General features: G+C 59.6%; 52 protein-coding genes, 1 tRNA gene and 1 pseudogene (1 of these 54 running past the window's edge). 13 read left to right on the forward strand and 41 right to left on the reverse strand.

The window, feature by feature from the left end; translation table 11 throughout:
• Positions 1-186: 186 nt before the first annotated feature.
• On the reverse strand, positions 187-2811 hold the full coding sequence (locus AC1DHT_RS04285; RefSeq protein WP_427545707.1) for an MGH1-like glycoside hydrolase domain-containing protein: 2625 nt from the start codon (positions 2809-2811) through the stop codon (positions 187-189).
• 141 nt (positions 2812-2952) lie between these two features.
• On the opposite strand from AC1DHT_RS04285, the gene AC1DHT_RS04290 reads away from it, so the two are divergent.
• Together AC1DHT_RS04290 and AC1DHT_RS04295 are read left to right on the forward strand one after the other, a co-directional pair.
• Positions 2953-3816 carry a LysR family transcriptional regulator gene (locus tag AC1DHT_RS04290; protein WP_054596993.1) on the forward strand — a complete coding sequence of 288 codons (864 nt, stop codon included), beginning with the start codon at positions 2953-2955 and terminating at the stop codon, positions 3814-3816.
• 112 nt (positions 3817-3928) lie between these two features.
• Positions 3929-5083 (forward strand): sterol desaturase/SRPBCC family protein, encoded by a 1155-nt coding sequence (locus tag AC1DHT_RS04295; RefSeq protein ID WP_427545705.1) that lies wholly within the window; start codon positions 3929-3931, stop codon positions 5081-5083.
• Between the two features lie 80 nt (positions 5084-5163).
• Here the strand turns inward: AC1DHT_RS04295 and AC1DHT_RS04300 are convergent, their stop codons facing one another.
• From AC1DHT_RS04300 to AC1DHT_RS04340, 9 genes are all read right to left on the reverse strand, one after another.
• A complete protein-coding gene (locus AC1DHT_RS04300; RefSeq protein ID WP_054596992.1) occupies positions 5164-5403 on the reverse strand; it encodes an HP1242/YdcH family protein in 240 nt (79 codons plus the stop codon).
• 221 nt (positions 5404-5624) lie between these two features.
• Positions 5625-6284 (reverse strand): DUF799 domain-containing protein, encoded by a 660-nt coding sequence (locus tag AC1DHT_RS04305; RefSeq protein WP_427545703.1) that lies wholly within the window; start codon positions 6282-6284, stop codon positions 5625-5627.
• Complete coding sequence (locus AC1DHT_RS04310; protein WP_427545701.1) at positions 6281-6652, reverse strand: DUF4810 domain-containing protein; 372 nt, start codon at positions 6650-6652, stop codon at positions 6281-6283. The genes AC1DHT_RS04305 and AC1DHT_RS04310 overlap by 4 nt, the downstream gene beginning before the upstream one ends.
• Positions 6653-6682: 30 nt before the next feature.
• On the reverse strand, positions 6683-7357 hold the full coding sequence (locus AC1DHT_RS04315; protein WP_347929798.1) for a CsgG/HfaB family protein: 675 nt from the start codon (positions 7355-7357) through the stop codon (positions 6683-6685).
• Positions 7358-7561: 204 nt separating this feature from the next.
• On the reverse strand, positions 7562-10639 hold the full coding sequence (locus AC1DHT_RS04320) for an error-prone DNA polymerase (protein WP_477761261.1): 3078 nt from the start codon (positions 10637-10639) through the stop codon (positions 7562-7564).
• Positions 10636-12051 (reverse strand): Y-family DNA polymerase, encoded by a 1416-nt coding sequence (locus tag AC1DHT_RS04325; RefSeq protein ID WP_427545697.1) that lies wholly within the window; start codon positions 12049-12051, stop codon positions 10636-10638. The genes AC1DHT_RS04320 and AC1DHT_RS04325 overlap by 4 nt, the downstream gene beginning before the upstream one ends.
• A 7-nt stretch (positions 12052-12058) precedes the next feature.
• Positions 12059-12676: a translesion DNA synthesis-associated protein ImuA gene (imuA, locus tag AC1DHT_RS04330; RefSeq protein WP_054596986.1), complete on the reverse strand. Its 618-nt coding sequence runs from the start codon at positions 12674-12676 to the stop codon at positions 12059-12061.
• Entirely contained in the window at positions 12676-13293 is a 618-nt protein-coding gene (gene lexA / locus AC1DHT_RS04335) for a transcriptional repressor LexA (protein ID WP_427545695.1), read from the reverse strand. The genes imuA and lexA overlap by 1 nt, the downstream gene beginning before the upstream one ends.
• 47 nt (positions 13294-13340) lie before the next feature.
• Positions 13341-14258 (reverse strand): LysR family transcriptional regulator, encoded by a 918-nt coding sequence (locus tag AC1DHT_RS04340; RefSeq protein ID WP_427545693.1) that lies wholly within the window; start codon positions 14256-14258, stop codon positions 13341-13343.
• 104 nt (positions 14259-14362) lie between these two features.
• On the opposite strand from AC1DHT_RS04340, the gene AC1DHT_RS04345 reads away from it, so the two are divergent.
• Entirely contained in the window at positions 14363-16108 is a 1746-nt protein-coding gene (locus AC1DHT_RS04345) for an amidohydrolase (RefSeq protein WP_427545691.1), read from the forward strand.
• Between the two features lie 24 nt (positions 16109-16132).
• Here AC1DHT_RS04345 and AC1DHT_RS04350 read toward each other — a convergent pair whose 3' ends face one another.
• From AC1DHT_RS04350 to AC1DHT_RS04375, 6 genes are all read right to left on the reverse strand, one after another.
• Positions 16133-17020 carry a Dyp-type peroxidase gene (locus AC1DHT_RS04350; protein ID WP_427545689.1) on the reverse strand — a complete coding sequence of 296 codons (888 nt, stop codon included), beginning with the start codon at positions 17018-17020 and terminating at the stop codon, positions 16133-16135.
• Between the two features lie 373 nt (positions 17021-17393).
• Positions 17394-23132 carry a S8 family serine peptidase gene (locus AC1DHT_RS04355; RefSeq protein ID WP_477760938.1) on the reverse strand — a complete coding sequence of 1913 codons (5739 nt, stop codon included), beginning with the start codon at positions 23130-23132 and terminating at the stop codon, positions 17394-17396.
• An 875-nt stretch (positions 23133-24007) separates the two neighbouring features.
• Positions 24008-24517 carry a hypothetical protein gene (locus AC1DHT_RS04360; RefSeq protein ID WP_427545685.1) on the reverse strand — a complete coding sequence of 170 codons (510 nt, stop codon included), beginning with the start codon at positions 24515-24517 and terminating at the stop codon, positions 24008-24010.
• A 388-nt stretch (positions 24518-24905) separates the two neighbouring features.
• The gene (locus AC1DHT_RS04365; protein ID WP_427545683.1) at positions 24906-26321 is read right to left on the reverse strand and encodes an HlyD family type I secretion periplasmic adaptor subunit; all 1416 of its coding nucleotides are present in this window, start codon (positions 26319-26321) and stop codon (positions 24906-24908) included.
• Between the two features lie 94 nt (positions 26322-26415).
• Positions 26416-28554: a type I secretion system permease/ATPase gene (locus AC1DHT_RS04370; RefSeq protein ID WP_427545681.1), complete on the reverse strand. Its 2139-nt coding sequence runs from the start codon at positions 28552-28554 to the stop codon at positions 26416-26418.
• 133 nt (positions 28555-28687) lie between these two features.
• Positions 28688-30100, reverse strand: a complete 1413-nt coding sequence (locus AC1DHT_RS04375) for a TolC family outer membrane protein (RefSeq protein ID WP_427545679.1) — start codon at positions 30098-30100, stop codon at positions 28688-28690.
• Between the two features lie 205 nt (positions 30101-30305).
• Here AC1DHT_RS04375 and AC1DHT_RS04380 point away from each other — a divergent pair, with 205 nt between their 5' ends.
• Both AC1DHT_RS04380 and AC1DHT_RS04385 read left to right on the forward strand, forming a co-directional pair.
• A complete protein-coding gene (locus AC1DHT_RS04380) occupies positions 30306-31931 on the forward strand; it encodes an NADP-dependent glyceraldehyde-3-phosphate dehydrogenase (protein WP_427545677.1) in 1626 nt (541 codons plus the stop codon).
• 30 nt (positions 31932-31961) lie between these two features.
• A complete protein-coding gene (locus tag AC1DHT_RS04385; RefSeq protein ID WP_427545675.1) occupies positions 31962-33041 on the forward strand; it encodes an FUSC family protein in 1080 nt (359 codons plus the stop codon).
• Positions 33042-33048: 7 nt separating this feature from the next.
• Here the strand turns inward: AC1DHT_RS04385 and AC1DHT_RS04390 are convergent, their stop codons facing one another.
• The gene (locus AC1DHT_RS04390) at positions 33049-33942 is read right to left on the reverse strand and encodes a DMT family transporter (protein ID WP_427545673.1); all 894 of its coding nucleotides are present in this window, start codon (positions 33940-33942) and stop codon (positions 33049-33051) included.
• A gap of 133 nt (positions 33943-34075) precedes the next feature.
• Here AC1DHT_RS04390 and AC1DHT_RS04395 point away from each other — a divergent pair, with 133 nt between their 5' ends.
• On the forward strand, positions 34076-34513 hold the full coding sequence (locus tag AC1DHT_RS04395) for an Lrp/AsnC family transcriptional regulator (RefSeq protein WP_427545671.1): 438 nt from the start codon (positions 34076-34078) through the stop codon (positions 34511-34513).
• A gap of 126 nt (positions 34514-34639) precedes the next feature.
• On the opposite strand, the gene AC1DHT_RS04400 is transcribed toward AC1DHT_RS04395, so the two are convergent.
• The gene (locus AC1DHT_RS04400; RefSeq protein WP_054596977.1) at positions 34640-35311 is read right to left on the reverse strand and encodes a Bax inhibitor-1/YccA family protein; all 672 of its coding nucleotides are present in this window, start codon (positions 35309-35311) and stop codon (positions 34640-34642) included.
• A 124-nt stretch (positions 35312-35435) separates the two neighbouring features.
• Here AC1DHT_RS04400 and AC1DHT_RS04405 point away from each other — a divergent pair.
• From AC1DHT_RS04405 to AC1DHT_RS04420, 4 genes are all read left to right on the forward strand, one after another.
• A tRNA-Ser gene (locus AC1DHT_RS04405) sits at positions 35436-35523 on the forward strand.
• Positions 35524-35739: 216 nt separating this feature from the next.
• Positions 35740-35949: a hypothetical protein gene (locus AC1DHT_RS04410; protein ID WP_071555344.1), complete on the forward strand. Its 210-nt coding sequence runs from the start codon at positions 35740-35742 to the stop codon at positions 35947-35949.
• A 73-nt stretch (positions 35950-36022) separates the two neighbouring features.
• Entirely contained in the window at positions 36023-36406 is a 384-nt protein-coding gene (locus AC1DHT_RS04415; RefSeq protein ID WP_477760915.1) for a hypothetical protein, read from the forward strand.
• A 29-nt stretch (positions 36407-36435) separates the two neighbouring features.
• Positions 36436-37128 (forward strand): SOS response-associated peptidase, encoded by a 693-nt coding sequence (locus AC1DHT_RS04420; protein WP_477760916.1) that lies wholly within the window; start codon positions 36436-36438, stop codon positions 37126-37128.
• Here AC1DHT_RS04420 and AC1DHT_RS04425 read toward each other — a convergent pair.
• A pseudogene (locus AC1DHT_RS04425) lies at positions 37109-37216 on the reverse strand (lysis protein); the annotation flags it as partial. The gene AC1DHT_RS04420 and the pseudogene AC1DHT_RS04425 sit on opposite strands and share 20 nt — an antisense overlap.
• Before the next feature lie 236 nt (positions 37217-37452).
• Between AC1DHT_RS04425 and AC1DHT_RS04430 the strand changes: the two are divergent.
• From AC1DHT_RS04430 to AC1DHT_RS04440, 3 genes are all read left to right on the forward strand, one after another.
• On the forward strand, positions 37453-38658 hold the full coding sequence (locus AC1DHT_RS04430) for an S-type pyocin domain-containing protein (RefSeq protein WP_477760917.1): 1206 nt from the start codon (positions 37453-37455) through the stop codon (positions 38656-38658).
• 10 nt (positions 38659-38668) lie between these two features.
• Positions 38669-39025, forward strand: a complete 357-nt coding sequence (locus AC1DHT_RS04435; protein WP_477760918.1) for a DUF6572 domain-containing protein — start codon at positions 38669-38671, stop codon at positions 39023-39025.
• A 102-nt stretch (positions 39026-39127) separates the two neighbouring features.
• A complete protein-coding gene (locus tag AC1DHT_RS04440) occupies positions 39128-39529 on the forward strand; it encodes a hypothetical protein (protein WP_477760919.1) in 402 nt (133 codons plus the stop codon).
• Between the two features lie 9 nt (positions 39530-39538).
• Here the strand turns inward: AC1DHT_RS04440 and AC1DHT_RS04445 are convergent, their stop codons facing one another.
• The 22 genes from AC1DHT_RS04445 to AC1DHT_RS04550 all read right to left on the reverse strand — a co-directional run.
• Positions 39539-40060 (reverse strand): lysis system i-spanin subunit Rz, encoded by a 522-nt coding sequence (locus tag AC1DHT_RS04445; protein WP_477760920.1) that lies wholly within the window; start codon positions 40058-40060, stop codon positions 39539-39541.
• Entirely contained in the window at positions 40057-40482 is a 426-nt protein-coding gene (locus AC1DHT_RS04450; protein ID WP_477760921.1) for a cell wall hydrolase, read from the reverse strand. The genes AC1DHT_RS04445 and AC1DHT_RS04450 overlap by 4 nt, the downstream gene beginning before the upstream one ends.
• A gap of 42 nt (positions 40483-40524) precedes the next feature.
• Positions 40525-41712 carry a phage tail fiber protein gene (locus tag AC1DHT_RS04455; RefSeq protein ID WP_477760922.1) on the reverse strand — a complete coding sequence of 396 codons (1188 nt, stop codon included), beginning with the start codon at positions 41710-41712 and terminating at the stop codon, positions 40525-40527.
• Positions 41713-41779: 67 nt separating this feature from the next.
• Positions 41780-42463, reverse strand: a complete 684-nt coding sequence (locus AC1DHT_RS04460) for a hypothetical protein (protein WP_477760923.1) — start codon at positions 42461-42463, stop codon at positions 41780-41782.
• The gene (locus AC1DHT_RS04465; protein ID WP_477760924.1) at positions 42463-42780 is read right to left on the reverse strand and encodes a hypothetical protein; all 318 of its coding nucleotides are present in this window, start codon (positions 42778-42780) and stop codon (positions 42463-42465) included. Before AC1DHT_RS04465 ends, AC1DHT_RS04460 begins: the two co-directional genes overlap by 1 nt.
• Entirely contained in the window at positions 42777-46634 is a 3858-nt protein-coding gene (locus AC1DHT_RS04470; RefSeq protein WP_477761262.1) for a TipJ family phage tail tip protein, read from the reverse strand. Before AC1DHT_RS04470 ends, AC1DHT_RS04465 begins: the two co-directional genes overlap by 4 nt.
• A gap of 57 nt (positions 46635-46691) precedes the next feature.
• The gene (locus tag AC1DHT_RS04475; protein ID WP_477761311.1) at positions 46692-47252 is read right to left on the reverse strand and encodes a tail assembly protein; all 561 of its coding nucleotides are present in this window, start codon (positions 47250-47252) and stop codon (positions 46692-46694) included.
• Between the two features lie 73 nt (positions 47253-47325).
• Positions 47326-47724: a hypothetical protein gene (locus AC1DHT_RS04480; protein ID WP_477761263.1), complete on the reverse strand. Its 399-nt coding sequence runs from the start codon at positions 47722-47724 to the stop codon at positions 47326-47328.
• Positions 47725-47757: 33 nt separating this feature from the next.
• Positions 47758-48513 (reverse strand): C40 family peptidase, encoded by a 756-nt coding sequence (locus AC1DHT_RS04485; RefSeq protein ID WP_477761264.1) that lies wholly within the window; start codon positions 48511-48513, stop codon positions 47758-47760.
• 2 nt (positions 48514-48515) lie between these two features.
• Positions 48516-49265 (reverse strand): phage minor tail protein L, encoded by a 750-nt coding sequence (locus AC1DHT_RS04490; RefSeq protein ID WP_477761265.1) that lies wholly within the window; start codon positions 49263-49265, stop codon positions 48516-48518.
• A gap of 9 nt (positions 49266-49274) precedes the next feature.
• A complete protein-coding gene (locus tag AC1DHT_RS04495; RefSeq protein ID WP_477761266.1) occupies positions 49275-49613 on the reverse strand; it encodes a phage tail protein in 339 nt (112 codons plus the stop codon).
• A gap of 2 nt (positions 49614-49615) precedes the next feature.
• On the reverse strand, positions 49616-52852 hold the full coding sequence (locus tag AC1DHT_RS04500) for a phage tail tape measure protein (RefSeq protein ID WP_477761267.1): 3237 nt from the start codon (positions 52850-52852) through the stop codon (positions 49616-49618).
• Positions 52849-53103 carry a DUF1799 domain-containing protein gene (locus AC1DHT_RS04505; RefSeq protein ID WP_477761268.1) on the reverse strand — a complete coding sequence of 85 codons (255 nt, stop codon included), beginning with the start codon at positions 53101-53103 and terminating at the stop codon, positions 52849-52851. The genes AC1DHT_RS04500 and AC1DHT_RS04505 overlap by 4 nt, the downstream gene beginning before the upstream one ends.
• A gap of 62 nt (positions 53104-53165) precedes the next feature.
• Entirely contained in the window at positions 53166-53546 is a 381-nt protein-coding gene (locus AC1DHT_RS04510) for a phage tail assembly chaperone (protein ID WP_477761269.1), read from the reverse strand.
• A 3-nt stretch (positions 53547-53549) separates the two neighbouring features.
• Positions 53550-54203, reverse strand: a complete 654-nt coding sequence (locus AC1DHT_RS04515; protein WP_477761270.1) for a phage tail protein — start codon at positions 54201-54203, stop codon at positions 53550-53552.
• A 70-nt stretch (positions 54204-54273) separates the two neighbouring features.
• A complete protein-coding gene (locus tag AC1DHT_RS04520) occupies positions 54274-54690 on the reverse strand; it encodes a phage tail terminator-like protein (RefSeq protein WP_477761271.1) in 417 nt (138 codons plus the stop codon).
• Complete coding sequence (locus AC1DHT_RS04525) at positions 54687-55340, reverse strand: hypothetical protein (RefSeq protein ID WP_477761272.1); 654 nt, start codon at positions 55338-55340, stop codon at positions 54687-54689. Before AC1DHT_RS04525 ends, AC1DHT_RS04520 begins: the two co-directional genes overlap by 4 nt.
• On the reverse strand, positions 55337-55705 hold the full coding sequence (locus tag AC1DHT_RS04530; RefSeq protein ID WP_477761273.1) for a hypothetical protein: 369 nt from the start codon (positions 55703-55705) through the stop codon (positions 55337-55339). Before AC1DHT_RS04530 ends, AC1DHT_RS04525 begins: the two co-directional genes overlap by 4 nt.
• A 40-nt stretch (positions 55706-55745) precedes the next feature.
• Entirely contained in the window at positions 55746-55922 is a 177-nt protein-coding gene (locus AC1DHT_RS04535; protein ID WP_477761274.1) for a hypothetical protein, read from the reverse strand.
• Between the two features lie 51 nt (positions 55923-55973).
• The gene (locus AC1DHT_RS04540) at positions 55974-56477 is read right to left on the reverse strand and encodes a DnaT-like ssDNA-binding protein (protein WP_477761275.1); all 504 of its coding nucleotides are present in this window, start codon (positions 56475-56477) and stop codon (positions 55974-55976) included.
• A 3-nt stretch (positions 56478-56480) separates the two neighbouring features.
• On the reverse strand, positions 56481-56798 hold the full coding sequence (locus tag AC1DHT_RS04545) for a hypothetical protein (RefSeq protein WP_477761276.1): 318 nt from the start codon (positions 56796-56798) through the stop codon (positions 56481-56483).
• A 46-nt stretch (positions 56799-56844) separates the two neighbouring features.
• Positions 56845-57671, reverse strand: the 3' portion of a protein-coding gene (locus AC1DHT_RS04550) for a major capsid protein (RefSeq protein WP_477751970.1). 139 nt of this gene lie beyond the right edge of the window; only the last 827 of its 966 coding nucleotides appear in the window; the start codon falls outside the window, past its right edge — the gene reads right to left on this strand; it ends in the stop codon at positions 56845-56847.

Below are 57671 nucleotides of genomic sequence, written 5' to 3' on the forward strand. Positions count from 1 at the left end.
TCGCCGTAAGGGCGAAACCCTAAGCGGCCGTTACCGCAGAAATGGATATGTACACCTGCGGGAGGTTGGTCGGCTGTCAGGCCGTCATCGCGAGCAGGCTCGCTCCCACAGTTGAACGGTGTACATCTGCAAGAGATGGGTCGGCTGTCGGGCCGCCAAGGTCAAAAGATCGCAGCCTGCGGCGGCTCACAGCAGCAACGCCACCAGCGCGCTCCAGCCGGTTTGATGGCTGGCACCCAGGCCGCGGCCGGTTTCACCATGGAAATACTCGTGAAACAGCAGCAGGTCACAGCTCAACGGGTCGGCCTGGAGCTGCGCGTAGCCGACCATCGACGGTCGGCTACCGTTTTCATCCCGCAAGAACAGTCGGGTCAGACGCTGACTCAAACTGTCGGCTACCTGGGCAAGCGATGCCAGATAGCCTGAACCGCTGGGGTATTCGACCGAAAAATTTTCGCCGTAGTAGCGATGAAACTCACGCAACGACTCGATCAGCATGTAGTTGATCGGCATCCACAACGGCCCGCGCCAGTTGGAATTGCCGCCGTACAGCCGCGAACCGGATTCCGCCGGTTCATAGTCGGCACACAGTTTGTTGCCATTGATCTGCATGCGAAATGGATGCTCGGCGAAGGCTTTGGACAAGGAGCGAACGCCGAATTCGGAGAGGAACTCGGCCTCATCGAGCATGCGCTTGAGCAGGTTTTTGGTGCGCTCGCCACGCAACAGCGCGAGCAGTATCCGATTGCCTTTTCCAGGCTCGGTCCAGCGTGAAATCAGACTTGCCAGGTCCGGCCGATGATGCAGGAAACCCAATAAACGCTCACGCAAGCCCGGCAACCCTTCGTGCTCGTGCTGTTCCAGCACCTGCACCGCAAACAGCGGCATCAAGCCAACGATGGAGCGCAGGCGCAGCGGTTCGTTGACGCCATCCGGACGGTGCAGAACATCGTAGAAAAACTGGTCCTGTTCATCCCACAACCCTTCAGCGGCATCGTCCACGCGGTTGATGGCGCCGGCGATATAGAGAAAGTGCTCGAAGAACTTCACCACGATGTCGACGTACACCGGATTGCGCTTGGCCAGTTCCAGAGCAATCCGCATCAAGTCCAGCGCATACGCCGCCACCCACGCCGTGCCGTCGGCCTGATCCAGGTGAAAACCGGGTGGTAACGCGGCCGAACGGTCAAACAACGCAATGTTGTCGAGCCCGAGAAACCCGCCCTGGAACAGGTTGCGACCTTCGGCATCCTTGCGGTTGACCCACCAGGAAAAATTCAACAGCAGCTTGTGGAAAATCCGCTCGAGAAAATCCATATCGCCGACGCCGGTCAAGGCCTTGTCACGCTGATACACCCGCCAACTGGCCCAGGCATGCACCGGCGGGTTGGCATCGTCGAAACGCCATTCGTAGGCCGGCAGTTGGCCGTTGGGGTGCATGAAGCGGTCTTTGACCAACAACAGCAGTTGATGCTTGGCAAACCCCGGATCGATCAGCGCGTAAGCAACGGCCTGAAAGCCCAGGTCCCACGACGCATACCATGGGTATTCCCAGGTATCGGGCATGGAAACGATGTCGGAGTTCGACAAATGCCGCCAATGGGTGTTGCGGATGTTCAGCCGTCCGGGCGGTGGCGAGGGTTGTCCGGGGTCGCCGTCGAGCCAGCGATTGACGTCGAAGTAATACAACTGCTTGGACCAGAGCAACCCGGCCAGCGCCTGCCGCTGAACGTTACGCGCGTCCGGGTCCGTCATCTGTGCTTGCAGCACCGCGTAATAGTCATCGGCCTCCAGGCGGCGGCGTTCGAACAGTGCCTTGGCGTTGACCTTGGGCGCGACGGTCGGCGCAAAGCGCAGGTAGATGCATTTGCGCGCCAGTCCGTCCAGTTCGAGAATGAAATGCGCCGCGACCCGGGTACCGGCGTCACGTCGAATCGCCCCCGCCACACCGTCCACCAGATAATCGTTGATGCCATCCTTGAACGGGCCATTGGCGGGCACGCCGTCAAGTTTCGGGTGGTTGGTCTGGTTGTCACAGAACAGCCACTCACACCCCTCCTCGCCCCAGGCACTGAGTTGCCGGTCCGCCAGCCTCGGGTGCTGCGCCAGGACTGAGTCACCGGTCAGCGTCAGGCTGGGCATGTGCCGGTCACCGCCCCAACTCCAGGTGTTGCGCGCCCACACCTGGGGCAAGACCCGCAGACGCGCCGGCAGATCCGAACGGTTGTTCACGGTGACCCGCATCAACAGGTCGTCCGGGCTGTTCTTGGCGTATTCCACCGTTACGTCGAAGTAGCGGTCATCCTCGAACACCCCGGTATCGAGGATTTCATACTCGGTATCAGAAAGGCCGCGGCGAGCGTTTTCGGCCACCAGGTCAGCATAGGGAAACGCAGCCTGCGGGTATTTGTAGAGCATGCGCATGTAGGCATGGCTCGGCACCCCGTCGACATAAAAATACAGCTCTTTGACATCCTCGCCGTGATTGCCTTCAGCATTGTTCAGGCCAAACAGACGCTCCTTGAGAATCGGGTCGCGCTCGTTCCATAGCCCTAACCCGATGCACCAGTGCTGGGCCCGGTCGCAGAACCCGGCCAACCCGTCCTCGCCCCAACGATAGGCCCGGCTGCGGGCGTGCTCATGCGGGAAATACGTCCAGGCATCACCGTCGGCGCTGTAGTCCTCGCGCACGGTGCCCCATTGCCGCTCACTCAAGTACGGGCCCCATTCGCGCCAGCACTCGGCCTCATCGCCAACCAAACGCTGGCCTTCGACGGTGCCGAGAATGTTCGTGGCCGACTGCGCTGTCATGGGAACGTCCGTTGTTGTCCGGGATGATGTGCAGTGTAGAGCGTGGATTCGCCCCGGTGCACGCGGCGTCCTGTTCATTCAACTCGAGTTCAGGCGCGCGCTTGCTCTACACTGCGGGGCTCTTCACCTCAGCGACTGCTTATGGACATCGATCTCGCCCGTACCTTTCTGGAAATCGTTCGCTGCGGCAGTCTCGCGGCCGCTGCCGATAAGCTGCACGTCACCCAGACCGCAATCACCGCTCGGGTGCAGAAGCTCGAAAGCCAGCTCGCCAGCACCTTGTTCGTGCGCAACCGCGCTGGCGCTCGCCTGACAGCGGATGGCGAGGCCTTCGTGGTGTACGCCAATCAATTGGTACAGACATGGGAAGCCGCACGCCGGGATTTGCCGTTGCCGGAAGGCTACCGCAATGTGCTGCACATCGGCGGCGAGGTCAGTTTATGCAACCCGTTGATGCTCAGTTGGGCCCGCGAACTGCGCGAGAAGATCCCCAGCCACGCCTTGCGCACGGAAATCCGCGACGGCGAAAACCTGCTGCGCCAGCTGGAATTGGGCGTGCTGGATGCCGCGCTGGTGTTTCAACCCGAGTACTGGCCACAGCTGCAAGTGGAGCAACTGCTGGAGGAGAAACTCATCCTGGTGCGCCTGCCATCCAGACCCGAGCCTTACGTCTATATCGACTGGGGCAAGGAGTTCCGACGCCAGCACGACGCGGCGCTGCCGGACAAGGCCAAAGCCGCGGTGAGCTTCAACCTCGGCCCGCTGGCGCTGCAATACATCCTGCAAAACGGCGGCACCGGTTATTTCCGCACTCGGGTGGTCCAGACTTACCTCGACAGCGGCGTGCTGGAACGGGTGCCCAAAGCCCCGGAATTCAGTTACCCGACCTATCTGGTGTACTCGCGGGATCGTGACTCGGCGGTGCTGCAACAGGCGTTCGAGTTGTTGCGGGAACTGGTCAAGACCGACAGCGACTGGTCGCAGCGCTGGGATCCGTTGATCTGAGCAATATCCACACCCATTCGACGTGAATACCCACCCATTCCCGACATCCATTGGCTGAATAATTTCTCCACGACTAGTCTTTTGTTAATAACAACGACAACAGGTGATCGCGGTGAGGCAAACCACGCAGGCGTTTCGTGCTCGTTACCGGGCCGATATTCATCGGTTCTACAACCCGTGGCTGCACGGCGGTTTTGTGTTGGCCTTCGGTGTGTTGGGCATCACGCTGTTCTGGAGCACCGTGCACCAGGTGCAACCGCTGGAGTGGCTGACGGTACCGCTGACGCTGTTGTTTTTCAATTTCGCGGTCTACGTGGTCCACCGGCACCTGGGTCATCACAAAAAAGCCTTTGCGCGGTTGTTCTATGCCCGGCACGCGGGCGATCACCACAGTTTTTTCGCCCCCGGCTACATGACCTACGACACGGCGCGCGACTGGCGGGTAATTCTGTTTCCGGCGTGGCTGATCGTGCTGCACAGCCTGGTGATCACCTTGCCCGCCTGGTGGCTGCTCAAGCATCTCAATGGCAACGTCGCCGGGCTGTTCGCTGGCTGCATGATCCTCGGCTACCTGGCCTATGAGGTGTTTCACGCCTGCGAACATCTGCCACCGAACAATCCCGTCACCCGCCTGCCGTGGATCCGCCAGATGCGCCGCCTACATGCGCTGCATCACCGTCGCGAGCTGATGCAGGAGCGCAATTTCAACATCGTTTTTCCGCTGATGGACTACCTGTTCGGCACACTGTATTGGGAAGCCGAACCCGATCATTCGCACCTTCAAACACGGCGCGCGCCCATGACCCGCCTGCAACACCGGATCGACATCGCACGCGACCCGATCGCCGTGCTCGCCTACGCCAGTGCCGCGACGCGTTGGCCGGAGTGGCACCCTTCATCGCTGAAAGTCGACGGCCAGCCAGGACCACTGTACGCGGGGTCACGTTTTGAAGAGGATATTCATGCGGGGGGGCGAGCCGGCCATTTGAGCTGGGAGGTCGAAGAGTATTTGCCGGGGCGGCGCTGGAGTGCTCACGCTCAGGGTGATCATGGTCTGGAACTGCTGCTGACTTATGAATGCGCCAGCGAGGGTAGCGGCACGCGCTTCGTGCGCACCCTGGAATACCGTTTTAGCGGACGGCTGATGCGCCTGGCCAATCGGCTGCTGCTCAAGCGGCGTATCGAGCGCGAATCGGCGGCCTCGCTGCTGGCCTTGCGCGACAGGGCACAACGGGCAATCCCGGCCCACACAGGGTCAATCGCCTGACACGCAACACTCAACGTTGAATCAACACTTGCAAGCGGGCTGCCAAACAAGGGGGCGACACGACGCCCCCCCCATGTTGGTCACGTTCTGACAGAACCGTTCAAACTCCGGGATATTTCGTCTTTGATCGAAAGGCGCTTTGCCTTGAGCTTCCTCAATTCATCATCTGCCAGAGCCTGGGCTTCCGCCTCCAGGACCCGCTTGTCGATATCCGAATATTTGTCCAGCAGCGCGTTCAGGTGAGGATCATTTGCACGCTTTTGCTGAATGACTTCCTTTGAGCAGCTCAGGTCCTGATACAGGTCATGATTAACCGGCATGGAACACCTCCGTTTGTTGATCGGTGGCGAACGCCTTTGCGTGCGCTCGCCAGTTATCAGAATGGCCTCGCTCGGCGGTTGCTGTCGACTATCAATCAGACCAGCGGTGCCCGTTGGTCGGACGTGTCGTTATTGTCAGCGCACGGTGTTGGCGCCCTCACCCACCAGAATAGTCTCGCGCCCGCCGTTGTGTTGAGCACCGTGTGTCGGCAACCGGAATATCAGTCGGTACCGTACTTCGGCGATCGCGGTCCGTACAGCAGGCCCGCCGGGTGCCCCGCCGACAGCAGTCGTGCGCTGGTGATACCGGCAATCGGGTGACCGGCGTCGGTGGAGCTGTTGATGACCTGCTTGACCGCTGCAGTGATCAGCGCACCCAACAAACCGCCTCCACTGTTGTTGTTGCCCTCTTCGCTCGACGCGCTGGCCGAGCCGGTCCACAAGGTCGTGCCCGTCTTGAGGTCCACCAGTTTCGCGCTGGCGGTAACCACGGTTGCACTGGAGATCACCATGTAGCGAGTGCCGTAGTCAGTCACGGTAATGTAGAGCGCGGCATCGGCACCGAAGATCTCTTGCAGTTTGTTGGCCGGCGCCTGGTGGATGTCCGCCGGCGTGGTCAGGCCGTTCTGGTGGAACGTCTCGTCGACCAGCGCGATCGGCAGCACGTAGTAACCGGCTTCAGCCAGCGGGTACGTAACCTGCGAGAGCATGCTGTAGGACGCCTTGACGTCCGGCGAGTTGTTCAGCGGCGGCAGTACCAGAATGGTTTTTGGACGGCTTTGCTTGTAAGCCGAGTAGTCCACGGTCTTGGGGCTGACGCAACCGCCGAGGACGGCCAGGGCCAGCAAGCCGGCCATCAGTTTCAATGAGCGCGCGATCATTGGGCATCTCCGGTCTTGGCGTTTTTAAGCAGGAAGTTCATGTACGGCGTCGACTCGGGAAACAGGGTCTTCTCGGTTCTGAACTGCTGCACCATCTGATCGTCCTTGCCCAGGCTCAGGTACAACAGCCCCAGGTGGGCGTGGTAGCCAGGCGGCGGTGTCTTGCCAGTGGACTTGATCTTTTGCAGGTCGCGCTCCAGCGCTTCGGCCTGGGCTTCCTTGGGCTCCTCGCCTTTGAAATACTCATAAACCTGTGGCTGGTAGCCTTCCCACTGGTAAAGGGTTTGCGGACTGTTGCATCCGGCCAGCAGGCCACTCACCAGCAACATCGACGCCATCGGCGCCCACGACATATAACGCTTGAACATGCTTGTACCGCTCCTTGTCATCGACCTTGATCAGTTGCCCGGCTTCCATGCACCCGAATTCATGCCATCCACCAGGCGATTGATCGCCTCGCGCATGGCCAGGTCGAGCACCTTGCCGTTGAGGGTCGAATCGTAGGCAGCAGTACCGCCGAAGCCGATGACTTCACGGTTGGACAAGGCGTATTCACCTGCGCCCTGAGTCGAATAAACGACTTCCGAAGTGCTGATATTGACGATATTCAAGTTGACCTTGGCGTACGCCACCTGGGTCTTGCCGCGGCCAAGAATGCCGAACAACTGGTGATCACCGGTCTCTTTGCGGCCGAACTCGGTAACGTCGCCAGTCACCACAAAGTCGGCACCCTTGAGGCGCTGGGCTTGCCCCTTGATCGATGCTTCCTGCTGGATCTCGCCCATGTTGTCGCGGTCCAGCACGCTGAAGCGGTTGGTCTGCTGCAAGTGAGTGATCAGGATGGTCTTGGCCTGACCGCCGAGGCGGTCCACGCCATCGGAGAAGATCCCGCGCATGTAGCTCGAACGGTTGTCGAACTTGCCAACGGCCATCGGCACTCGAACACCGACAAAGGCCTGGCTGGCGCTTTCGACTTTTGCTACCGGCAGTGCGCGGGAGCTTTCGGTTGCACACCCTGCCATCGCGCCCAATACGGCAATCGCGGCCCCTGATACCACCATCCGAGAGATCATTCTCACTGTGCATTCCTTCTGAAAAACGGTTTATCCCGGCATGACAGCGGCCCCGCCACTGCGGGTTGCGGTGGCGAAAAAGCGATGGGGATTCGAATCGATAAGCGACGTGCAGGACGTCGGCGGGCGGCATTATGCCAAAGTGCCACTACTGATGACAGTATTTATATTTTCTGGCGTCAGTTTCTTGAATGGTCATGGCGACTAGTGGAAATCCCGGCTATGCACGCTGATGCCATTGAGCAACGGGCTCAAGTCGCTCAAGCGTCCGGCGATCAGGTGCCGGACCTCGCCGACCTTCTCCCAGCGGCCGTCGATCTTGAGCAGTTGCGAGCCGATCAGGGCTTTGCGTTGACGCTCGGCGAGGTCGCGCCAGACCACGACGTTGATGTTGCCAAACTCGTCTTCAAGGGTCACGAAGGTCACGCCACTGGCCGTGCCCGGGCGTTGGCGACCGGTGACCAGGCCGGCGACGCTGACGTTGCGCCCATGTTCGACCTCCAGCAATTCCCGTGAACTGCGGCAACGTCGGACACGCAACTCATCGCGCAACAAGGCCAGTGGATGCGGGCCGAGGGTCGTACCGACGCTACTGTAGTCGGCTTGCAGGTCTTCGCTCACGGTCGGTTTGGGCAACACCACGCACGGCTCTTCCTGACTCGGCAAACCGGCGAACAATCCAAGTTGTTTCTGCACCCCCGCCACTTCCCAGCGCGCGCGATGGCGATCACCGGCCAGCCTGCGCAACGCTCCGGCGTCGGCCAGTTGTTCTTGCGCCCGGGCATCGAGTCGGGCGCGTTCGCCCAGGTCGGCGATGTCGATGAATTCACTCTGCAAACGCGCGGCTTCGATGCGGCGCGCATCGTCCTCGCGAAAGCCCTTGATCATCCGCAATCCCAGGCGAATGGCCGGTTGTTCGCCGTCAGTCGGCTCCAGGCTGCAATCCCAATCGCTGGCGGCCACGTCCACCGGCCGGATCTGCAAATGATGCCGACGAGCGTCCTGGAGAATCTGGTCCGGGCTGTAGAAACCCATCGGCCAACTGTTGATCAGCGCACAGGCAAACGCCGCCGGTTCATGGCATTTCAACCAGCAGCTGGCGTAGGTCAGCAAGGCAAAACTGGCGGCGTGGGATTCGGGAAAACCGTAGCTGCCAAAGCCCTTGATCTGCTCGAAGATCTGCGCGGCGAATTCTTCTGTGTAACCGTTTTTCAGCATGCCTTCGCGAAGGCGTTTCTGGTGCGGTTCAAGACCGCCATGGCGCTTCCAGGCCGCCATGGAGCGGCGCAACTGATCGGCCTCGCCGGGACTGTAGTCGGCGGCCACAATCGCGATCTGCATGACCTGTTCCTGAAACAACGGCACGCCTAGGGTGCGCTTGAGCACGGCCTCCAGCTTTTTGGATGGATAGGTTGCTTTTTCTTCGCCATTACGACGCCGCAGATACGGGTGCACCATGCCACCCTGGATCGGCCCGGGACGAACGATGGCCACCTCGATCACCAGGTCATAGAAGTTTTGGGGTTTGAGCCGCGGCAACATCGACATCTGCGCCCGGGACTCGATCTGGAACACCCCGATGGTGTCGGCGCGGCTGATCATCTCGTAGGTTTGCGGGTCCTCGGACGGGATTCTGGACAGGCTCAGCTCCCGTCCGCGATGGTCGCGCAGCAAGTCGAAGCAGCGACGAATGGCGCTGAGCATGCCGAGGGCGAGAATGTCGACCTTGAGCAGGCCGACCATGTCCAGGTCGTCCTTGTCCCACTGGATGATCGTGCGCTCGGCCATGGCTGCGTTTTCCACCGGCACCAGGCTGTCCAGCGGCTGCTCGGAAATCACGAAACCGCCCGGATGCTGGGACAGGTGCCGGGGGAAGCCGATCAACTGCCGGGTCAGGCTCAGCACCTGGCGCAGCACCGGGCTGTCCGGGTCGAAGCCACCTTCGCGCAGGCGCTCCAGCGGCGGTACATCGTCGCTCCAATGGCCGCAACAATCGGCCAGCGCGTTGACCTGATCCGGCGGTAAACCAAGGGCCTTGGCCACATCGCGGATCGCACCGGCACCGTGGTAAGTGCTGACCACCGCCGTCAGCGCGGCCCGCGTCCTGCCGTAACGCTGGAACACGTACTGCAAGACTTCTTCGCGGCGCTCATGCTCGAAATCGACGTCGATATCCGGTGGCTCGTTGCGCTCTTTGGAGAGGAACCGCTCGAACAGCATACTCGTCCGGCTCGGGTCGATTTCGGTGATGCCCAATGCGTAACACACCGCCGAGTTGGCAGCCGAGCCGCGCCCCTGACACAGAATGCGCTGGCTGCGGGCGAAGCTGACGATGTCTTCGACGGTGAGGAAGTAACTCTCGTAACCGAGCTCGGCGATCAGCTTCAGTTCCTTTTCGATCAGCGCCATGACCGTGCTGTCCGGCCCTTCCGGCCAACGTCTGCTCAGGCCTTGTTCGGTCAACCGGCGTAGCCAGGAAGTCGGCGTCTGCCCTTCGGGCACCAACTCACGCGGGTATTGGTAGCGCAACTGGCCGAGGTCGAAAGTACAACGCCTGGCAATGACCAGCGTCTCTTCGAGCAACGACGCGGGATACAGCTCGCGCAACGCCTCAAGGCTGCGCAAGTGCCGTTCGCCATTGGGGTGCAAGCGCTGCCCGGCGTCGGCGACCCGCACGTGCAGACGAATCGCCGTCATGGTGTCCTGCAACGCACGCCGACCACGGGCATGCATGTGCACATCGCCGCTGGCCACCGCCGGAATCTGCAAGCGGGCAGCCAGGGCCTGCCGATCAGCCAGGCGGCGGGCATCGTTCTGCCCACAATGCAGCTCGACCGCCAGCCACAGCCGCTMGCCGAAAATACCTTTCAGCCAGGCGCCGTGCTCCAGGACATCGACTGCATCCGGCACCCACAACGCCAACAGTCCGGGCAATGGTTCACTGAAGTCTTCACGCAGTACCCGGTACTGGCCCTTTTCCGTACGCCGTCGGGCATGGGTGATCAGTCGGCACAGGGCCTGATAACCCTCAAGGTTTTCCACCAGCAGCACCAGCTTGGGACCATTTTCGATGCGCATTTCACTGCCGATGATCAACGGCAACTCCAGCGCCTTGGCCGCTTGCCAGGCACGGACAATACCGGCCAGGGTGCACTCGTCGGTGATCGCCAGGGCCTGGTAACCCTGACGCTTGGCCCGTTCTAACAGCTCAAGGGCACTGGATGCCCCGCGCTGGAAACTGAAGTTCGACAGGCAGTGCAGTTCGGCGTAGCCGGCGCTCATGCGAACCAGCCTTGCAGCCACAGCGGCCCGGCCTCGCCCACCGCACGATAAGCCCAGGCCTTGGAGCCTGCGCGGGTTTCGATCAGGTAGTAATCGCGGCGCACGTCGGCACCATCCCACCAGCCGGACTCGATGCGCTCCGGCCCCATGAGGATGCGCGCCGAGCCTTCATTCACGGGCAATGGTTCGGTCAGCAACCAGCCGGGACGTTGCACATCAGGCAGCGCCGGACAGGCCTGAGGCTGTGCATTCGGCAGCCATGCACACTCCGGTCGATGATCGGACTGAAAACCCAGGCCCTGCACCGCCTCATCCCCGAGCCGCGCACGCAAGCGCTCGCGCAGTTGCTCCCAGGGCAAGGACTGTTGCGGGCGCTCGTCGAACAGCTCCCGGCGCTGCGGGACGAAGCTTGGCAAGTCCTGCGCCGACAGCCGAAAACCGCGCACCGGCGCCTCGACCTGTACCTGTTCCAGCCTTCCGCGGGCCAGTTCGAAGAGCATCGCCGGGTCGCGCTCGGCACTCAGCAGGCCGACCTTGATCAGCGTGTCCGGCAACCCGGCGTGTTCCAGATGCAGGTCAAAGCGCTGCACGCCGCTGTCCCGGCCACAGAGGAACGCCGAAAGATCGCCGGTCAGCCGGCGTAAGGGGAACAGCAATGCCTGATGGGATTGCACATCGAAATTCAGCTCGATCCGCACATCGAAACGGTCCGGCGGCAGATAAAACCCCAAGGCCAGCGGCCGTTCGCCCAACATGGTATCGAGGTGCTTGAGCACTTGCGCCTCGAAGCGTCGGGCCAGGGTTTGACGCGGCAGCGCCTGAACCTGGCTCAAGGTGCGCAAGCCCATGCGCGACAGTGCGGTAGCGACCGTTTGCTCAAGCCCAATCCGGTCGACCGGCATCTGCCCGAGCAATTGCCGTAGAGCGTCATTGTCCGGCACCGCCAGACCGTCGTAGGCATTGGCCAGGACCCGTGCGGCCAGCGGGTTGGGCGCCGCGACCAGTCGATGGCGAAAACCCAGCGCCGAGAGCTCTGCGCGCAACCGCGCCTCGAACTGCGGCCAGGGCCCGAACAATCCCAGGCTCGATTCGATTTCAAACAGCACCGCACGCGGGTAATGCACGCTGACCTGGGAGCTGAAGCGGTAGGCCCAGGCGGCGAGAAACTGCTGCCAATGCTCGATTTCGGCCACGTCATAGTCGGCGCTGACAAAGGCCTTGCTCAAGGCCTGGGCGGCGGTCATCGACTGGCCCGGACGCAGCCCCAATGCCCGCGCCGGCGCATTGACCGCTTGCAACACCCGACGCTGCGCCGGGCCGCTCAGCAGCACCAGCGGTTCGTCAGGATCGCTGCGCTGACGCAACACCGCGTCCAGCGCCAGTTGCGGGAAAAGGATACAGACCCAGCGCATGCCAACCTCACTGCCCGGTGGCGAAGGCAATCGGTGCCGAACGGGCCAGCCCGCCACGGCACTTGAGCACCCTTAACTGCGCGGGTCTTGAATCGATGGCGATGCGCAGGGCTGCCGGCGAGGGGTTAATGGCGTCCTTGATCGAGCGATAGGCAAACGCCAGGGTCTGCCCGGTTTCCGCCGCCACCTGCAAACGGCGCAAGGCGCGGTCATCCGCCTGCTGCGGCCAGCACAACACCGCACCGCAACTGCCTGAACGCAGGCATTGTTCTGCCGCCCACAATGCCTCGCGGTCACTGGCCTGGATGATCGACAACTGCCGCAAATCCACCCCGGCGTTCTGCCAGGCCTGGGGATACGGCACATACGGCGGCGCTACCAGCACCACTCGCTCACCGGCAGTCGTCAGCCGGGCCAAGGTTGGCCATACCAGCTGCAATTCGCCCACACCCTGCCCGGCGACAAGGATTTCGCTCAGCGCCGCTTCCGGCCAGCCGCCGCTGGGCAAAGCCGCGTCCAGTGCCGCATGCCCGGTCGGCTGCGGGCTGATGCTCGGCGGCGCGGGTCGGCCTTTCCAGACCTGGCCGCCATTGAACAGCGTATCCAGCGCAACGACGGCGCCCATCACCCTTGCCTCACCAGGCCACAAAACACCCCTTCAATCGCCAGGTCCTGATCGGCGGTGACCACAATGGGGCTGTAGGCCGGGTTGCGCGGCAGCAACCGAATGCTGTCCCCTGCCCGTTCAAAGCGCTTGATGGTGACTTCACCCTCAAGCCGCGCAACGACGACCTGGCCGTTCCGTACCTCGGCACTGCGGCGCACGCCCACCAGATCACCGTCGAGGATGCCGTCGCCAATCATCGAGTCGCCCTGAACCCGCAGCAGGTAGTCCGGCGTACGCGAGAACATCGACGGATCCAGCCACAAGCGGCTGTGCACCTCGGCATCGACGCCCATCGGTGCACCGGCGGCCACCCGCCCGAGGACCGGGATGTCCAGCAACTCGGGGCGACGCGGCTGATTGAGCAAGCGAATACCGCGAGCCTGATGCGGATTGACCTCGATAAAACCGGCCTCGGTCAGCGCCACCACATGTTTGCGCGCCACGCTGCGAGAGGCAAAACCGAACGCCTCGCTGATTTCAGCGAGGCTCGGTGACTGACCTTGCTGCGCGATGCGCTCGCGAATAAAGGTCAGGATGGCGGTACGGCGGGGAGTCAAAGTCGTCATGGAGTACATTTGTACTCCTCTCGGGTTTTCCTGACAATAACCGCCAGTCGTAACGCTTAACCCAAGCTGCGTTGCCGCAGAAAATCCGAAATGAAATCGATGAAAACCGCCACCTTGGCAGTGGCGCGACGGTGGCTGGGGTACACCGCCAGGATGTGCGAACCGAACGCGTCCGGATCAATCTCGTAGTCGGCCATCAACCGCACCAGCCGGCCATCCGCCAGATACGGCGCGGCACTCCACAGCGGTGCGTGTAGCAGCCCGCGTCCCGCCAGCGCACTGGCCAGCAGCAAGTCGTAATTGTCGCTCTTCAGGCGCGGCCGCGACGGCTGGGGCAAGCTGAGCCGTTGACCGTCGCGCTCGACCCACCAGAATTCACGGCTCAGGGCCGCATGGTGATAGAGCAGCCAGTGATGCTGATCGAGGGTCTGCGGCGTCACCGGAACCGGGTTGCGCGCCAGATAATCCGGGCTGGCACACAGGGCCAGGCGATTCTCACCGACGACTCGGGCGATCTGTCCGGGCAGGTCGTCATGACCTTCACGCAACGCCAGGTCGTAGCCGCTTTCGAGCAGATCAACGAACTCGTCGCACAGGTCGATGTGCAAACTGATTTGCGGGTATTCATCGAGAAAACCTGCACTCGCCTCGTCGAGAAAGGCCCTGCCAAAGGCCAGCGGCGCAGTGATTTTCAGCGTGCCCTGCAAACCATGCTGCATCTGCAGGATCTCTTCGCCGACCTCTTGCAGGCGCTGCAACACCTGACGCGCGGTCTCCAGATAAAGCCGCCCGACCTCGGTCAATAACGTGCGCCGCGTGCTGCGCTCGAACAAGCGCGCACCCAGCTCCGCTTCAAGATGACTGACCGCTTTGGTCAGCGCCGACGGAGTCTTGCCCAGTTGCTGCGCGGCACGGCTGAAGCTGCCGTGCTCTGCAGTCGCGACAAACATTTTCAAGGCACTGAGCGTGTCCATGGTTTTTCCATTCAGGCAAAAGGGTTTTGCTGGTTTCAGGCGTTCTGCCCAGCGTGCCAAGCCACTAGTCTCGCTGCCAGACGAATAAAAACAAGGCACCCCACATGAATAGAGTTATCCCGACACTTCTGGGCTGCGCCGTAGCTTTTGCCTCGATGGAAGCCATGGCCGCCGCCGATCTGGTGTTGATCAACGGCAAGATCTTCACTGCCGACCACGCCCAACCCAAGGTCCAGGCCCTGGCCGTGCAGGACGGCAAAGTGCTGCAGGTTGGCAGCGACACGCAGATCAAGGCGTTGATCGAGCCCTCGACCCGGGTCATCGATCTGGCGGGTAAAACCCTGATGCCCGGCCTGATCGACAGCCACTCACATGCAATCTTCGGCGGCCTGGAACTGACTTCGGCCAACATGGGAGATGAACAGGTCAGTCTCGATGAGCTGGAAAAACGTCTGCGCGGCTGGCGTGACGACGGCAAGGCAAAACACGGCGATGTGCTGAGTGTGGCCGGCATGAGTTCGGCCTATTGGGCGCAAGCTGAAGCCCTTGCCCAGCGTTTCAATCAGGGAGAATGGGCGCAGGTGCCGATCGTGTTTATCGGTAGCGACCACCACACCGCCTGGGCCAACAACGTGATGCTCAAGCGGGCCGGGATCGATGCCGCGCTGATCAACACTCTGCCCGCCGCCGAGCGCGACACCATCGGTCGTCTGGCAAATGGCGAGCCCAACGGTTTTCTGGTGGACGCGGGGTGGGACCGGGTCGCTTCAGTCATGCCCAAAGCGAGTCCGGCGGACCTGTTGCGTGCAGCCCAGGCTGCGCTGCGGTTCAACAACAGTCTGGGCATCACTGCCTGGATGGACCCGGCCGCCAACGCCGCGCCGGGGGAGCCGGTGTTCGCCCTCAAACCCACGGAAAAAACCGTCGGCGTCCTGCCGGTGTACAAGGCGCTGTCTGAAACCGGGGCTATGAGCGCGCACGTCGCCGCGCTGCTGGTGGCCAGCCCGCGAAGCCGCCCGGCTGACCTCGACACATTGGACTCGGTGCGCAAGCAGTTCCAGGGCATCCCGAACCTGAGCTTGCCCGGCATCAAGATCTTCGCCGACGGCGTGCTGGAGTTTCCGGCGCAGAGCGCGGCGCTGATCGATCCCTACAACAACTCGCACAAACAGGGCGAGCTGCTGATCGATCCGGAGCATTTCGGTGAGTTGGTCAGTGCCGCCGACCAACGCGGCTGGTTGGTGCACGTGCACGCCATTGGCGACCGTGCAGTGCGTGAGTCATTGAACGGCATCGAGCAGGCACGCAAGGATCGACAAAGCGGCGTGACCCACTCGATCACTCACCTGCAACTGGTCAACCCCAAGGAGTTTGCGCGCTTCAAGCCACTCAATGTGATCGCCTCGATGCAGCTTCTCTGGGCCTCGGCTGACGAGTACACCCTGGACATGATCAAGCCGTACGTCAGCGCACTCGCCTTCCGCTATCAGTACCCGGCGCACTCGTTGCTCAAGCAAGGCGCAACGATTGCCGGTGCGAGTGACTGGCCGGTGTCATCGCCGAACCCGTTCAATGCGATGGCCCAGGCCATCACCCGTGTCGGGCCCAAAGGCGTATTGAACGCCGCCGAGGGCATCGACCGCGAGACGATGTTCTACGCCTACACCGTCAATGCCGCCCGCACCATTGGCCTGGAACAACAGATCGGCTCGCTTGAGCCCGGCAAGCAGGCGGACTTCATTATCGTCGACCGCGATGTGTTCAAGGTCGATGAAAAAGCCCTGCACGACACTCGGGTACTGAGCACCTGGTTCGCCGGCCGCGAAGTCTATGCCCCTGCTGCACAGTAAAAACTGTGCACGCAGCATCTGACTTCAGCCGATGCTCAGTGCACGCAGATCCAGCTGACCGTCCTTGAGCGGCGGGCACCAGTAGTAACCGCCGGTGATCGGCCGGCTCATGCGGTACAGACCGTCAACGACGCCGTCTTCCAGGCCACTCATGCGGCGCAGTTGGGCTTCGAAGGCGTTGAAGGAATGGCCGAAGGCCAGGAACATCAGGCCGGCACGATCGCCTTCGATCCACGGCATCGAGCGACGCACGATGAAGGCTTCAGGGGTGAAGCTTTCCTGGGCGGTGCGTTTGACGTGGGCGGAGATCGGCGCGTCGTCGAGCTCTTCGTTGTCGCTCTTGCGGCGGCCAATAATGTTGTCCTGCTCATGGGACGGCATCGCATTAAAACCGTTCAGGTCATGCTGCCACTGCTGGATCGCGGCGAAACTGCCACCCACCTGACCGTCCTCGCCCTCAGCCACCAGCGCTGCGGCAACGGCGGCTTCGTCATGGGGGTTTTCGGTGCCGTCTTCATAACCCGTCAGGTCGTGGCCACTCATGTGACGGAAGGCTTCGTTCATCTGCACCAGGCGCAAGGCTGGAGCCAGCGCGACTTCAAGGGCACGGCTGCGGTTAAGCAACTCGCCGCGATCCTCACCGTGCAGCCAGCACCACAGCGCGTGCTGGGTCGAAGGGTTATCGACGCCAACGCCAATCATCGCCGGGAACGGTCGCAGCCCCGCTACTTTCGCGTCCAGTGCATTGACCAGCGACTTGCCAAAACCGACCACCGCCGACTTGCCGTCCACCAGTTTCATCAGGTTTTCGAGCGCAGCCGGCAGAGCCTCGGCGGATTCGAGAGCGAAAAACAAATGACGTGCCTGAGGCGGAACGGGGGTGGCAAGGATGCCCGGCTGGTAGTAACTCATGAGAACTCCTCTTGAAAGGCATGAAGTTTACCCGGCACGCGGCGGTTTGTGTGTGTTGAAAGGTGCAAGAGCGGTGCAGACGCGAAACTGTGCTGATGTCGCTCACGTATTGCCGCCGCCACGATTCCTGTAGCAGCTGCCGCAGGCTGCGTTCGGCTGCGCAGCAGTCGTGAAATCAGGCACTGCGGTGCGTCAGGATGAACGTGCATACCGGGTTTACGACTGCTGCGCAGCCGAACGCAGCCTGCGGCAGCTGCTACGAGGATCGGGTGATGTCTGGGGTTCAGTTGAGGAGATGACCGGTCTCGAACGAGACGGTCGAAGGCCCGCGATGACTATCGCGGGCCGTGTTACCGGGTTAACGCGGGGTGACTTACATCCAGTTGGCCGCCAGCACAGGCTGCAACACCTGCTGCTCGGCAGCACCGAAGGTCATGCTCGCCGGTGCCGGCGGCGCGAACGCCGCCATGGCCTGGACCAGGTGCTCGACATCATTGCCCATCAACCGATGGCGGTCCCCGGCCATGATGTCTCGTGGACGTTCAGGGGTACTGGCATACCAGTTATGCAGCGTGACTTCCTGCTTGCTGCCGATGACCGAGATCTGTAGATCCTGCCCTTCGTGCTGGAACCACAGTCGATCAGGGCTGATGTCCTTGCCGAACACCAACTGCCCCATAGAGCCGCTGAACTCAAGATCATTGACCCCGTGTCCCACTTCCACCGTCGGCATGTTGCCGCTCACCAGAACCTTGTTGTTGCCATCCCCCAGTTTCACCGTAGCGAAAGACCCTGTGTCGGTAATGGTGTTGTTGCCATGGCCAACCGTGAGTTTGTCGACATTGCCAGTCACGACATTATTGCCATTACCCAGCGTGATATCGCCCCGGCTGCCAGTCACATTCACCTTGTTGTCACCGTTGCCGGCAACCACTTTGGCACTCGACGCCTCCACATTGATGGTCTTGCTCTCATCCCCCAGGGTGACATTGGCAAAGAACCCCTTGACCGTCATGGTATTGGGGTCGGTGGCCACAGGTGCGGAGCCCACTGCCGGGCTTTTGGTTCTGTCACGGTAAGAAACATACGAGAAGTCCGAATCGTCAACCGACACCGGAAGTACATCATCAAACTTGAGCCGCGGGTCTGGCGAAACCGCAACATCAGGAACGGTGACCCGTGGGCGGCTCGGGATATCAAGGTCTCGGTGAGCAATATCAACGACGGGGCGATCCGGAATGACAATCGGCCTTGGGCTCGGAATATCAATCGGGGTACGCCCGCCTACCTCACGCCCGACCGGACCGATGTCCGGCAACTTCGACGGTTCCAGCGAACCGACACCGCGCTCGGCGAGGATCTGCTCAATGGTTTTGCGTTCAGGGACCGTCGTCGCACCACGGTTCGCATCACGCTCGGCAAGGATCTGCTCGACGGTTTTGTGCTCCGGCACTTTCGGGTTCAAGTCGACACCGCGCTCGGCCAGGATCTGCTCGATGGTCTTGGTCTCCGGCAGCTTGAAGTCCGGGATCGTGACGGAAGGTCGCAATACCGGGTCAATCGTCGGGACGCTTGGGGTCGGATGCAGATCGACGGGTGGAAGCGGGCCGACCACGGAAGGCTTGTCAACGCCAGGGCGCTCGACAATCGGGGTCAACGTACCCGGTACGGTGACCGTCGGGTGTTCGGTCACCGGCGTCACTACCGGCCCGACCGTCGGCACCACGTCAGGCGCATGTTCGGCGAAGAGAAAGTCCGAGGCACTGATCTGTGCAACGTCCAGCGCGTCCAGATACACCAGATTGGTGTTCGAACCCGAGCCATTGGCGCCGGTAAGCGCCACGAATACACCATGGATCTGTGTCAGGCCATTGATGGTGCCGCGATTCTTGTGTTCGACGGTCAATTGGCTGAAGTCGGTAATACCGGTCTGACGCAGATCGATTTTATCGATGCCATGACGGAACCCGCGCAGCGCGTTGTTGTAGTCCTTCGCGCCAGGTTGGGCCGCCACCACGAACACATCCGAGGTCGCGCTGTCATGGCTGTAGACCGTGCCGCTCAGAGAGAACACCGAACCGTTGAGCTGGACGCCATTGCTGCCACCCTTCAGCACCACGGTGCCCAGGCCTTCTTGCGGCTTGACCGCTTGAGCGTCGCTGTTGACGTAAGCTGTCGGGGCGACAAAGGTGTCCTGGAACTTGAAGTGCCCGGCACCAATACTGGCGAGTGCCTGATTCTTCAGCACCAGGCTCTGGCCTTTGCCCAGGTCGACTTTGACATCCGCGCCCTGCTGCGTCAGCACCAGGTCCGCGAACTTCTTGCCGGCGAAGCCCACCAGATCAACGATTTCGCCGCGAGATGCCTCGAAATTGCTGATGGTATCGGTGCCCGCATCGCGTCGATGGACCACAAAGAAGTCCTTGCCTGCGCCGCCCACCAGATTGTTATTGCCCCGCCCGCCATCGAGCAAGGCATCCGCCGCACCGGCGACCAGCGTGTCGTTGCCATCGCCAGTGACGATGTTCTGAATGCTCGATGGATTTTTCACCGTCAACGCCGCGCCGTCGATGCTGGCGACACCGGTCAGCAGATTGACCGAGGTATCCCCCGAAACAGCTGCGGCATTGAGGGTATTGCGCCCGCCCGCTACACCATTGACGGCATCATCGAGCACCCCACGATTGGCGTTCGCGGCCACCGACTTGATGTATTCATCGGTATAGAAATAGGTGTCGTCCGGGCTGGCCTTGCTGCCATACAAACGCAGCGACCAGCTGTTGAGCGTGACAGGCAGACCGGAAGCCGAATCCGTCACCTGCAACGTCCAGTTGCCAGCCGAGCGTTCGCCGAAGTCATGGGTCGACATGAAGGTGTACTTGAACGCGCCGGACTGCGTGCTACCGACATCACTCGCACTCGCGCCCGGCATGCCGTCCGGGACCTTGCCCTGACGGTTGAGCAGAACACTCTGGGTGCCATCGGGGGAAATCAGTTTGAGCGTCAGATCGCCAAGACGACCGACCTGGGCATCGAAGTCGATCTCGACGTGCTCAACGTTCAAACCGGCGTTCATGGCGATGGACGAAGTCAGCGTCGCTCCCGCCGCCAATGGTTTTCCAAGCGCACCGCTCGACGCGCTGTAGACGTACTCGTTGGCGCCGGTGCTTTGGGTCATCCACGCTTCGGACAAGCGAACGGCAGCCCGCGCATCGACTTCACCAAAGCCGTAATCGTTGCTGGTGTGCATGCCCCCACCGTTCCAGCCGTGGGCGCCGTTGTCACTCCACTGGGTGGACGGGTCGTTGATCTTGCGCGCCGACAACGCCAGGATCTGCTGCACATCCCGATAACCGAGGTTCGGGTTGGCCTGCAGCATCAGCGCGACAATGCCGGAGACGATCGGCGCGGCAAAACTGGTGCCTTGCATGCTGGTGTAGTCGTTGCCGAAGGTAGAACCGCGCTCGGTTTCCAGCATATGGCTGGTGGACACAACGTTGCTGCCCGGTGCCGAAACCAGCAGGCTTGCACCGGGATTGGAGAACGGTGAAGAGCCGATCTGCAAGGTCGACAGATCACCCTGAGCGTTGATCGCGCCGACCTCGACCGAGAAGCGGTTGTTGTTGGTCAGCGAACCCTGGGCATTGCCGCCAGTCGCTCGGCTGTTGCCGCCCGCCGCCACAATAATGGTGCCCAAGCCGCCACGACCGTTGCTCGCCGCATACTGCGCATTCATGGTCAGCGCAGCGGCAGTGTTGATCTGGCCGTTCTGCAAATTGCTCAGGGCGAAATCGTTCGAGAACCCCCAGCTGTTGTTGGCAATGTCAAAACTGACCATATGCCCCAATCCAGCAAGGTCGGCGCCGCTGTTGGCCAGGTAATAACCGCCCAACGTTGCGTCGTAGGCCACACCTACGCCACCTGCGCCATTCTTGGCCGCGACCATGACGCCCGCGACCATCGTTGCGTGATTGGACACCAGCCCCGGCAACGTGCCGCCCGCCTGCTGAGTCTGCAACCAGGCTTTGTCGACGTTCGGCGCCAGATCCGGGTGGGCAATATCAAAGATTTCAGGTGCCGTGGCGAACTGGCCACCTGGCTCGAACTGACCAATGCGCACGCCTTTGCCGGTGTAGTCCTTCCAGACCGGCAGCACGTTGGTGTCGCTCAAGTACCATTCCTGCGCCGCAAGTGGATCGAGCGGTACTTCCGGGGTCAGCAAGGTGACACCGGCACGCATTGGCGCGGTTTGCCCACTGCCGAGGTCTACCACCGACGCCGACAGATTGCCCGCCGCATCGACTACGCCGTATTTGAAGCTGATCAAACCGGTGTAATGCGCGTCCGGGTTGAACAGCACATCACCCTGGGCCGTGAGGCTGACCGTACCGCCCACCGCGTCGCCGACATTGGCGATACGCAACGCGCCCTGGCTGTTGAGGTGTTGATCATTGGCCAACAGGCTCTCTGCGGAAATCAGGTGAGTCTGCGTACGATCGAAGACCTTGCCGTCCTTGTCATGGGTCAGCACATCCGCCACGGGCATGGCGTTGGGGGTTTGCAGGTCGACGGCAGAAATGTCCGAGAAGTTGAGCTTCTGGATGTTTTTCAGCGTCACCGTGCCGTCACGGCCGGCGACCTTGTCAGCCACTTCATAACCGCTGTCGGTGCGGCTGATGCGGTAATCGCCATGGTTGCCATGCAGCGTCACCAGGTTGATCCCGCCGTCGCCGTCGATGGTTGCATTGCCGTGGCCGACTTCGATCACATCGTTACCGGCGCCGCCGTAGATTGTATCGGCGCCGCCACCGGCGTGAATGATGCTGCCGGCTTCGGAGGCGTAAATGACGTCGCCCTGCGGCCCGGCATAGATAACCGCCTTGCCGCTGCCGCCGATGATGGTGTTGTGGCCGGTGCCGCCGACCAGTACGTCGTTGCCAGCACCGCCCACCAGCGTCGAATTGCCCGAGCCGCCCTTGATGAAGGCGCTGCCAGTGCCACCGCTCATGATCGTGTCGTTGCCGCTGCCACCCTCGGCGATGGTCAAACCGGCGTGGGCCATGTTCAACACCACGCCTTTGTCACCGACGATGATCGCCGTGTCGTGACCGCCATTGCCGTGAATATTGACCGGATTGTCCGAAGCGCTGATAACAAAGACGTCATCGCCTGCCCCGCCGACATAGGTGTTGCTACCGGCACCGCCCACCAGCCATCCGCCAGCAGGTGCGGCGATCAACGTGTCGTCGCCGCTGCCGCCGTACAGATTGCTCACACCCAGTTGCGCAGCGTTCAGGGTTTCACCAGTGGCGCTTTGGCTGGCATACGCGGTGGTGGTGATGCCGTTGGTGGTGGAGGTCACTCGTGTACCGCTGCCCTGAGTGCTCAGGGTGTTGCTGACCGGATCACCAAGGAAATCGACCGCCAGCGCTTCCTGGTTCTTGCCATTGATGGTGAACGAACCGGTGGCGAGCACCTTGTTGCCGTCACGGATTTCAGCATTGCTGGAAGCGGCGCGGACGTTGATCTGGGTAATGCCCAGCTCGGCCAGCGTCTTCAGTTCACCGGCATCGACTTTTGCATCGTGGGTGCCATCGACCCAGACCCGCAGCTTGCTCCAGATCGGGTCTTTCTGATCGATCACGCCGTCCTTGTTCGCGTCCTCGCTGGCCAACGCCGCGAAACCGTCCTTGAACTTGGTCTCGCCCGCTGCGCCGTTGACGCCGGCCTTGCCGCCGTAATACTCGGAGAACATCTGGCTGACGTCCTTGATCTGGCCGCTGCCATCATCGATCACCAGCATGCCTGTGGTGCGATCCGCCCAGCCGCTGCGCTTGAGCGTGCCACTGTGGTCAGTATCGAACAGCACACCGTCGCGGATATCGGTCATGTGCACGCCATTACCGGTCAAATCCAGCAATAACGGGTCAACGTAAGTGTTGAACGTGGACATGGCCGACAAACCGTTCAGGGTCACGGCATTGCGCAGGCTGAAATCCGGTTTGCTGCTGTTCGGAGCTTGGTAGAAACTCGACAGATAGGTGTTGGGCCGAGCGTTGGGATCGAGCTGCATTTCACCGGGACGAATGCCACCCGAGGCGAGGCTGGCCATTTGGGTGGAGGTGAAATCGGTTTTGTTGAGAATCCCGCCGAGGGCGAAGATGTTGTGCGTCGCGGCGTTTTGAATGAAGCCGTTGGCGACGTCTTGCTGGGCTTTGCTTTCGCCCTGGATGTGTTGTTGGGGTTGGGGGGAAGGATTGATGTTGATATTAACCAAGTCCTTGCCAGGTGTTGCTTCTACCACCTTATCTTTCTCATACAGCTTATAACGATTATCCGCTATAAAGCTGCTCATTTCCCGCCACAACTTCCACGTAGGACTAACGTCCAGAGGAGAGTCTCTATTTATAAATCGCTCAACCCCTGCCATGTTTGAAATCATGGAACTTATTACATTTTGCGTAAACTCAGTTGTTGTCTCACCCGTAATCTGAATAAAATCACGACCCATACCTAAGGGAGATGGAAGTATATCAGCGAGCGCACCGGGCCATTGCCACGCCTCCAGACCCAGTTCATTCTTCATACCATTCGACTCTAGCCTGGTGATGATATTGGCTGACGTTACACCACCCCCCTTAAGCACGTTCTTTATAGTTTCTTCAGCCAACTTATCAGAGGCAACCTGAAACGCCTCATTACTCAACGGACGACCAGCTTTAGCTACTGAGTACTGTATCGATCCACGAACAATATCGTCCAAAAAGTTGCTTCGATCATTCGAATTGATTGCCTTTGCCGTCGTTAACCAGTTAGCAACCGCCTTCAAGTCAACAAGGTCACTTTCCCTGCCAGCGCTTGCTACCTCGCCAGCAACGATGCCGTGCATATATTCATATGCCGCTGAATAGCTTTTACTATCCGACAACCGCTGCAACTCTTTTAGCTGAGCATCATTAAATTTTACCAGCACCACACTTAATCTCCTTATTCTGCCATTATCCTACCAAGAACATTCAGGACAAAATCATCCACAACCCTGACGTCTGTAAGCTCCTTTGGGTATTGATAAAAAACCCATAACCCTGCCTTATATATTCGATTTGCCCGAACCGTATTCGTAAAGTCCGAGACATACACAGACACGCCATCTCCCCCTGTAAATTTTCTTTCTTGAAAGCCACCAACCTCATAACTTTCAACCCCATCAACCACCGAAACAGGCTCTTTCCCAGCAACATGTCTATTGGCATCAAATCCATCCATGGAGATGTGTTCCATATAAAAAAACACAGGCGCCTTGTTCCCTTTCCAACCATTACGCACAACCTTCATGCTTGGATAATCGACAGCAAATTGAATACTGCCTTTATCGTAGGTCACAAGCCGACACTCTTCCGGTGTCATGTTGAACCTGAAGAAGCTCCCATTTTTCCCGTCACCTGAAAACTCACATCCCGTAAAACCACCGCCATCTTGTGGTGAGTAAATTTTCATATACGGGTTATCTTTCGGCTCTGGAATCAAGTAATACAGAAACGAAAACAAAACCACTACACTACTGAGCCAATACAAGCGCCGCCTTGATATCTTACCCACGCCTACCCCTCTCAAAGAAAAACAACATTTCAAAATAACAAAGGGGACAGATTTATTTTCCGAACTCTGATCCTAAAAAAATCAATCTGCCCACTTTAGCTCATACCCCATAAAACTCTCGGTGAAACCACCACAAGGAAAACGCAAAAACAAAACCCTGCCAGCAAGATAATCGCAACAAAAACCCGAAGCAGTTACCAAGCACAAATGCACGCTTTTAATAACAAACACTTAAAATCGGCCAGCTCTCCCTCCTTCTTTTTTCGCTCAACGGAAGTTGCCCTGACTACCGCTCTCTCAAACTCTCATCCACATGCTGTTGCAACGGACTCAGGAAGTACTCGATCACCCGACGCTGATCGGTCTTCACCTCCGCCGTTACCGACATCCCCGGTGACAGCGCCACTCGCTGGCCGTTGACCATCAGGTGATCGGTGTTGAGACGAATACGGCTGCTGTAGATCAACCCGCGTTTTTCATCGTCGATGGCGTCGTTCGAGACGCTGAGCACTTCGCCGTCGACGGTGCCGTATTTGGTGAAGGTGAAGGTTTCAACCTTGACCGTGACCGGCTGGCCGGCGCGGACGAAGCCGACGTCCTTGTTTTCCAGCATGGCTTCCACTTCAACCGGTTGATCCGTCGGGACGATGACCATCAACGGCTGGGCTGGGGTGACCACGCCGCCGACGGTGTGGATGGCCAATTGTTGGACGGTGCCGTCGACCGGGGCTTTTAGGCTGGTGAGGGTTTCCTGATAGCGGGCCTTGGCCAGTTCCTGAACCAGACTCGCGGCTTTTTGGTTGGCCTCCTGTTGTAGGTCGAGCATGGCACGGCGATTCTGCGCGACGACGCCCTCACGCCTGCGCCGTGCCTCGCCCTGGGCGGCGGTGGATTGCAGGACGCTGGCTTGCTGCACGCTCAACTGACGTTGCAGGTCCAGTCGGGCCTGTTCCTTTTCCAGGTATTCATGACGCGCCACGTACTGTTGCGCCAGCAGTCGCTGGTAGTCCTCAGCCAATTGCGTGGCGATCGGCACGGTTTGGCGAAGGCTCGCCACTTGCGCCTGGGCAGACTGGATTTCGGCGCTGCGCTGAAGGATCTCGGCATCGACCAGCTCCAGATTGCTGCGGTACTCCTGGTACTGCCCTTGCAACCAGCGTTGAGCACTGAGCACTTGTTCCGGGTTGGCATTGGCAATCGCCCCGATCAACGATGCCGGCGGCTTTTGCTGGTTGATCGCATCGAGCATCGCGGCACTGCGGGCGCTGTCGATTCGAGCACCCAGCAGATCACTTTGAATGCGTCTGACGTCAGCGTCCGCTGCGGTCGGGTCGAGCTCGACCAGCAACTCGCCGACTTTTACCGCCTGACCGTCACTGACGTGGATCGCCCTGACCACTGCGGTTTCGCTGGATTGAATCAGCTTGGTCTTGCCGTTCGGCACGATCTTGCCCGGCGCCACGGCGACCACTTCGATCTTGCCGATGCACGCCCAGAGCAGCGCCAGCACGGCAAAGCCCATGATGCTCCAGAGAAAGATTCTCGGTGCCGGATGCACCGGTGTGTCCTGCAACTCCAGCGCCGCCGGCAGAAACTCTGCCTCATGGGATAGCCGACGCGGGCTGTCCATGTTTTTGCGCTGGCGCCACGAGTGTCGCCAGACATGACGATAGCGCTGCAATAACGATGGGGGTGCACTCATGAGAGATCGATCCTTGAATCCGGAATACAGTGAGTACCGCCGCGCCTGATGCAGGCGCGGTCGACAAACGAATGACAGGCGATTGAGGGGCTGATCAGCCTTGCTGCATACGGTGCAGACGCGAGTAGTGGCCGGCTTGATGCGTCAGCAATTCAGCATGGCTGCCCTGCTCGACGATTTGCCCGCGATCGACCACCAGAATGCGATTGGCATCGCGCACGGCGGACAGTCGGTGGGCGATGATGATGACCGTGCGCCCGGCGCAGATGCTTTGCATGTTCTGCTGGATGATCCGCTCGGACTCGTAGTCCAGCGCGCTGGTGGCCTCATCGAAGATCAGAATCCGCGGGTTGCCGATCAACGCGCGAGCGATGGCGATCCGTTGCCGCTGACCACCGGAAAGCGAGGTACCGTGCTCACCCACCATGGTGTCGTAACCTTCGGGCAACTCCAGAATGAACTCATGGGCCCCGGCCATGCTGGCGGCGTGCATGACCGCTTCAAGAGGCGCGCCCGGATCGGTCAAGGCGATGTTTTCGCGGATGCTGCGGTTGAACAACATGTTGTCCTGAAGCACCACGCCGATTTGCCGGCGCAGCGATGAAACATCGGCCAGCGCCAGGTCCATGCCATCGACCAGCACTCGGCCACGCTCCGGCACATACAAGCGCTGGAGCAGACGCGTCAGGGTGCTTTTGCCGGAGCCGGAACGCCCCACCACGCCTATCACCTCACCGGCCGCGATCTGCAGGCTGATCCCGCGCAGGACTTCGGAGCCATCGGCGCGATAACGAAAATGCACCTGATCAAACTCGATCTGCCCCTTGAGCGGCGGCAACGCGCTGCGGGTGGCCTGGGACAGCTCGGTACGGGTATTGAGGATATCGCCCAGACGCTGCACCGAAACACCGGTTTGCTGGAAGCTGGTCCACAGCTGCGCCAGGCGCATGATCGGGCCGCTGACACGTCCGGCAAGCATGTTGAACGCGATCAGTTCGCCCACTGAAAGCTGACCGTCGATCACCAGTCGAGCCCCCAGCCAGAGGGTCGCCACGGTGACCAGTTTGCCGATCAGCGACACGCTCTCGTTAGCGAGCGTGGACAAGGTCTGGGTCTTGAAACCGGCAGCGACGTAAGCCGCCATCTGGTTGTCCCACTTGCGAATCGCCTGAGGCTCGACGGCCATGGATTTTACGGTGTCGATGCCGTTCACGGTTTCCACCAGAAACGCCTGGTTCTCCGCGCCACGGGTAAAACTGTCCTGCAACCTGGCGCGCAGCAGTGGCGTGACAAACACCGAGACCAGCACATACAAGGGCAACGACAGCAGCACAATCAGGGTGAGCCAACCGCTGTAGTAAAACATCACCAGAATGAACACCAGGGAGAACAGCACATCCAGCAGCAAGGTAATCGCATTGCCGGTCAGGAAGCTGCGGATGTTCTCCAGCTCACGCACTCGGGCCACCGAATCACCGACCCGTCGCGCCTGAAAATACGCCAGCGGCAGGTTGATCAAATGCCGGAATAACCGCGAGCCCAACTCCACGTCGATACGGCTCGCGGTATGCGCAAACACGTAGCTGCGCAGACCGCTCAATGCAGACTCGAACAGCATGATGCCCAACAACCCGGCGGCGATGACATCAAGTGTGGTCAACCCGTGATGCACCAGCACTTTGTCCATGACCACCTGGAAAAACAGCGGTGTCACGAGGGCGAACAATTGCAGGGCGAATGACACCAGCAACACTTCGCCCAACAGCTTGCGGTACTTGACGATGGCGGGAATAAACCAGGTGAAATCAAAACGCGAGGTTTCGCCAGGCAGCCCGGCCTCGGAACGCACCAGTACCAACTCGCCGGTCCAACGTGCCGCCAACGCTTCGAAAGTGATGACTTCGGGGCGATCCGAACGCGGGTCCTGGATCAGTGCCTTGCCTTGGTCCAGCTTGGCAATGATGAAGAATGTGCCATCGCCATTGGCCGCAATCGCCGGTAAGGGCGTGCGGTCCAGACGCGCGATGGAGGTATTGACCGACTTGGCCTTGAGTCCCAGTTTGCGCGCTGCGAGCAGCAGTTCGCGTTGGGTGAACAGTTGATTCGCCGGGGCAAATTCGTGGGCCAATTGTTCGGCGGACGCTGCCACCGTATGAAAACGGGCCAGCATGACCAGACACACGAGACCGGTATCTGCCGTGGGCGACTCGGCGCCCCTTCCTTGATCACTCATAAGCTTCCATGCGCGCCGCAGTGCGGCAATAAATTCGTAAACCTTTCAACAGGTTGTAACAATTCTGAAACATTAGACATCAATACGCCATCATTTCATGAGATTTATTTCACTCAGTCGTATGAAATGATGATCAGAGCGCCTTGCGCTCCTGCGGCGGCAGGAAGTCCCGATCCGCGTCGTAGTCCTTGGTCAGGTACATCGCCAGGTCGCTCAGGTCGGTTGGACTCAACGTTCCCGCCGTCTGCTTGAGCTTCAACGTATCGATGATGTAGTCGTAACGGGCGTTGTTGTATTCACGCACGGCGCTGTACAACTGGCGCTGGGCATTGAGCACGTCAGCGGTATTGCGCGAGCCCAGATCACGGCCGACCTGATTGGCCTGGACCGAGGCCTGGCTGGAGAGAATCGTCTGACGCCGGGCAATCACCTGCTCGATATCGGAATGGACGGCGCGATAGAAATTGCGGGTGTTCTGCACCACTTCACGCCGCCGGTCTTCACGCTCGTCTTCACTCTGGGCCAGACGTTCTGTCGCTTCGCGCACTTGCGAACGGGTCAGGCCACCGGCGAACAACGGAACGTTCAGTTCCAGTCCGATGCTGCCCTGGGTGACATCGCCCCGGTAGCCATCACGCCCGAAATCGGTCGGGTTGCTATAGCCGAAGCTGTCGTTGTCACCCTTGCGCCAGGACGCCACGGCATCGACGGTCGGTGCATATCCAGCCTTGCGTTGACGATTGGTTTGCTCGGCGGCAATCACCGCGTAGCTACTGGCCTGCAACGCAAGGTTCTGACGTACTGCCTGACTCACCCACGTGTTGGCATCGCTGGGTGTCGGCAGTTCGACGGGCAGCTGATGCTGAATCCCTTCGATCGCCGAATACTCCTGGCGCGTCAATCGAGACAGTGCTTCAAAGGCATCATCGACCTTGCGTTCAGCAAGCTTTCGATTGGCCCCGGCATTGTCATAAGCGGCCTGGGCATCGAGCACGTCGGTGATACTCGATGCGCCATTCTCCAGGCGCGCCTGAGCCTGTTGCTGTTGACGCTTGAGCGCCGCTTCCTCGGCCTTGGAGGCGGCCAACAGATCCAATGCACGCAAGGTTTCGAAGTAGGTCTGAGCCGTCGTCAAAACCAGCCCCTGCTCTTTCGCGCCCAGCTCAAGTTCAGCCTGGGCTGTACTGGCCTGGGCGGCCTCGAGTTGAAACCAGCGATCGGCACGAAACAGTGGTTGATTCAGATTGGCCTGAAACACCGATGTGCTGCGGGTACGTGTCAGGCCCGGTTCATCGCGTTGCAGCCGGACAGACTCCACCGTACTTCCCGCATTTAGCGTGGGCAGTAATCCGGCACGGGCTTGCGGGACACTTTCGCGTCGAGCCTGGTAATCATGCCGTGCCGCTGACAGCTGGGCATCGTGCTCGACGGCCTGCCGATAAACGCTCAGCAGATCGGCGCGTGCTGGACTTGTGTCGGCTACAGCCGGGGTCATCGCTAGTGTGAGAATCAATAGCGGTGTAAAAAAACGCGGGGAATGAGTCATAACAATCCATGTTGCAATCTGGTAAAACGATTCAGCTATGCTGATGAGGGCGCGCATCCTACGCGGAGCCCAAGACAGCAACAAGGACATTTGTAGCCACTGGCCATCATCCTTGAAAACGACACGGCTGACAGGTCTTGACCTCGCGGCAGTGTCTGGCGATAAAAACCTTATCCGCATCACCCAATCCAGACGGGGTAGCGACATGAGCACAGCAAACATCCTTGGCAACCTGTTCCCGACCGCCCGCGACATCCCGGAGCAATACCGTCTCGACGGGCAGACCGAGCAACGCGAATACCTCGTCGATGGCGTCCTGAAAATCTGGAACGGCCCTCTGGCAATCGTCCGCAGCCCGGTCTACCTGACCGGCGAAAATGGCGATGAACAAGTCATTCTCGGCAGCACCCCACTGCTTGACGCCGACACTGCATTAACCGCACTCGACGCTGCCGTCCGTGCCTATGATCGTGGCCAGGGCAACTGGCCAACGATGCGGGTGGCCGAGCGGATTCAGCATGTCGAAGCATTCCTCGCCCGCATGCGTGAACAGCGTGAGGCGGTGGTCAAGTTGCTGATGTGGGAGATCGGCAAGAACCTCAAGGATTCGGAAAAAGAGTTCGACCGCACCTGTGACTACATCGTCGACACCATCAATGCCCTGAAGGAACTTGATCGTCGTTCCAGCCGATTTGAACTGGAACAGGACACGCTCGGCCAGATCCGCCGCGTACCGCTCGGCGTCGCCCTGTGCATGGGGCCTTACAACTACCCGCTGAACGAGACCTTCACCACGCTGATTCCGGCGCTGATCATGGGCAACACCGTGGTGTTCAAACCGGCCAAGCTCGGCGTCCTGCTGATTCGCCCGTTGCTGGAAGCGTTTCGCGACAGCTTCCCGGCCGGGGTGATCAACGTGATCTACGGCAGCGGCCGCGAGACCGTCAGCGCGCTGATGGCCAGCGGCAAGATCGACATCTTTGCCTTCATCGGCACCAACAAGGCCGCCAGCGACCTGAAGAAACTTCACCCGAAACCACACCGCTTGCGCGCAGCGCTAGGGCTGGACGCGAAGAACCCCGGCATCGTGCTGCCCGAGGTGGATCTGGACAATGCGGTCAACGAAGCCGTCACCGGCTCGCTATCGTTCAATGGCCAGCGCTGCACTGCGCTGAAAATCCTCTTCGTGCACGAGCAAGTGGTCGACCGTTTCATCGAGAAATTCAACCACAAGCTGGCCTCGCTCAAACCCGGTATGCCGTGGGAAAGCGGTGTGTCTCTGACGCCGCTGCCGGAGTCGGGCAAGGTCGATTACCTGCATGGGCTGATGGACGATGCCGTGAGAAAAGGCGCCAACGTGGTGAACGAGAATGGCGGCCAGGCACGCGGTTCGTTCTTCTATCCGGCGGTGCTGTACCCGGTGACCACCGACATGCGCGTCTATCACGAAGAGCAGTTCGGTCCGGTGGTGCCTATCGTCCCTTATCGTGACCTGGACACGGTGATCGACTACGTCCTCGAGTCAGACTTCGGGCAGCAATTGAGCCTGTTCGGCACCAACCCCGCCGAAGTTGGACGGCTGGTAGATATCTTTGCCAATCAGGTCGGTCGGATCAACATCAATGCCCAGTGCCAGCGCGGCCCGGACACCTTCCCGTTCAACGGGCGCAAGAATTCGGCCGAAGGCACGCTGTCGGTGCACGACGCGTTGCGGACTTTCTCGATCCGCACGCTGGTGGCGACCAAGTTCCAGGAGAGCAACAAGGAACTGATCAGCGACATCATCCGCGGACGGGAGTCGAGTTTCCTGACCACCGACTATATTTTCTAGAACGCACACCGAGGACACCTTGCGAACCCGATGACAGCCCTTCGATCATCCCGATTGCCACCGTTGCTGCGCCGGTTGCTGCGTCCGCTTCTGGACCCGTACCGGCGCTATCGCAACGCCAAACTGATCCACGCCGTTCGGGTGTCGCTGGGGCTGTTGGCGACGATTCTGCTGACCACAGGGATTCACCTGCCCCACGGTGAATGGGCGTCGGTGACCATGTTGGTGGTGATCGGTGGTTTGCAGCACCACGGCAACATCGGCAAGAAAGCCGCCGAGCGCGCGTATGGCACGCTGATCGGTGCTGGCGTGGGTTTGTTGCTGGTGGCGCAGCAGGCCTGGCTCGGCATGCCGTGGCTGACTTACTTCGGTATGTCGGTGGTCTGCGGGTTCTTCTCCTACCACGCAATTGGCAAGGGTGGTTACACCGCGCTGCTGTCAGCCATCACCGTATTCATCGTCGCCGGACACGGCGACAACCCGGTGACTGACGGACTCTGGCGCACGGTCGATATCCTCATCGGTATTGTCCTGGCCCTGGCCTTTTCCTTCGCACTGCCGCTGTACGCGGTCTACTCCTGGCGCTACAAACTCGCCAGTGCCTTGCGCGACTGCGCGAGTATTTACAGCCGGATCATCAGTGGCCAATCAGTCACCGATGACCACTACCTCAAGATGCTCAGCCGTCTCAACGGGATGATGGTGCAACTGCGCTCATTGATGCCGTCGGTGTCCAAAGAAGTGCGAATGTCCATGACCGAACTCGACGCGCTCCAGCGCAATTTGCGGATGTGCATCAGCACTCTGGAAATTCTCGCCAACACCCGCCCCGAAGCCAGCGACGAACAGGCCATGGCACAAATGCAACTGGCGCTGAAAGCCGAGCACCAGCAGGTTCGCGTGTTACTGATTGGCATGTCCCGGGCGTTGCAATCCGGTACGACACAACGCCTGGAGCGTGCATCCGATGAAGCCGCACCGCAGGCCGCCATGGGCACCCCGGTCTACAGCGCGCTGGACGGTTACCGATTACTGACCCGACAACTGACCGCCAACCTGAATGACATGCGCCAGCGGTTGGTGAAGACTGCACCGCGTTGGAAAATCTGAACGTCGGTCACTGCGTCGCGACTTTACGAACACCGTTGCCCCAACCTTGTTGCATACCGGCAGCGGCCAGCAGAATCGCAACCACACCGATCCACTGCAACAGTTCGAGGCGATGGCCGAAGGCGAACCAGTCCACGAAAATCGCCGCAATCGGGTAGATAAACGACAGTGCGCCGGTCAGTGCCGTTGGCAGTTTCTGAATCGCGCCGTACAGCAGCACATACATCACGCCGGTGTGCACGATGCCCAGTGTCAGCAAACTGGCCCAGGCACCGGGTTGTTGCGGCAACGCGGAAAAATTCGCCCAGGGCGCAAGCAACAACACGCCGGTGCAGACCTGAATCAGCGCGATCAAATGCGGCGGTGTGCCGGTCAGGCGTTTGATGATCAGCGCGGCAAAGGCATAAAGCAATGCGGCGCCCAAGGCCAGGGCAATCCCCAGCAAGTATTCACCGCCCCCCGCGCCCTGCTCGCCATGGGCACTGACGATTGCCAGCATCCCGAGAAAAGAAACCCCGAGCCAGAACAGCTTTTGTGCGGTGATCTTCTCGCCGAGAAACAACGCTGCCAGACCGACCAGCATGAACGGTTGCACGTTGTAGACCGCAGTGCCGATGGCAATCGAGGCCCGGGAATAGGAGGCAAACAACAGCACCCAGTTACCGACAATCGCCCCCCCGCTGAGCACCGCCAACAGGAACGTGGTGCGGGTCAGAATGCCCGGGCGCAGAAAACCGAACACTGCGCAAATCAGCAACAAGGTCGCAGCGCCAAACACGCAGCGCCAGAACACCACGTCCAGCACGGGCTGGCCAGAAACCAGCACGAACCATCCGATGGTCCCCGAAATAAGCATGGCGGCGGTCATCTCCAATGTACCGCGACGCAGTGATTTATCCATGATCAGGCTCCTCGATATGAGCCCAAAGTATGCCAATCCAGCGCCGCGCTACTCCAGCGTCAAATGCAGGCTAAACTGTCAATTCACCTTTTTTATCAAGGCAGATTCCAATATTTGCCTAATCGGGGGTTGTATGACCGACGACATTGACCAACTGCTGATCACCGCCCTCATGGAAGACTCCCGACGCTCGCTCAAGGCCCTGGCACAGATCAGCGGCCTGTCATCGCCCAGCGTCGCCGAGCGCCTGCGCCGACTCGAAGAGCGTGGCGTGCTCAAGGGTTATACCGTCGACATCGATCCCAAATGCTTCGGCTATCAACTGCAGGCCATCGTGCGTATTCGCCCGCTGCCCGGCCAGTTGCAGAACGTCGAACGGCAGATCCAGGCCATTCCCGAGTTCACCGAATGCGACAAGGTCACTGGTGATGACTGCTTCATCGCGCGCCTGCACGTGCGTTCGATGGAACAGCTGGACACCCTGCTCGACCGTCTCAACAGCTATGCCGAAACCAATACGGCAATCGTCAAGAAGACCCCGGTGAAACGGCGGCTGCCGCCGATGGCGTGAAACAGCCTGGATTGAGGAGTTTGCCGCGAAGGCAGTGTCGCAGCCTGATCATCACCGAGTGAGCCCTGCCCGAATGCCAGACAACAAAAAACCCGCCGTAGCGGGTTTTTTGCTCAAGGCTGGCGATCAGTCATCGCGGCCCATGATGCCGAACAGCTGCAACAAGCTGACGAACAGGTTGTAGATCGATACATACAGGCTGATGGTCGCCATGATGTAGTTACGCTCGCCGCCATGAATGATGGCGCTGGTCTGGAACAGAATGCAGACCGAAGAAAACAGCACGAAGCCCGCGCTGATCGCCAGTTGCAGACCGCTGATCTTGAAGAACATGCCCGCCAGCGTCGCGCCCAGCAGGACGAAGAAACCAGCGGTGATGAAACCACCGAGGAAGCTCATGTCCTTACGGGTGATCAGCACATAGGCGGACAGACCACCGAACACCAGTGCGGTCATCGCGAAAGCCGAGCTGACCACTTCAGCACCGCCTTGCATGCCCAGGTAACGGTTGAGAATCGGGCCCAGCAGGAACCCCATGAAACCGGTCAGGGCAAACGCCGACACCAGGCCCCAGGCCGAGTCACGGAGCTTGTTGGTCAGGAAGAAAAGCCCGTAGAAGCCGATCAGCACCACAAACACGTTCGGGTAGCCGACACGCATCTGCTGAGCAACGAACGCCATCACACCGCTGAATGCGAGCGTAAGGGCGAGTAAACCGTAAGTGTTGCGCAGGACGCGGCTAACCTCTAGCTGCTCAGCCTGCACGCTGTTATTAACTGCGTAATCCTGTTCGCGCATGGCGACACTCCTGTTGGTTTGAAACGTTCAGTCGCAAAGATCATAACAGACGCTCTGTAACAAGCTATGCAGAGAGTTTGACAGTGTGTTTCATTCAGGTATTATGGCGCCCGCAACGCAATACGGAGGTGTGGCCGAGTGGTTTAAGGCAACGGTCTTGAAAACCGTCGACTGTAACAGGTCCATGAGTTCGAATCCCATCGCCTCCGCCATATTTGTACGTTAGAGCCCTGATTATTCAGGGCTTTTTCGTTTCTGGGGTTTGAGGATCGGCGCTGCTTTTGGGGGTCGTTACAAAACTATTTGGTAACCGTTACAAAACTTTCCGCTTTTGCCCCTCCTCCGGCGTCCTGCCGACCGCCTCATTTCCCTATGTGTGTCACCACATTTCCGCTGCTACGATGCCCTTCTTTCATGGAGGAATCGCGATGCCAAATTCAGACCTACTCCCTTCCCTGCTCTACAAAATCAACGAAAACCAGCTCGCCCTTGAGGCCGCCATCATGGAGCTTTCCAACTGGGTCGAAGCGCGCGGTTCAGCCGACGTCGCCGACAACGTTCGCGGCGCCCTGGACACCATCGACAAGAACGAGGAGTTCATCAAGCTGACGCTCGCTGTCCTGATGACGCCGGACTGACGGTCCTACATCTCGTCGCCTCCCCATCGCCCGACCGTCCCGCCTCGATTACTGTATATCCAAACAGTAACCAGTGAAGACACTTACCGTGGATCCCCTCGACATCGAAGACACCAGCGACTGGCTTGGATGCCCGACCGAACTGGAAACCGTCACCCACTACAACCGCATACTGGAAAATGAAGTCCAGGAGCTGGCCCTGCAACTGCGCAAAGCCCGTGAGGACATCTTCGGCCTGGTACAGATGCACGCGGACGCGTCCAAAGAGCGCGACCACCTCAGAGCAGAGCTGAGTCGCACAGAAGCCAAGCTGTCAGACGCCAAGCGGGATAAGACCTCAATCGAAATCAAGAGCAATTGGCAGCTGGCCGCGAAGGACAGGGTGATCAGCGAGCTCTACGCCAAAGTTGTCGAACTCACTGGAATCGAACCGTATACCCGCCTCCCAGGCAACTAAACTTACTGGTTCTACTGGAGGGCTCACCAATGTGCGGAAGACTTTCCCAGTACCGGGGCATCCACGATTTCGTTGCAGCATTGAGCATGCCCAATGCCTTGGCCAACTCCGTCGGCGACCAGCCGCTCGAGCGGTACAACGTGGCGCCATCGACTCAGGTCGCCCTGCTCCATCTCGAAGGCGACACCCTGCACGCTGACTGGGTGCGCTGGGGATGGCGACCGCATTGGGCGAAGGATCGCGCCGCGCCGATCAATGCCAGGGCAGAGAAGGTTGCGCACGGCGCATACTTCCGGGCGATCTGGCCACACCGCGCCATAACACCTATCGACAACTGGTTTGAGTGGGTCGATGAAGGTGGACCAAAGAAGCAACCCTACCTGATCCGGCACCGGGACGGTTCACCGATCTTGTGTGCCGCCATCGGCCAATTTCCCGACAGCGATGAAGGCCCAGGAGAGCATGACGGCTTTGTGATCATCACAGCCGACAGCGCCGGCGGCATGGTGGATATTCACGACCGGCGGCCGGCAGTGCTTACGCCGGAGCTGGCCCGGGAATGGCTGGATCTGGCCACACCCAAGGAACGCGACGAACAGATGGTGCTGCTTCAAGGCGAACCGGCCGAGGTGTTCGAGTGGTTTAGGGTCAGCCCCGGTGTGGGCAATGTGCGCAACCAAGGCCAGAGTCTGATCAAACCGATCAGCGAACCACTTCTCTGACAAACGCCTGACACGTCGCCAACGCAATCAATCCTCGGCCACCCTCGTCAGTGATGACGATAACTCGTTGAGCATGCGCCGGGTCAAGTCAGGCTCGTGCGCCTCCATAACCCGCACCGTGGCTGACTCAACCTCAAAATGCCACCATTCAAACATCCGTACTAGAGCGGTTACCATCCCCTCCCCCCAGTAGTGACATGGAACACAGGGAAAGCGGAGCTGGTTTTTAGGATAAGTCCTACAGCCAACGCCTCAGCGTCCCGGTAACGTCATTCTGCCCCAGCTACAGGCCGGGGTTTCCTCAAGGACGAACAAGGATGCTGCATGAGTGGTTATGTCCCAAAACCAGCTTTGCCCAACGCGACTAATAACAACAACGGCGTAGAACCTGTTGACATCCATGCCCAGCGTTGGGCGGAATACAAAGATCTTCCACCGAAGGCAGACACCAAGCCCAACACCATGGGTTGTGTGTTTGCCAAGAGCTGCAACCTTCCTGACGGCGTAATCAATCACAAGAATCCAGCCGGGTTTGTGCCCGTTGAGAAACTGGCCGACTACGGGTTGTGGGCAGTGCTTGGCACCGGGGCGGCGATTACCGCCCAAGGCACCCCGCTGCAACTGGTGGGCGGATCTGCTACTGGCAGTGCAATTGCTCAACGTCTCGGCGGATCGCTGTCACTGGGTCTACTGGAAGGATCAGGCGTTGTTGTTGCTGGCTTTGTAATGGGCACTATCGGAATGCTAATGCCGAACACCAGCATTTCACCCGACAGCGCTTTCTACACAAATGACCAGTACGCAACGCTTGAAACTGGCCGCACCCGTGTACGTGTCAACGTGAAGACTTTGCCGGATGGCTCCGTTAACGCTTACGGCTTCTACACGGGCGGCAAGTCGGAATGGGAAAACGTCCCTGTCATCAAGGGCGAGAAAGACGGCGAGAAATTTGTTGCTGACATCGGCAACGGGATTGGCCTTACTTGGACTCCAGCGACAAGTCCTGACGGTGTGCTGGGTATTCCTGCACTGGAAGGCGCCCCGCAGTTGCCACCTGTCTGGGTGTATCCACCGACAGAACAATCTGACACGGTGCTGGCGAATCCTGCACATCCCCCTGAGTTCAAAGATGCAATTATCTGGTTCCCTGACTCAGGCATTGAGCCAATCTACATTGTGCTCAGTATGCAACTGGAGCAGAACAAGAAGAAAGGCAAGGCATTTGAAGACGCATCTTACGGCGAGTTCAGCAACACCAAGCCCGAAGCTGCCCGCGAGGTCACGGTTAAAACCGACAGCGGTGTCCGGACGCGCATTGATATGATGGGACGGGACACTGATGGCGAGATTTCATGTGTTGAATGCAAGTCATCAGATACCGCACCACTGACAAAAAATCAGAAAGCAGCCTTCCCTGAAATTGAGAAAACTGGTGCTACCATCGTGGGCAAAGGTAAGCCCGGCTTCCCCGGAGGCACCAAGATTCCCCCTACCAGAGTCGAAATCCTTCGACCTGATCCGACCCTCTGAGGGAGCAGCCATGTCCATCGTAGAAACGAAAGTCGTCGATATTATTGCCGTACCAGAGTGGGAGCCCGATAACGTGATTCTGGTCATTACCGACCACCTCGAATGGGGCGATAAAGCTCAACAGGGTGAGCACCTGCTGTTGCTCCAAGAGAAAATCAATACCTACATTGCCTTCATAGAAAGCGGCGAGATTTTGGAAAGCTACCCGCCATCCAAAGGCAAGCTGCCCATCATCCGCATTAACGGGTTGTACGAACTACCAGAGCAAGCTGAGTTCTTCATTGACCGCGTTGCACAGACATTAAAGGAAGTGGAAATCGGATTTGAGTTCGTGCTTAAAGCGGACGAAGCAATACGTAACATGTGACCGGGCAACATTAGCCAGAACCTGGCCCCGCCGTTTTGGGAGTTGCCCTAAGCTAGTCTCGGCGGAAGCCATAAAACGGCATTTCACCACACGGAGTTACACATGCGCCTAACAGTTGAATTAGTACGAGCAGAGGACGACCTCCCCCCTAGGGACTCAGCCATCCAAACAGAGTTCACAGCCTTTGGATCAACGTTGCGAGCTGCCAATATCACTTACACGCAACGCGCTATAGCGTTTGATGGTGGGGGCGTTCTTGGCTATCCGCTTGGGCAATTCGTCCTGGATTTTACCTCCAATATTCAACCCATCCTGACAGCAGCCGTTACAAGCTGGTTCTTAAGCCGTAAGGGCCGCAAAGTACGAATGAAAATAGATGGCATGGATCTAGAAGCAAACTCCATAGAGGAAATGGATAAGCTCATTAAGATCAGTGAAGCGATTCGTGAAGGCCGACCACTGCATAGTGAGAAAGAGCCTCACGACCCAGACTCCAAGAGATAAAGCCTCCTCCTATTGAGTGATCTCGCGGATATAGGCTTGGCACGCCCGGAGCGCGATCAGTCCTTGGTCGCCGTCGTCGGTGATGCCGATAATTCGTTGAGCATGCGCCGGCTCAAGTCGGGCGCGCGCTCCTCCATGAACCACGCCGCCGGCGCCGGTAGCGGTTGGCACTGCGCAGCCACCGGCTGCATCCGCTGCGTCGATAAGGACTGACAGCCGTAGATCGGAAGTAGCAAGGCGATCGCGCAGGCGAGCCTGGTCTTTTTGAGCATTGGTCAAAGCCTCGTGGTGGGTTTGGTCGCTGGCCGCCAGGCGCTGCTCGAGCGCGAGGCGTTTGTCTTGTTCGGTGCGCTGCTGGGTGGCGGCGGCCAGGGTCAGCTGATTCAGCGTCTCGCCGTGGAGCCTCGCCTGCTCTGCCAACTGCCGACCGTAACGCCAGTCCTGTAGCTGCCAAGCCAGCGCCGCCGCGCCGCCGGCCACAATGGCCAGCGTCGCAACGACACCGACCAGCTTCCACGTCGCGCCGCTCACGGGACATCCTTGAAGAAGATGTGGTGCCCGAGCTTCAGCGTCTGCTTGGCACGCGCCGCCCAGATCGGAGCCTTCGGCATGGTGGTCGCGTAGTAGTGCGTAGCCCCACCGGTGGGATCTGGCGCTGTCCCGGTGATCACTTGGTCAGCGGCTTTCTGTGCCTGGGCGAACTGCCCCGCCGGGATTGGCTTCGCTCCGCTGAGGTAGGCGAAGTTCGGATCGTTCTGGTTCCAGCAACTGAACTGCCAGGGCTTCATGCACACACCGGCGTAGCCCTCGCCCCACCAGGAATTCGGCTTTCCATCGTTCACGCGATTGCGGATCGTCCAGGCGACGGCGATCTGGCCAACCAGGCCTTCGCCGCGGGCCTCGCCCCACAGCGTGCGGGCCAAAATGTCGCGGTCTTTATCGGTAACGGTCATCACTTTTCTCCAGACATAAAAAACCCGCTCAGTGGCGGGCTGTTATTCGGTTTCGGCGGCCGGCGGCAACGGCGGTGTGTCCTGCGGCGGCATCTCCAGCCGCACGTCGATCCAGCTGTTCAGCGGCACATCCAGCGGAGCCCCACGGCCAGGGATCATTTCGCCGTCTTCTGAAAGCGTCCAACGCTGTTTGAACAGCTTGATGGTGACGGAGCCGTCGGCGGCTTGATGACTCTCGGTGATGCCGAGCGCCCCACCACCATCTGGCGAGCAAGGGTCTTGAGTCCGCCATCCCTCCAGGGCTAGGCCGAGACTCCCGGTAACGCGGTATTCACCAACGCCGAGCCGCTCAACGCTCACACCGCGCGCCTCGCTGTTCGACACGCCCCACTCGCTGGAAGGCTCGAATGTCTGCTCTTGCAGGTCGCGCCGCTGGCTGTCAGCTACATTGGCTATTCGCAGGATGGGGGAAGCCGCCGACAGAACGCCGCCTGAGCCGCGCGTGGTGTTGCCGGTGTGATAGATCTCCTGAAACGGCGTAGCGTTGTCGCCGTAGATCGATTGAAACTTGATCGTCCCGCTACTGCCACCAGTCCCATAGGGCCACGCGATAATCAGCCGGTTGAAGCCAGCCCCAAAGCGAATGGTTTGCTTGTAGTAGTAGCCCGTTCCACCAGTAGGCGCACCCGGCGAGCCCGGGCCGTACAGATTTGAGTCAAAGCCAGGGGAGGCATCCGCCATCCAGCTTTTGCTGGCGTCCGCGGTCTGCGCCCACCCCAAGTCTTCCGCTTTAGCCAGTCCACCTATGGTACGGCCAGCGTTGAGCGTAGCCGCCGACCCGAGCCCAAGCCCCAGCCGTGCCGCTGCCTGGGTTTTGCCACCCGTTCCGCCTTTCTCCACAGGCACCACGTTCTCAGTCGACACGGAGCCGAGGCCGGCCAGTGTCGAGCCCCACTGCTGAATGATGCTCTGCGCCTGATCGGCAAGCTGCTTCACGTACCCCTGAATCGGGGCCACCGTATAGCTCGCACCGGCGGCTGTAGGGCCGGCATATGCCGGGAAAATTGCCAGTACCGTTGCGCTGGCGACGTTGGTCACTTCGTGCAGCGCGCCATTCGGGCCGATGAATGCATCGCCCACCCGGCTGTTCGACGCGAAGTCGGTGCCCACGCCAGTCACGCTCGTTGAGCCATTTGTTACGGTCACTTTTCCATCTCTGTACCAGGGCATAGAGTTTTCCTTAATTTAAGCAATAAAAAACCCGCACTGGGCGGGCCTCACTAATTGTAATTCTGTATTAGCCGAGCTTGGCAAACATGGCGGGCAACCAGAATGCATAGGGATTGGAGAAGGCTATAGTAACAACGTACAAAGCCTTGTTCGGAAAGTCCCACCACGTATACAGAGCACGCCCAACATTATCCGCACTATTCACCCTCATCACGAATGAGTTAGCTAAAAGATATTCATTTTCAGGAAAATCAAACGGCACCGTATAAAAGTTAATGTATTCGCCTTGATCCCCGCGCTCAGTTTTAACGTAGGTCCAATTCTGAAAAGCCCGAGTAAACAATAGATTAGGGGTTCCCGAATCGAAAATAGGGGTGCCTGCCGATGAGAACAGCCTTAACCCATAATTAGCTGTAGGCTGCGCGCTAAATGAAGCGACTATATATCGCCCATTTGGAAAAAAACCTACCTGATTATACATACCAGTCACAAAACCGGTCCAATTACCAGGGCTGCCCCGTACAGCTCCGGCAGCCCCCATTTTCAACAATCCCCCTACGGTGTCCGGCCTGATGAAAATCATAGGCTGCTCGGCGGTTGTAATTGGACTTGGAAATGTAACAAGTGACATATAATTACCCGGACCATAGTTTGGCGCATAGCGCCCACTGTATATGACACACAACCTGGAATACTCAGAATCCAGAACAACAACATTGTCGTTGTTTGAAAAACTCAACCCATATGTCATTAACGAAACCTCACGACAAACAGGCGCATAGTCCCATCCGTGACCGAGCTAGCGTCGAATGTTCGCGTATAGTTGTAAACGCGCGCGACACCATCAAGCATTTCAGTCTCAAACTGGCGCTGATTGTTTGATACAGGACCGCTGGGAACCACAAATGCGATTGCGTTACCGGGATTACACCCCGGCACCGTGAAGCTCTGAATTTCCTTCCCCCGAGTAAATGTCACAAGCACTGATAAAACGAGCCTGACAGTGAACGAGTTTTCATCCAGCTGAAGCGCACCATCGCCACCCCATATCCGTAATCCGTGAGTCATGCGTCAAGATCTCCCAGTTGCACCCTTTTCACATTGTTTTGGTCATAGACCTTGATGGCTCTGTTGGTCATCGTCAGTCGTCCACCGCCTGGCGCTGAGCCGTTGAACTCCAAATTTCCGGCCTTATCCAGGCGCCAGCCCAGCGTGCCGGGAATGTAGTTGTCCGATTGCAGTGCCTGGCCAATTTTCAGCATCGAGATACTGCCGTCCTGGATGAACGCATCACGAATAAACGTCTGCCCACCCGACACCGCGAACGGCGAAACAGGCGTGCCATTGGCCAGGTTCAGCAACATGAAGGTGTCAGCCCTGACGACGAACTGGGACGACACCCCAGATGGATCGACCTGAAGACCGAGCCCGAACGAAGCGGCGTACTGCTGGCCGCCGGCGGTGGTCTCCATCTTCACCGACCACAGCGTCTGCAACTTGCCCTCGACTGTTGCCTGGGCCTGAGACACGGTCTGCACAGCTGTGGTGTTGCCATTGATCGAAGCCTGTAACTGCTCCGAGCGTTCAACTTGAGCCACATCCGCCGTGGCCCGTGCGCGGGTTTCCTGCGCAAACAGCGCCGTGCTCTGCCAGTCCTTGACTACCCCAGACAGTGCCCCGTCGCCGGTGTCGTCCCTGCCAATGGTGTACACCGCGCGCACGGTGTTCTTCACACCGGCAACCGCCTCATCAGTAGCCGCCTGTGCCGTCTCGACCTGCTGAATATCCGCTGCATTGCCATCGACGCCGGCCTTCAACTGATCCAGGCGTTCGGCCGTGGCCAGCTTGTCCGTGGCGACCACGGATTCCAGCGAGCGGATGCCTGCCTTGTTCTCACCCACCGCCGCGTCCAGTGCCGTGGTGCGCTCGACCTGAGCCAGATTGTCGGCCGCCTGGACCTTCACCTGCTGCGCAAACGAGGCGCTAACATCCCAGTCGTTGAGCGCCCCGGCCAGCGATGCCGATCCATCGTMAGCGCGGTACGCCGCCCGCAGCGACTGCAAGGCTGTGGCCGAAGCGGTGACCTTGCCGTCCACCTCGGTGATCTTGGTGGTGTTGAGCGCCACCTGTTCGGCCAGCGCGTTGGCGGATTGCAGCAGGGTTCCGACATCCGTCCAGTAGTTGGCATTCGGTGGCGTCGCGTCGACCGGTACTGCGTCGATGGCCTGGTACAGGTGCTGGCCCTGCCGAACAAATTCGCCGGCGGCGTAGGTCTTGGCCGGGTCATACGCCAGAGCGTCGGTGACCTGATCAATCAGCTCTGTCAGTTCCGTCTTGGCCTGCTCCAGACGATCATTCACCGACCCCGGACCACTGCCATCGATCAATTCGATACGGTCGAGCAGGTGCTTGCCCAGCTCCGTCTCAGTGAGCTTGCCGACCAGCATGTCCAGGACTGGCGCAGCATCCGAACTGGCCTGCCCCATCACCCCGTTGCCGACCGGGTAGAACGGCCCGATGTTGCCGGTCCGGTCGATCAGGCGCGCCCAGAAGAACAACGTCGCGCCCGCCTTCAGGCTCTGCATCGAGTGGTCGTTTTGCGGGTACGCCAGATCCGCCAGCTTGCTTGCCACCTCCAGGTTGTTGGTCGGCCCGTACCAAATCTCCGTGCGCTGGGTGTCCTCGGCGCCAGCGGGGAAGCCCCACTTGAGGCCGATGCCAAACAGCAGGCTGCTGGTGTTCAGGTACGACACCGCCGGCGGCAGACCTTCCTTGCCCTTGAGCTGGGTCAGATTGGAGCTCTTCCAGATCGACGAGATGTCGTACGCACTCACCGCCCTCACCCGAGCCAGATAGGCGCCGGCATAGATGCCTACCACGTCGACGCTGGTCATGCCCGTGCGCTGCAGCTTGATCCAGTTGCCGCTGTCCTTGCGCCACTCGACGTCATAGGCGACGGCGCCATTCACTGCCGGCCAGGTGATGGTCATGGTGGCGACGGCAATGCCCTGGGAGACAATCGAATTCGATGTGACGGATACGCTGGCCGGTGCCGGAACGACGGTGATCGGAATTACGCTGATCGGCCGCTCTTCCAGGYGGGCGCCGGTGTCGATGTGGGCGAATTTGCTTGGGTCATATTGCAACGCGCTGATTTCGAACTCGCCCTCCGCAGTGCGTTTGGTCCGCAGTACACGGTAAAGCGGGATGGCCAAATCATCAGCGTCCAGTGCCCATTGAAGCTGCGGCAGTGGCGGCTCGCTGTAGCTGGTGGTCACAGTCACTGCGCGGCCTTTGACGCTCTGCACCGTCCGCCCCTCGGCACGCCCACCTGGCAGGTTAAGAATCAACCGGTCCCCGGCCTTGGCTTGGGTATCACAGTCAAGCGTCACGACCCGGCCAGCGGCAGCCGAGATACGGCCACCGACCGCGCGGCCCGCCAGCAGCGAATCCGCCACGGGGATGATGTGGCCGGGAAGAGGAATAACACCCTCCATGCCCGTCTTGAACGACACGGTGCGGTCCTGGTTGTTGCTCAGGATCGCCCACTTGCCACGGCGCTGGGCTTCAGATGCGCGAGTGCAACCGATGGCGCTCAACTCGGTCGGCTTATCGCCCATTCGGCGCTGGAGAGCCAGATCAGCGAACGGGATCACATCGGTGTCGTAGTTGTTCGCCGGGTTGTCGTAGCTGACCAGGGCGCGAGTGTATCGGGTCTTCGCCGAAGCGCTGCCGTACGAGAACTTTCCGTCGATGACATTGGCCCGAGTGAAGACGTAGTCGAAGTCCTGCGCGCGCGGCATGTCGGCCTGCATCACCAACTGGCCCTGGGCCCAGTAGGTCATGCCCCGGTAAATGCCGGCGATATCGCGTAGCAGTGACCAGGCGTCAGCCTTGCCCTGCAGGTTCATGTCGCACAGGAAGCGCGGCTCGGTTCCGCCGAGGCCGTTCGGCACCAGTTGGTCGCAATACTGGGCAATCCGGTACAGCTCCCACTTGTCGACCATAAACGACTTGATGCGCTTCCCCAGACCGAACCGGTCCTCGGTGCAAATGCCGTAGGTGATCCAGGCCGGATTGTTGGTCCAGGCCTGTTTCATGCTGCCATCCCAAGTACCGGTGTAGGTCCGGGCGATCTGGTCGTAATTACTGGGGACCTGCCACTTACGCGCGCGACACTTCACGGTGACGGCTGGAATGTTGGTGAATTGCTCGGCGTCGAACTCGATGTAGAGCAGCGCGGTGTTTGGGTAACGCAGTTTTGCGTCGATCACCTCGGTAATGCCGGCAATCAGCATGGTGTCGGCAATCTTGTTGCTGTTCTGGTTCGGTGTCAGGCGCCGAACGCGAATCTGCCAACCAGTGGTGGCGTTCGGCAAATCAACGCGGACAGACCGCTCATATCGCGTGGTCGTCTTTCCGTCCACGGCACCGGGATACACTTGCTGATAAGCCCCACCATCAGTGGCCAAATCGATGGCGTAGTCGATTCGGTAGCCAACCACGTTACCTTCATCATCCTGGCGCTGTAGCGCAGGCCAAGCGAATCGCATGCGCACAGCCGAAAGCTGTGTATTGGTGATCGAGCGCACCCACGGAGAATCACTGCGTAGTTCAATGTTCAGGGAGGTTTCATTCTCGACCGCAGGAATGCCAGGGATGTAGGCCTGATCGACAGAGCCTGATCGCCAATCCCATTTCACATTCGGGAAGTTGTAGTTACCGCTCGCGTCCCGGATCGGGGTGTTGTCCAGGAAGATGCTGTAGTCAGTCGGCACCTCGTCGAACTCGCCTTCACCCACGGCAATCAGCATTTTCGCCAGGTTGGTCGAGCGCAGGCTGTCGCTGGCCTCAACCGGCGACTTCGGCTTGCTACTGCCGCCCTTCTCGCCGTGGATATCGATCTTCTGTGCTGCGCCCATGCTTTCCTCCAGGCATAAAAAAACCACCTCTTGGGCGGTCTGCGTGTTGCGTTCGGTTTACGTTTTGTCTTCGGCGTAGATCGATGCAGAAATGATCATGCCGCCCCAGCGTCGGTCGCCGATACAAATTGGGACCGGGTTGCCGCTGGCCGTGGTGTTCTTGGCGCTGCCGAAGGCGTAGGACGGTGCGTTCTCGGGGGATGAGCTTTGCGATAAACCACCCTGTTGAGGGCTGAGCATTTGGATGACGCCACCCATTGCAAGCGCCGCCCCCAGCTGGACCGCCCATGGCTGACCAAAATAGGTCCCAGCCACAATAAGAACAGCGCCAATGATGGTCTGAAGTAGTCCGGCCCGCTTACTGCCTGCAATTACCGGGACAATTCGAATTTCCTGAGTGCCTCCCAGTGAGAAATCCTTCTCGGGCACATTCTTGCGATTGCGAAATATCGCAAAACGCATCCCTCGACGCTCAAGGTCTTTGATAGCCGCCTCAAATCCATCAAGTGTGCACTTCAAAGCCTTGAAGGCCTCGCCTACCGATTTACTCCCAAGCTCCCTGTAGTGAACCCTACCGAAAATTTTGATCAATGGCCCTGACAACAGGATGGTTGTCATTGACTGGTTAACGCTCGTAATCGTTGCCACAGCTTTCTCCAGGCGTAAAAAAACCGCCCGTAGGCGGTTTCCGTTAAAAAGTTGTTGGTGATAAATCCATGCTCATTGCAGAGTCGATGGATATCCTGAAGCGCTTGGTAGCTCCTGACTTGATGCTGGTCTCGCGCTCTTTCAAGCCGCTACCGCAAGCCGAGGCTGAGATTATGTGATCACCAGCCGGCACGAAAAACTTTGCAGTTTCTCCCGATCCGATCTCGGCTGACTTCCGGCCATCGATGCTTATGGTAGTATTGCAGCCACTACCGACAAATCCAGTATCCCGGGTCACGACAAGGGTCGACTGATCACTATTTGGCTTCTGATACGAGAACAGTCTTTTCGCTGGAACCGGGTCGGCTTCGCTCGACGGCGTTGGAGATGTCGCACACCCCGCCAGCACCACCACCGCTATCGCTCCCATAAAAATCCGCATGATTCTTCCTCATCCTGAAAAGCGCCAACCATATCACCGAGCATCCTTGTGACGCAGCACCAGGCGCGCGCGCTGAAGCCAAGGTCCACCGAAGACGATGATCTCGCTCGGCCGCCCGTACAGGTGGTGCAGCAGGAAAGGACCGGGGCCGAAGGTCGCGGCGTCCTCTCCCGGAAGTGAGGGGTCAGCACCAAGGAATATCCCGGCGTGGTTCGGATGGACCGTCCGCCCTACTTCCATCACGATCATGTCGCCGCGTTGCGGCTGATCGACTCGGTAGAACCCGGCCGCCTCGTAGCTCGACTCGTACAGACTGGCGTTGTCGGTGCTTTCCCACCAGCCATCGACTCGCTTGAACGCTTCGAACTCAAGCCCCCACTCGCGCTTGTACCACTCCGCACAAATTGCCCAGCAGTCCCAAGCGCCATGTACGAACGGACGCTTGAGCAGCGGTACTTCACCGATCGGAAAAATCGTGCGCAGGTCGCCCTCGGGCCAACTGAGAATATGCCAGGGCAAAGCCGTAGCCTCGCACATGGCCAGGTCGCGCGGTGACGGTCTGCTGGTGGCGTCCGGGTGCGAATGAACTACGCCAATCACTTCACCGATGTCCTCGGCCGCCGCGTACTCCTCCGGGTCGATCCGGAACTCCTCGTTGGGCTCACTGGCGATGTTTCGGCACGGGTAGTACTGCTGCTTGCGGCCAATGCCCAACAACAGCCCGCAGCACTCTTTCGGGTATTCGGCCGCCGCGTGCGCCTGTATTGCGCTCAGGATGTGCTTACGCATGGTCAGCTCCGGGCAATGAGGGAAACCGCGGGGAATCCACCAAACGGCAGCGGATTGCCCACGCCGAAACGTGGATCGCACCCCTTGCCCAAGGTTGCATCGCACTCGTCGAGTTCAGGGTTATCGGTTTGCACGCCATCCTTCGTGAAGTAAGGGCCGGTGTAGCCGCAGTTCGGCCCGCGATAACCACCGGTGAGGCACCAGTGGCACAGCGTGGTCGCCTGCCGCCCGATCGACTCGCCGCCGACATCGCCCGGACTGGCCAGCTCCCAACTGACCGTCTCCCCGTCTTCGTTTGTCTTCTGGTCGATGTACCAGACCTCGATCGTCTCTTGGGTTGGGTCTGCTGTCGGGTTGCCAGCCGGGAAGTTCTGCGCATCGAGGTACGTGCCCAGGGTGTGACGCATCGTCAATTTGAACTCGAGCAGGTCATCGAAGGCCAGGCAGAGCGCGGTAATGCGCCCATTGACGTTGCCGACCGATAGCTTTGGCCGAACCGCCGTGCCGTCGCCGTTGGATTCAATGCCGTCAATCTGCATTGGCCAGGCGCTGTACTCATTGCCTTGGAACCAGATTGCTTTCGCGGGTAGCTGGTCCGCGTTGTTGCCGGCGGCCATCAGCTCTGCCGGTGAATGCGGGATGGCGTGCCCGTGGAAGCGCAGCACATCAGCTCCGTAGTCCGAGCCGTCCAGCTCAAAGAGCAGCACTTCGCTGCCAGGCTCAAGTACCTGGATATCACTGATCAGCGGCATGATTGCCCCTTATGGTTGGAAAGCACGGTCAAAGGTGGCCGTGAGCTTGAAAACGGTTCCACCCATGGGGGTGGGAACCGGTTTTTTGCAGGTGAATAGACCGAGCTCACCGAGCGGTGTGGTCCAGAGGAAAGCCTTCGCTCCGGCGTGGCGATCGAAGAACGCCATAATTTCCTGAACCTTGGCCTTGGGCCCGGTGTAGGAGATCGGATAGGAGTCCTCCTTGTTGTTCGGCCCGTCGCCTACTTCCTGCTTGTAGCCGCTGCCGAATTTCGAAGTGCGCACCCGATAGGTGACTTCAGGTGCGTCTCCATTTTGTGTTGGCCAGGTGAAACGCTCAATCGCCACGGTTATCTCCCATTGATCCTTTTCCAGATTTCGCCGCCCGGCTGAAGCTCCTTGGCGATCGCTCTATCAACCACCGCCTGCGCAACTTGCTGCACACCTTTCCCGAGGTCGGCCGAGGCTTGTTGGTTGTTGGTGGGCGACTCGGCGCCGCTGGTTTGTACAGACACAGCAACCGGAAAGTTGTACGTGTCGCCGCCGCTACTACCGCCACCGCTGAGCGCCGCGACACCCGGCCCGGCACCTGAAGTCAGCGGTGTGACACTGCCGCCTTGGGCGCCGGTCATCAGATAGGACCTGCCGCCCTGACTGAACAGCTCCGGCCCCTTCTCGTTCACTTCGTACAGGGTGTTTGGATCAACACCACCACCCGAAGCCCTGCCGCCACCGAAGGTCACAGTTGCGGAACTCGCATCGAATTGACTGCCGAAACTCTGCGCTCCCGCCTCTGCACCGCCGGCCGTTGCAGCACCTGTTGCGCCGGAACCACCGCCAGTGAAGTAACTGATGCCAGCACCGACCAGGCTACTCAGCAGCGCCGAGCTGGCCTGTCGCGCAGCAATTCGCGCCATGTCCGCCAGAATCGATTTCGTGAAATCGGCGAACGACAGCTTCCCGGTCATGGCGAAGTTGACGACCGCGTCTTCCATCGAGCTGAAGGCGTTGCTGAACAGGCTTTTGGTCTGGCCGGCGACGTTCTGCGCCGAATCCAGATAGTTGGCCCAGGCCGATGTTGCGCCCTTCGTCCAGTCACCCTGCGCCGCTTCGACATCGGCATAGTTCTGCCGGATCTGGTCGGTCGCTGCCTTGTTCGCGTCTGCGAGGGCTTGGGATTTGCGGGTGAACTCTTCGTCGGACATATTGCGCGACGGGTCTGAGCGTTGGTTTTCCAGCTCCAGCGACTGCTGAGCGAAACGGTCTTGCTGGTTGTTCAGCTCGCCACTAAGTGCGTTCTGCCGGTCGCCCTGGCCAACGCCGATAACGGCGCGCCGCCCGGCCAACTCCAGCGCCTTCTGTTGCTGACTCAGTGCCTGAGCGTACGAAGTGATCGCGCGCTCTTGCTTGGCCAGTCGGCCCGCTTCGTTTGTGGCGAGTACTTCAAGCTGGCTGTCGACATCCTTCTGCGCCTTGACCATGGCGGTGCGTGCATCGGCGATCTTCTGGTCGAGCTGGATGCGCTGGGCAGCAGAGGTACTGGACTTTTTCTTCACAGCTTCCAGCGCCGCAATCTCGGCTTCGTAGGCTGCCGTGACCTCATCCCGTTCGTTGCCGATCAGGCCATCTCGCTTTTGGGCATATTCAGCCTGGGAGATGAGACCAGCTTTCTGCGCGGCCTCCAGCTGCTTTTGGGCGTTGCTGTATTCAGCCAAAATCGAGGCGAGCTGATTTTTGGCGTCGTTGAAGCCGGTGAGATCGACACTGCCCGTTGCGGCTTTTGAGTCCTTGAACTTGTCGTTGATGTTCGCAATGTTTTTGTCGACGACTGCCTGTTCAAGGCGCTTATCCTTGGGGTCGGCTTTTCGAATATCGTCGAGCTGCCGGCGGTATTCCTTCAGCGCGTCTGTGCGCTTTTGCTCATTCGTCCATGATGACTTGGTGAGTGCATCGACCTTTGTCATCGCAGCAACAGCATCTTGCTGGACTTTCGCCTGCTCGCCTTCGTACTTGGCGATATCAGCTTCAGCGGCCTTCTGGTCCTCGAGCATGTTGAGACGATTGCTGTAGAAGTCGATCATCTCCTGCTTGTTCTGGAACAGCCCAACATTCCCAGATTGGGCGCCAGCCAGGTTACGCCGTGCCTGCTCAATGTCGGCGCCGATGTCTGGACGACCCAAGTTTTTTAGGTTGTCAGCAGCTCGAGCTACCGCGTTGTAGCCCTTCTCCCAGAAGCTCAGGTTCTCCAGAATCTTCGGCGTACGCTCGTTGATCGCATCGGCGTACTGCTCAGTCGCCAACTTCACCGCGCCAGCATGGTCACCCTGCTCTTCCAGTGCAGCAATTTGCGAGTAAACCGAGGCTGTCAGATAGTGGTACTGCTCGTTCAGTGCTGCGGATGCCTTGACGGGGTCATCCGCCAGCTTCGTGAACTCGGCAATCGTTTCACTGATCGCTTTGCCGGTTGCCTCCTGCATGGACACGGCGGCCTGCGTGATGCCGGCGAAGCTTTCGCCTGCGATCTTGCCATTCCCTGCCAATGCCGCGAGCGCTTCAGCGGCCTGGCCAGTGGTACCCACGGTTGCGCTGACTTGGCGCGCCATATCAGCGAGCTGCCCAGTACTTAAACCTGCCGAGTTACCGGTAACAATCAGGCCCTTGTTGTACGCATCCTGCTCTTCGCTGCCCATGTGATAGGCGTAAGCCAGTCCACCCACAGCGGTAGTAGCCAGCGCCAAAGGGGCGAGAATCGCGAGCAAGCCAGCTGCCGACGCGCCAGCACCAGCGCCCAATTGAGCCACGGCGCGAGCGCCGCTTCCCCAGTCACCCGAGGACAAGGCGTTGCCAAGCTGAACGACGTTCTCTTGTGCCTGACGGGTGCCGAGCTTCAGTTTGTCGAATGCTCCGGTCGCTCCGGTAACACCAGCCCGGTCCTTGCCAACCTTAGCCAGGGCCGCGTTATAGCTTTCGACATCGATAGCACCACGGCGAAAAGCCTCATGCGCGGCTTTTTCCTGCGCCTCCAGCTTGGCCAGTTTCGCGGTTACCGGGTCGATGCCGTTTACCGTGCGCTTGAGCGCTTCGATCTGGCGGTTCTCCGCGTCGATCAGACGTTGTTTCTGCGCAACTTCCTTGGCTTCAGCCTTATCAATCTTGTCGTAAGCCTTGCCCAGTCGTTCCTGATAAGCCTCCTGCTGCTCAGCCGTGACCAGACCGCCCTTACGAGCGCGTTCAAGAAGGACTTCAGCCTGAGTCAGTTGCTCGATGCTGCCGATGTTGCCGGACATCGCCTTGTCGAGCTGGCTGATGATGGCGATTTCGCTGGTCGCGCTTGCGCCTGATCTTCGGCTTGCATCAGCCTGGCGCTGTTTGGCGCCAGTGGACTTCTCGATTCCTTGCGCCGCTTCAGCTTCGGCCTGAGCGACCTTCTTACCGGAGTCGGCCAAACCGGTGCTGGCCTTACCCAAATCATCGACAGCCCTTTCCGCGCCCTCGGCAGCAGTAACCAGCTTGTCGAGGTCATCTGCTGCTTTGACCGCCGACGAGGAGTTGACCTCAATGCCGAGAGACGTGAAGTTGACGCTCATTTACTTTCCCTCTGCTCCGCCATCACCCGCAGGGCTTCGGCTTCCATAACGCGGAGATCGTGGAAAATGTCGGTGACCTGAGTTCGGGTTAAACCGAGGAAGCCAGCGACATCGCGAATTGATGTGTAATCCAGACCGGTAGCGCCGCACGCCCCTGTACGCCACTGGGTGCTCATGGCCTCGAAGACCTGGAATGACGACCAGACATCCGGCCAGACTTCACAGTCCTGCCCAGTCAGGTCGCCGACCATGAAGCCGAAGGTCTTGAGCTCTTCAGCCGAAGGCCCTTGCTCGTAAAGGGCGCGCGCGACGCTTAGGAGTTTCCCAGTCGGGCCTTTGCAAACGCATCGGAGTAAGCCCCCAGCACTGCGCTGGGTGTGGCACTGATAGAGCTGACCAAGACGCGAAGGTTTTCGTCCGTGAACTCTTCATCAATATCCCAGCCAGCGACGATGGCCTTGAGCTGCTCCACCTGGAGGTCGATCAGCAAAGTGGTGAACTGCTTCAGCCCCACCTCTTCCGATTTCACCCCCAGCGCTTTATGTCGCTCACCCCAGTCGGCATAGAGATCCGCCAACTCGCTTCGGTCGCGATACTTGAACTCGAACCCAACCTTCACCGGATCGCCGCCCACCGTGGGAAGCATGACGTCAGCCTTGAAGGTAGGGTTTTGGATGAGCGTAAACTTGGCCATGAGCTACACCACCGACAGGTAGCGGGTTGGTTCGGCCTGCAACGCCAGGTTGACGGTACGGGTCAGCAGGTTGTTGCGGGAAACCGCCGGCTGTTTCGAAAACGAGGTGTAAGCCCCATACAGAAGCATGTCGTTGCCTGGAAGATTCAAGCGCGCAGCCTGCACCTGCTTGCCCGCGTCAGCTTTGAGCAGCACAGCATTGAAGGCCTGAGCCGGGTCATCTGCGATGGTCAGCACCATGCTGGCCGCGGACTTGTCGGTCGGGATCTGTTTGCCCTGGTCGTTCTCCAGAAACACCACGTCCAGATAGTTCTGCTCGCCGCCGGAAAACGCCAGGTCGGTGACCTGCGGAATCTGCACCCAGGTCAGCACCTTTCGCATGGTGCCGGCGCCGTTACCAGCTGGGAAGATCTGCGTGTCGGTGGTATCGATCGCTTCCAGGGTGATTGCAATGGCGGTTGCGGACTTCACGCGAACAACCTTGTTATCCAGTTTGCTCCAGCCGGAATTGAGCAGGACGATATCGCCGGCGTCCAAATCAGCACCAACGACTGTGGCGACCGCCTCGGATGCGTTGGAGATGGCAGTAAACGCGAGCGCAGCCTCATAGGTTGCGGCGTGCTGGAAGGTACCGCCGTTGGGGATCTTGAAGCCCATGGGTTTTTCCTCTTTTCAGAAATGACAAAACCCGCACAAGGCGGGTTCTGGGTTTGCCCAATGGGCGTAATTAGTTGGTGTCAGCGCGGTACTGGAACGACGCAGCAACGGTGTAGGTGGTGTCGTCGGGAATGCCGGGACTTGGCTCTACCGGCGTCAGCACGATGACTTCGAAGTCTGCGCGGTTGAGTCGGAGATAGAGTGGGTACAGATCGGCGAGCTCATCCGCCAAGCCTTCCGCCTCGCCCGGGCCAGAACCCGATGGCGTCACGATGCTCACCTGAAATACGCCGGTGTATACGCGGTGGTCACCACCAAGCGTGTTGCTGCCCGTACCGGCCGGAATGACGAAAGCTTTCAGATAGGTCTCACCATCTGCCGGCGTAAAGGCCGCACCTTCATAGGCAATGCGCAGCGCGGGTGTGCGAGCCGCTGCCCAGTCTGTCAGGCGCCCCTCAAAAAGCTGTCGAATGATTGCATGGCTCATGCCTGGTTGCTCCTGATGGCTTCGTCGACGATCTGCTGGAAGCGGGTCAAGGTCACGCGGACCATGCCGCCCGGGGCTTGCTTGCTGTGTCCATACTCGATCGGAATGCCGTAAGGCAGGTTGTTCACGATGTACGCCGTCTGGCCGATGGTCAGTGCCTGTACCTGGGCCCGCAGTACCGCAATCGTCACATTGCCCGACGGATCGACCTGATCCAGCACGCCCTCGGTCGGCGCATCGATCGAGAACTGCCAGTTGCCACGAAAGCGGCCACCGACATAGCCCTTCCCTGCGACCAGACCGTTCACGTTGAAGTTCTGCTCGCGCTCGGTCTTGGTCAACGGCTTGGCGTACTTCACGCCGCGCTTCAGCTTGCCGGCCTTGGTGAAGTTGCTGTCGGTCAGGTTGATGACCGTGTTGCGCACAGCGACCTTGAAGTCGTAATCGTCGGCGGCCTTGGTGTTGGCCTGGCGATGTACGACGTTGGCTGCCCAGATCTCAGGATTGCCCACCGGCGACATGCGAATGACGCTGCTGCCGATCTCGATCACGATCTCGCGGAAGGTCGCGTCGATGCCCGCCTTCGCATGCTCGGCGAACTGCCGGATGTTCTCGGCGAAGCTGCCATTCATGCCAGCGTATTTGCTCATGACCGCACCTGCAGCTCGTACAGGATCGGCGTGCCGGCCGGGTTGATCTCTTTCAGTGGCGGGACAATGGTCCAGATGCGCCCCTGGACGACGACCTTACTGAGTAGCGTCGGTGGTGACGTCAGCCCGCTTGCTGCGATCTTCAGCTTCTTGTCGCCAACCTTGATTAACGAATTGGTCTGAAACTCTTGCCCGGTGAAGTCGAGCAGGATGCCTTGGGCGGTACGCTCGACGACGGTGTCAGGCCGCGTCTTGCTGGTACTCGGGTCGTACGTACCCTTGATAATGTTCCGAATAGTCACGGGCTGGCCGAACTCTGAAATCATCTCCAGAGCCATCACGGCCATTTCGTCGTAGAAGGCCATGGTGGCTCCAGATGTGAAAAGCCCAGCTCAGTGGCTGGACTTAATGAATCTTCGTTGGAGGAGGAGTCTCCTCTTCACCGAGTTGTGCGCAGTACTCGTTTAACATCTCAACCATGTAAGCTTCTTTGGACATGCCAGCCGCTTCAGCTTGCAGCTCCAGTTCAATCTCCCACTCGGGAGCAAGATTGATATCGATCTTTCCCTTAAAGTCGCTCACTTCCCACCCCGATCTGGATGAAATATTTGTGAGCCAAAGTATATCCCAGCTTTACGCCCGCACAGCGAACAAGCCCCGCTTCTGAAGGTAGTCGGCAAACTGGGTGGCGCTCGGCCGATCCGGTGCCGCCGGTAACAGTCGGCTGCTGGTATTGGGGATCGCCGCGTACTGGCGCGTCACCGCCCCTTCCACACGATCCAGTAGCACAGCGCCTTTGCGCTTCTCCACCGGATCTATATCGTCTTGGTGAATCTCGGCAGCCAAGGCCATCTGACCGTACTGGATGCGCGCCGGCAGGTAGTTATCGGGCTTGATTTGACTATCCAGCTCAACGCCGCGACGTGGCCAGGCCAGTGCCTGGTCACCATCCATCTTGCGACCCTTCCAGGTCATGCCATCCATCGCCAAGGCGGACCGGCGCAGCAGTGCTTCTTGCGCTGGCTCGTCCGCAGGGATGGTCACGCCGAACTTCCTCGCGTACATGACCAGGTCCGCGGCGCTCGCGTAGCTTTCGGCGTCCGGCTTGCCGGTACCGTCCTCGGTGATGAGAGTCATGAATCAGCTCGCTGGAATGAGTTTCAGGATTTCGACCTTGGGGGCCTTAGGATCATAGTCGATGCCTTGAGCGGTCAACCATTCACGCAGAGCACCGACGCCCATTTTCGCGGGATCGGTTTCCGCTTCGCCCTGCACAGCCGGCAGCTCGGAGACGATCACTTCGACTCCCTGGGCCTCGTATGCATCAACGATCATTGGGTGATCGCCAACGACGATAACCTTTGTCACCCCGCTCTCAACGGAGCGAAACAGATCGGCATTCCGATAGCGCTTGTTCGGGTCAAAGCCATCCAGCTGATTGGTGTAAATGAGTTCCATGAACTACTCCGTGGCAGCCATTGTTGGCCGCCCTCTGATGCGTGGATTAACCGCCAGTTACTGGCGGAGTGGCAGTCAGTTTGATCATCACACCGGCGGTGACTTTGTCGCTGCCAGCATGCTTGGTCCAGTTGGCCGCAGAGCCGACCGCTGCCAGAGTTGGGTTTGCGCCGCCGGCGGCCTCCTTCCAGCTGTAGCCCAGCACATCGATATTGACGGTACCCTCGGCGCGGTAGCCGATACCCAGGTTCACTTCGTCGTTCACTTCGTACGAGCGGAAGCCTGGAGCCTGAGACTCGGTGATCACCACGGCATTCGGCAGCAGACCGAAGATCACATCTGCCGGCGCAGTGTCGGTGACCAGAACAGGCTTGCCCAGAGTGCCTGGCAGGCCGCCGTAGATCACCACGCCCGCCTCTTCGTAGATCTTGTTGGTGATCGCTTCATCGACGATGTCGAAGTATGCCGACGAGTGCATAACCCACAGAGCGATACGCCCGAACTTGTCGCCGAATTTACGCATGCCGCGAGTCAGGGTCTTTTTGCCGTCGGTTTCGATGTTGGCCGAAACCACCATGCCAGCATTGGAGCCGATAGAAGCACGCAGCGCGGCGGTGGAGTATTGAATGAAGCCTTCCAGAGTCGCATCAGCCACATCGGCACCGATGATCTGGGAGAACTCTTCTACCGGACGACCTCGGCGCTTGAAGGCCTCTTCGGTGGTTTGGTACGGGCCATACATCCATGGCGCTTTAACGCCTACAGCCTCACCGGAGCCAATCTTTTTGGCGGTAACCTTACCGGTGGAGTTGACGTCGCGGTGCTCCAGCGAGCCGCCGATTTTGTAGAAGGCGCGCTTGCGGTAGTCGCCTT

This window comes from Pseudomonas sp. 05N432 (assembly GCF_056396945.1).

What these genes read in the sequence shown, in the direction of transcription:
- AC1DHT_RS04345 (WP_427545691.1), top strand. Translation starts at nt 14,363, where the DNA reads ATGAATAGAGTTATCCCGACACTTCTGGGCTGCGCCGTAGCTTTTGCC.
- AC1DHT_RS04385 (WP_427545675.1), top strand. Translation starts at nt 31,962, where the DNA reads ATGACAGCCCTTCGATCATCCCGATTGCCACCGTTGCTGCGCCGGTTG.
- AC1DHT_RS04350 (WP_427545689.1), bottom strand. Translation starts at nt 17,020, where the DNA reads ATGAGTTACTACCAGCCGGGCATCCTTGCCACCCCCGTTCCGCCTCAG.
- AC1DHT_RS04475 (WP_477761311.1), bottom strand. Translation starts at nt 47,252, where the DNA reads ATGACAACCATCCTGTTGTCAGGGCCATTGATCAAAATTTTCGGTAGG.
- AC1DHT_RS04410 (WP_071555344.1), top strand. Translation starts at nt 35,740, where the DNA reads ATGCCAAATTCAGACCTACTCCCTTCCCTGCTCTACAAAATCAACGAA.
- AC1DHT_RS04420 (WP_477760916.1), top strand. Translation starts at nt 36,436, where the DNA reads ATGTGCGGAAGACTTTCCCAGTACCGGGGCATCCACGATTTCGTTGCA.
- AC1DHT_RS04355 (WP_477760938.1), bottom strand. Translation starts at nt 23,132, where the DNA reads ATGGCCAGCCTCGCCTCGGGTGGCATTCGTCCCGGTGAAATGCAGCTC.
- AC1DHT_RS04340 (WP_427545693.1), bottom strand. Translation starts at nt 14,258, where the DNA reads ATGGACACGCTCAGTGCCTTGAAAATGTTTGTCGCGACTGCAGAGCAC.
- AC1DHT_RS04310 (WP_427545701.1), bottom strand. Translation starts at nt 6,652, where the DNA reads ATGTTCAAGCGTTATATGTCGTGGGCGCCGATGGCGTCGATGTTGCTG.
- AC1DHT_RS04530 (WP_477761273.1), bottom strand. Translation starts at nt 55,705, where the DNA reads ATGGCCTTCTACGACGAAATGGCCGTGATGGCTCTGGAGATGATTTCA.
- AC1DHT_RS04375 (WP_427545679.1), bottom strand. Translation starts at nt 30,100, where the DNA reads ATGACTCATTCCCCGCGTTTTTTTACACCGCTATTGATTCTCACACTA.
- AC1DHT_RS04370 (WP_427545681.1), bottom strand. Translation starts at nt 28,554, where the DNA reads ATGAGTGATCAAGGAAGGGGCGCCGAGTCGCCCACGGCAGATACCGGT.
- AC1DHT_RS04485 (WP_477761264.1), bottom strand. Translation starts at nt 48,513, where the DNA reads ATGCGTAAGCACATCCTGAGCGCAATACAGGCGCACGCGGCGGCCGAA.
- AC1DHT_RS04435 (WP_477760918.1), top strand. Translation starts at nt 38,669, where the DNA reads ATGTCCATCGTAGAAACGAAAGTCGTCGATATTATTGCCGTACCAGAG.
- AC1DHT_RS04515 (WP_477761270.1), bottom strand. Translation starts at nt 54,203, where the DNA reads ATGGGCTTCAAGATCCCCAACGGCGGTACCTTCCAGCACGCCGCAACC.
- AC1DHT_RS04300 (WP_054596992.1), bottom strand. Translation starts at nt 5,403, where the DNA reads ATGCCGGTTAATCATGACCTGTATCAGGACCTGAGCTGCTCAAAGGAA.
- AC1DHT_RS04520 (WP_477761271.1), bottom strand. Translation starts at nt 54,690, where the DNA reads ATGAGCCATGCAATCATTCGACAGCTTTTTGAGGGGCGCCTGACAGAC.
- AC1DHT_RS04505 (WP_477761268.1), bottom strand. Translation starts at nt 53,103, where the DNA reads ATGGTCGGCGACCTGACTGGGCAGGACTGTGAAGTCTGGCCGGATGTC.
- imuA (WP_054596986.1), bottom strand. Translation starts at nt 12,676, where the DNA reads ATGGGCGCCGTCGTTGCGCTGGATACGCTGTTCAATGGCGGCCAGGTC.
- AC1DHT_RS04465 (WP_477760924.1), bottom strand. Translation starts at nt 42,780, where the DNA reads ATGACTCACGGATTACGGATATGGGGTGGCGATGGTGCGCTTCAGCTG.
- lexA (WP_427545695.1), bottom strand. Translation starts at nt 13,293, where the DNA reads ATGTACTCCATGACGACTTTGACTCCCCGCCGTACCGCCATCCTGACC.
- AC1DHT_RS04305 (WP_427545703.1), bottom strand. Translation starts at nt 6,284, where the DNA reads ATGATCGCGCGCTCATTGAAACTGATGGCCGGCTTGCTGGCCCTGGCC.
- AC1DHT_RS04490 (WP_477761265.1), bottom strand. Translation starts at nt 49,265, where the DNA reads ATGCCGCTGATCAGTGATATCCAGGTACTTGAGCCTGGCAGCGAAGTG.
- AC1DHT_RS04285 (WP_427545707.1), bottom strand. Translation starts at nt 2,811, where the DNA reads ATGACAGCGCAGTCGGCCACGAACATTCTCGGCACCGTCGAAGGCCAG.
- AC1DHT_RS04360 (WP_427545685.1), bottom strand. Translation starts at nt 24,517, where the DNA reads ATGAAAATTTACTCACCACAAGATGGCGGTGGTTTTACGGGATGTGAG.
- AC1DHT_RS04325 (WP_427545697.1), bottom strand. Translation starts at nt 12,051, where the DNA reads ATGCGCTGGGTCTGTATCCTTTTCCCGCAACTGGCGCTGGACGCGGTG.
- AC1DHT_RS04455 (WP_477760922.1), bottom strand. Translation starts at nt 41,712, where the DNA reads ATGCCCTGGTACAGAGATGGAAAAGTGACCGTAACAAATGGCTCAACG.
- AC1DHT_RS04400 (WP_054596977.1), bottom strand. Translation starts at nt 35,311, where the DNA reads ATGCGCGAACAGGATTACGCAGTTAATAACAGCGTGCAGGCTGAGCAG.
- AC1DHT_RS04480 (WP_477761263.1), bottom strand. Translation starts at nt 47,724, where the DNA reads ATGCGGATTTTTATGGGAGCGATAGCGGTGGTGGTGCTGGCGGGGTGT.
- AC1DHT_RS04440 (WP_477760919.1), top strand. Translation starts at nt 39,128, where the DNA reads ATGCGCCTAACAGTTGAATTAGTACGAGCAGAGGACGACCTCCCCCCT.
- AC1DHT_RS04540 (WP_477761275.1), bottom strand. Translation starts at nt 56,477, where the DNA reads ATGACTCTCATCACCGAGGACGGTACCGGCAAGCCGGACGCCGAAAGC.
- AC1DHT_RS04525 (WP_477761272.1), bottom strand. Translation starts at nt 55,340, where the DNA reads ATGAGCAAATACGCTGGCATGAATGGCAGCTTCGCCGAGAACATCCGG.
- AC1DHT_RS04545 (WP_477761276.1), bottom strand. Translation starts at nt 56,798, where the DNA reads ATGGAACTCATTTACACCAATCAGCTGGATGGCTTTGACCCGAACAAG.
- AC1DHT_RS04390 (WP_427545673.1), bottom strand. Translation starts at nt 33,942, where the DNA reads ATGGATAAATCACTGCGTCGCGGTACATTGGAGATGACCGCCGCCATG.
- AC1DHT_RS04380 (WP_427545677.1), top strand. Translation starts at nt 30,306, where the DNA reads ATGAGCACAGCAAACATCCTTGGCAACCTGTTCCCGACCGCCCGCGAC.
- AC1DHT_RS04365 (WP_427545683.1), bottom strand. Translation starts at nt 26,321, where the DNA reads ATGAGTGCACCCCCATCGTTATTGCAGCGCTATCGTCATGTCTGGCGA.
- AC1DHT_RS04500 (WP_477761267.1), bottom strand. Translation starts at nt 52,852, where the DNA reads ATGAGCGTCAACTTCACGTCTCTCGGCATTGAGGTCAACTCCTCGTCG.
- AC1DHT_RS04430 (WP_477760917.1), top strand. Translation starts at nt 37,453, where the DNA reads ATGAGTGGTTATGTCCCAAAACCAGCTTTGCCCAACGCGACTAATAAC.
- AC1DHT_RS04510 (WP_477761269.1), bottom strand. Translation starts at nt 53,546, where the DNA reads ATGGCCAAGTTTACGCTCATCCAAAACCCTACCTTCAAGGCTGACGTC.
- AC1DHT_RS04460 (WP_477760923.1), bottom strand. Translation starts at nt 42,463, where the DNA reads ATGACATATGGGTTGAGTTTTTCAAACAACGACAATGTTGTTGTTCTG.
- AC1DHT_RS04450 (WP_477760921.1), bottom strand. Translation starts at nt 40,482, where the DNA reads ATGACCGTTACCGATAAAGACCGCGACATTTTGGCCCGCACGCTGTGG.
- AC1DHT_RS04315 (WP_347929798.1), bottom strand. Translation starts at nt 7,357, where the DNA reads ATGATCTCTCGGATGGTGGTATCAGGGGCCGCGATTGCCGTATTGGGC.
- AC1DHT_RS04290 (WP_054596993.1), top strand. Translation starts at nt 2,953, where the DNA reads ATGGACATCGATCTCGCCCGTACCTTTCTGGAAATCGTTCGCTGCGGC.
- AC1DHT_RS04395 (WP_427545671.1), top strand. Translation starts at nt 34,076, where the DNA reads ATGACCGACGACATTGACCAACTGCTGATCACCGCCCTCATGGAAGAC.